Origin of the sequence: Dactylosporangium sp. NPDC048998 (assembly GCF_043197855.1) — a bacterium.
Classification (GTDB): Bacteria; Actinomycetota; Actinomycetes; order Mycobacteriales; family Micromonosporaceae; genus Dactylosporangium.
In genome coordinates this window covers 283,552-341,222 of record NZ_JBICTV010000002.1, presented here as the reverse complement: position 1 = coordinate 341,222, position 57,671 = coordinate 283,552, and the positions used below count along the sequence as shown (strand labels likewise).

Below are 57,671 nucleotides of genomic sequence, written 5' to 3'. Positions count from 1 at the left end.
GGGTGATGAGCGTGCCCTTGGTCAGGATCGAGAACGGGTTGGCGTGGTCGCGCAGCGCGGCGAGGATCTCGCGCATCAGGCGATACCGCCCCTCGGCCCGCTGGTAGCAGTCGACGTTGGTGCCCATCGCGAGGTGCGCGCCCGTCCAGCCGCGGGCCGACAGCTCCCGCCGCAGCACCTCGCCGGCGTTGACCTTGACCACGATCTGGGTGTCGAAGTCGTGGCCGGCGTCGAGGTCCAGGTAGGTGTGTGTGCGCCGGGCGAAGCAGTTGTGGCTGACCACGCCGTTGGCGATGAAGTCGCCGGTGCCGGTCGTGATGTCGTACATCGGGGCCTCGACCCCGAGCGGCTCCACGCTCACGACCCGCAGCGCGTCGTCGCCGCGCACCAGGTCACCGGCGGCCGTGCCGGTCGCGGTCGCCGGCCCGAACATCAGCCCGAACCGCACCCGCTCCCGGGTCCCGCCCAGCACCCGGACCCCGCCCGGCCCGGCGCACGGCTCGTCGACAACGGCGGCGAAGCCGAGCACCGTCAGGCACTCCACGAGCCAGTCGACGACCACCTTGTCGACGGCGTTGAACCGGGGCAGCCCGCCCGCCAGCCCGCCGTCCGCGTCATACAACCCGGCGACGAAACCCAGCCGCCAGTCCCGCTCCGGCATCTGCGGCCAGTCGAGCACCGCGCTCGCGTCGCGGACGCTGGCGCCGGCGAACTCGCGCTCGGCGTCCCCCTCGCCGGCCAGCGCGTGCAGCCCCCCGCACGCCGCCGCGTATTCGTGGGCGCGCTCCAGTGCCGCCCCCGGCACCGGCGAGACGTGCCCGTCGCCGTTGACGAAGCCACACAGGTATCCGCGCCGATACGCCGGCGACAGCGCCGGCGCCGCGCTCGGCAGCGCCCCGAAGCCGGCGAGGCGGTTGGCGGTGGTCAGATGCGGCCGGCGGCTGCGGCCGTGCCGGGTGCCGGTGACGTGCTTCCAGCCGCGGTCGGTGAGGAACCGGTGCTCGCCCGAGGCCACCAGCGTGGTGCCGTCGGCGAGCGTCACCCGATGGGCGGGCTTGACGGTCGACCAGTGCGCGAGGACCCGGGTCGTCGTGTATCGCCGCAACCGCCCGTCCCGCACGGTGCCGACGATCTCGTCGCCGACCCGCAGGCCGGCCAGCGGCCGGGTGCTGCCGTCGGCCATCAGGATCTCGGTGTCGCCGGTCAGGCAGTACACGCAGGCGTGCGAGCAGCCGCGATAGGGGTTGAGCGTCCACTCGAACGGCACGCGGGACGCGCCGGGCACCCGGTTGATCAGGGATTTGGCCTGGACCTCGTAGAAGGTGACGCCGCGGAACTCGGGCGTGTCGAAGGTCCGGGCGACGGCCCCGGGCAGGGCGAGCGGAAGCACTCGCGGCTGCCCGGGGTCACCGGTGCCAGGACCGCCAGTCGCCTTGAGGTTGTCCCATCGCACGGGTCAATTCGAACACGCGTACGAACGGAATTCAAGGAAGCTCGGCGGTGTACTACCAGGCGTTATGCCTTGACTACGCTGTCGTCCGAATCATCCTCGGCGGGCTCGTCCTTGACCGCCTCACTCTCGGCGGCCTCACCCTTCTCGGCCGCCTGTGCCTCGGCGACCTTGGCGCGCACCTCGTCCATGTCGAGGTCCCGCGCCTGCTGGATCAGCGACTCGAGGGCCTGCTGCGGCAGCGCGCCGGGCTCGGAGTACAGCGCCACGCCGTCGCGGACGATCATCAGCGTCGGGATCGACCGGATGTTGAACTCGGCCGCGAGCAGCTGCTCCGCCTCGGTGTCGACCTTGCCGAACGTGATGTCGGGGTTGAGCTCCGACACCCGCTCGTAGACCGGCGCGAACATCCGGCACGGCCCGCACCAGGAGGCCCAGAAGTCCACGAGGGTGATGCCCTCGCCGCCGATCTTCTCAGCGAAGTTCTCCGCGGTCAGCTCTACGGTTGCCATGCTTCAGCTCCGATCCTTCATGGCGTCGCATCGGGTATGCACCGTCATAACCACATACCCCTTACCTGCATTCCCAACCGGTGTCGGGGCTCACCCCCGCCGGCTCACCCGGCTGCGCGATGATGGACGGGTGGAACGCCCGACCTTCGTGTTCGACGGTGACTGTGCCTTCTGTTCATCATGCGCCCGGTTCGTAGAGCATCGCATCAAGCCTGACGCGGATGTCATGGCCTGGCAGTTCGCCGACCTCGATGCGCTGGGCCTGACCGAGGCGCAGGTGAGCTCCGCGGTGTACTACGTGGCGCCGGGGCGGGCCACCGCCGGCCCCGCCGCGATCGCCGACCTGCTGCGCCGCGCCGGCCTGGTCTGGCGCGCCGCCGGCGCCGTCCTGGGCCTGCGCCCGATCACCGCGCTCGCCTGGCCGGTGTACCGCTGGGTCGCCCGCAACCGCCACCGGATGCCCGGCGGCACGGCCGCGTGCGCCCTCCCGCCGAACCACCCGGCCCGCACCGCCTGAATCTGCCTCGAAATCTGCTCCTCGGGGGCTCCCCGGAGCGCGCCACTAGGGTTGCGCTTGCCGGAAGGCCTCGGCGAAGCAGGCGTCGACCAGGGCGTTGAGGTCCTCGTCCGAGTCCGGCGTCACCCAGCGGGTCAGGGCGGTGTCGAACGCGGCGAACGCCACCGCCACCACGATCGACGGGCGCAGGTCGCGCGCCGGGTCGGCGCCCGTGCGCCGGGCCAGCTCCGCGGTGAGCGCGGCCCGCCACGAGACCTGGCGCTCCAGGTAGCGCGCCAGCAGCGCCGGCGTCTCGACCGTCACCCGCGCCAGGCGGCGGGACTTCTCCGGGTGCTCCCAGAACTTGTCCGTGAAGACGCGCAGGGCCTGCCGGACGGCGACCTGCGGTGCCTCGTGAGCCGGGCGGGCCTGCAGCGCGGCGCTCAACTGCCGGCCGAGGTCGCTGAGGAACTCGATGATGACGTCTTCCTTGGACTGGAAGTATCGGAAGAACGTGCGCCGCGACACGCCCGCCGCCGCGGCCATCTGGTCGATCGTCGTCTCCTCGAAGCCCTGGTAGGCCACGAGCCTGAGGGCGGCCTCGGCCAGCTCGTCCCGGACGAGCTGGCGTTTGCGCTCCGCGAGGCTCACCGCATCATTCTAGGCCCACGCTGCCGAACTTGGCACTCAAGAGCGATATTGACACACAGTGCCAACGCGGTATCCGGCGTGCAACTTTCAGGTGCCGACCTGCGTCGATAGGCGCGCCATGCGGGCTTCCTCTCCACAACCGGCGCGGCGGCGGGTTCAATCCGACCAGCCGCCGCAGGGAGGGAAGTCGATGCGTAGCAGGATACTGAGCGCTGTCGTGGCCATGGGTATGGCCGCGGCCGCGGCGCTCGGGGCAGCAGTACATCAACCGGCCGCACACGCAGCGTCAGCGTTCAACTACGCCGAGGCGCTGCAGAAGTCGATCTGGTTCTACGAGGCGCAGCAGTCGGGCCCGAAGCCGTCCTGGAGCCGGGTCGGCTGGCGCGGTGACTCCGCGCTGAAGGACGGCCAGGACGTCGGCGTGGACCTCACCGGCGGCTGGTTCGACGCCGGCGACCACGTGAAGTTCGGGCTCCCGATGGCGTTCTCGACCACGATGCTGGCCTGGGGCGCGGTGGAGTACCGCGACGCCTACACCCGGTCGGGCCAGCTGCCCTACCTGCTGAACAACCTGAGGTTCGTCAACGACTACTTCATCAAGGCGCACCCCAGCGCCAACGTGCTCTACGGGCAGGTCGGCAACGGCAACGCGGACCACGCCTGGTGGGGGCCGGCCGAGGTGCTGCCGATGGCGCGCCCGGCGTACAAGATCGATGCCACCTGCGGCGGCTCGGACCTGGCCGGCGAGACGGCGGCCGCGATGGCCGCCTCCTCGATCGTGCTGCGGCCGACCGACCCGGCCTACGCCGACAAGCTCGTCACGCACGCCAAGCAGCTGTACACGTTCGCCGACACGGTCCGGAAGGCGTACTCGGACTGCATCACCGACGCGGCGAGCTACTACAAGTCGTGGAGCGGCTACAACGACGAGCTGGTCTGGGGCGCGATCTGGCTCTACCGGGCCACGAACGACGCCACGTACCTGGCCAAGGCCGAGACCGGCTACGACAACCTCAGCAACGAGAACCAGACGACGACGAAGTCCTACAAGTGGACGATCGCCTGGGACGACAAGTCGTACGGCTGCTACGTGCTGCTCGCCCGCCTCACCGGCAAGCAGCGCTACGTCGACGACGCCAACCGCTGGCTGGACTACTGGACCGTGGGCGTCAACGGCCAGAAGGTGCCGACGTCCCCCGGCGGCGAGGCCGTCCTCGACAGCTGGGGATCGCTGCGGTACGCCGCCAACACGTCCTTCGCGGCGCTGCTCTACAGCGACTGGCTCACCGACGCCACCCGCAAGGCGCGGTACCACGACTTCGGCGTGCGCCAGATCAACTACATCCTCGGCGACAACCCGCGCAGCTCGAGCTACGTGATCGGGTTCGGCGCCAACCCGCCGAAGAACCCCCACCACCGCACCGCGCACGGCTCGTGGACGGACAACATCCAGGAACCGGCGCAGTCGCGGCACATCCTGTACGGCGCGCTCGTCGGCGGCCCGTCGTCGCCGAACGACGCCTACACCGACAGCCGGCAGGACTACGTGATGAACGAGGTCGCCACCGACTACAACGCCGGCTTCACCAGCGCCCTGGTCCGCATGTACAACGAGTTCGGCGGCACGGCCCTGGCGAACTTCCCGGCCGCGGAGACGCCGGACGGCCCCGAGATGTACATCGAATCCTCGATCAACGCCACCGGCGCGAACTTCACCGAGGTCAAGGCGCTGGTCTACAACAAGTCGGCGTGGCCGGCGCGGGCGTTGACCCAGGGCTCGTTCCGGTACTACTTCACGCTCGACGGCGCCACCACCCCGAGCCAGATCACGCTGTCCAGCGCGTACAACCAGTGCTCCGCGCCGACCGGCCCCACGCAGCTCAGCGGCAACATCTACTACGTGACCGTGAGCTGCGCCGGCCAGACGATCGCGCCGGCCGGGCAGTCCGCGTGGCGGCGCGAGGTGCAGTTCCGCATCACCTCGGCCGGCACCTGGGACCCGTCCAACGACTGGTCGCTGCCCGGGTCCACGACCCAGGCCGCGAACAGCCGCATGACGCTGTTCGACGGAGCCACGAAGGTCTGGGGCGACGCGCCGGGCACCGGCCCGGCCGACACCACCCCGCCCACCGCGCCCGGCAAGCCGGCGTTCACCAGCATCACCGCGACCGGGGCGACCGCGAGCTGGGCCGCGTCCACCGACAACGTCGGCGTGACCGGCTACAACGTGTACGCCTCGGACGGCCGGCTGGTCGGCACGAGCGCCACGACGTCGCTGGCGATCACCGGGCTGACCCCGTCGACCGCGTACTCGTTCACCGTCGTCGCGTTCGACGCCGCCGGCAACGTCTCGGCCGCCTCGCCGGCCGGGACCTTCACCACGGCGGCGCAGACCGGGGACGTCACCCCGCCGACCAAGCCCGGCACCCCGGTCGCGTCCGGGATCACCTCGACCGGCGTCACGCTGTCCTGGACCGCCTCCACCGACAACGTGGGCGTCACCGGGTACGACGTGCTGCGCCTCGGCGGCACGGGCGGCCCGGTCGTGGTGGCCACCGCGACCGGCACCTCGGCGAGCGTCACCGGGCTGACCCCGAGCACGGCGTACCAGTTCGCGGTGCGGGCCAAGGACGCGGCCGGCAACCTGTCGGTGCAGTCCGACCCGGTGTCGGTGACCACGACCGGCGGGTCGAGCACCCCGTCGTGCTCGGCCACCTACAAGGTGACCAACCAGTGGGGCGACGGCTTCAACGGCGAGATCACGGTCACCAACACCGGGACCACGGCACTCACCGGCTGGACCGTGACCTTCACCTTCCCCGGCAACCAGAAGGTCACCAACGGCTGGTCCGGAGTGTTCAGCCAGTCCGCCGCGGCGGTGACCGTGAAGAACGCCGACTACAACGGCGCCGTCGCGCCGGCGGCGTCCGTCGCGCCCGGGTTCAGCGCCAGCTACTCGGGCACCAACACCGCACCGGCCACGCTCACCTGCACGGCCCGCTGACCGGGCGGGCGCAGGCGGTAGAGCACCACGTCGCCGGCGGACCAGGCGCACGTCGCCAGGTCCGCCAGGCGCGGGGACTCGCGCCCCTGCGCCCGGTCGATCAGGATCCAGCGCACCCGCCGGTCCCACCGCCAGCGCAGCCGGTCCGGCGTCGGCTCGTAGATCGTCAGGTCGTTGGCGGCGAGCCGGGCCGGATCCCAGTAGTCCGGGGCCGGCCCGACGCCGTGCCGCCCGGACTGGATGCGGGCCGACTCGGGGGAGTGCCGCAGCACCTGGACGAGCACCGCGACGAGCGGCATGGTCAGCGCCGACGCGTAGAGCACCGAGCGGCTCGACCAGGTGTAGTACGCCGTGATCGCGCCGAAGAACGCGGGCGCCCGGGCCGGGAAGCCCGCCTCGCCGACGGCGTACATCAGCGCGGCCGCGACCGTGAGCGCTGGCAGCCACCTGGTCACGCCGGGATGAACGCGCCCGGCGGGCGGTTAGTTGCGCAGGCCCAGCCGCTTCATCGCCCGCTTGCGGGCCGGGGACTCGATCCACTCGACCGGCACCGAGCCCAGCAACCGGCCCAGGACCAGGGCGTTCACCGAGGCGATGCGGTCGGTGGCGGGCAGGCCGGGCAGCCCGTACAGCTTGCGTGCCCACGCCGGCAGCAGCCCGATCGCGAGCGCCGACACGCCGAACGCCGCGCCGCGCACCGGGGTGAGGCCCAGCCCGTACGGCAGCGGCGGCATGGTCAGGAACAGCCCGGTGGCGGCCGAGTCGGCGGTGAGCTCGAGCGACGGGCGCATCTGCGTGTAGTAGTCCTCGACGGCCGCCACCGAGTCGGGCACGGTCGCCGGGTCGAGCCCGACGAGCGCGGCGGTGCGGGTCTGCTCGCCGTAGTACTCGTCGGCCTCCGCCGGGGTGAGCCGCAGCCCGCCGCGCCGCGCGGCGGTCAGGAAGGACTCGACCTCGGTGACGTGCACCCAGCGCAGCAGTTCGGGATCGTCGACCCGGAACCGCTCGCCGGTGCGCCGGTCCACGGCGGTCATCCGGGCGTGCAAGCGGCGGACCCGGGCGCCGGCCCGCTGCGCCTCCTCGGTCGTGCCGTAGATCACGGTGGTCACGTACGTCGAGGTCCGCGCCAGCCGGCCCCAGGGGTCCTGGCGGTACCGGCTGTTCTGCTCCACGCCGGCGACCGCCCGCGGGTGCAGGGCCTGCAGGTAGAGGCTGCGCAGGCCGCCGACGGAGACGATCGGCTCGCGGTGCACGCGCCAGGTGATCGAGTCCGGACCGAACAGGCCGGCGTCCGTCACTGCATTTCTTCGTCGCGTTTGAGCTGGCAGGCGGGGCACAGGCCCCAGAATGTGACCTCCGCCTCATCCAGGACGAAGCCGTGCGCCTGCGACGGGGTCAGGCAGGGCGCGTCGCCGACCGTGCAGTCGACGTCGGCGATCTCACCGCAGCCCCGGCAGACGACGTGGTGGTGGTTGTCACCGACCCGCGACTCGTATCGCGCCGGGCTGCCGGCCGGCTCGATCCGCCGGGCCAGGCCGGCCCGGGACAGGGCACTGAGCACGTCATACACCGCCTGGGTCGAGACCGTGTCCAGGCGCTGGCGCACCCGGGCCGCGATCTGCTCGACGTCGAGATGGCCGCGGGAACGCTCGAGGACCTCCAGCACGGCCAGCCGGGGTCGCGTCACACGCAGACCCCGGGCGCGCAGCAGATCTTCACCCGACACAGCTTCAATGAGACCACGCAGCCTGGAACCGTTCAAATGTTTCCAGGCTCTTGAACCTGGGACCCTCCCCGTGAGTAATCATCCGCGGGGAGGATCGCAACTGGACGAGGAGGCCCCGTGTTCGATCGTGTCCTTGGCATTCCGGCCCATCCGCTGTACATCCATGCGGCGGTGGTCCTGGTGCCGCTGCTGGTGCTGACCGCGGTCCTGTACGCGGTCTGGCCCGCGAGCCGCCGGCACACCCGGTGGCCGCTGGTGGTGTTCGCGCTGGCCGCACCGGGCGCGACCTTCTTCGCGAAGGAGTCCGGCGAAACTTTCAGCGCCAACCGGGCCTTCCAGGCGCCGCAGATGAAGGCCCTGATCGCCCAGCACGAGGTCTACGCCGACAGGCTGTTCCTGTTCGTGTTCCTGCTGACCTTGGTGGCGCTGGTGATGGCATTCATGATCCCGGCGACCGCCGGCGGCCGCGTCTGGATCAAGGCCCCGTCCGCGGCCCACTGGGCGGCCGCCGTGCTCGCGGTCGTGCTGTCCGGGGCCTCGATGTACTACTGCTACCGCACCGGCGACAGCGGCGCGCACATGGCCTGGTCGGGCTTCTGAGCCGGTCCGGGCCGGCCTGGAGCCGGCCCGGACCGGCCTAGAACAGCACTCGGCCGCAGAGGATGAGGAGCAGGACGATCAGGACCGCGCCGGCGAAGAGGCCCATGCCCTTCGTCAGGATCGTGGCGGCCTGCTCCTCGCGCTCGATGCGCTCGACGTCCTGGCCCGGCAACTTGCGCGGCGGGGCCGGGCTCTCGACGACGGGCGGGCGCCAGCCGTGCGGGGGCGGGGTGCTGCGCGGAGCGCCGGTGTAGGGGACGCTCGGCGGGGCGGCGGGCGTGGGAGGGGGCGCCTCGGCGCCCTCCGCCGGGCGTCGCCAGTACGCGTCGTCGCTCACGCCAACGACATTACCCACCGCACGCGCGGCGCATCGCGGGCGCGGCCTCGGCCCGGGTGGGTCCGGGTGGGTCCGGGCAGGCGGGGACCCACCCGGACCGCCGGTCGGTGCTCAGTCCGGGGTCAGCCCGGGTCAGTCGAGGTTCAGCTCACGCAGCTCGGCGAGCGACATCGGTCGGGTGGCGTCGAGGTCCGGCTTGTCCAGGCGCTGGGTGTCCTGGTCGTCCGCCGGCGCCTCGCCGAGGGGAGCGTCGTACGCCGGCTGGGGGGTGGGTTCTGTCATGCCGCCGAGTGTGACCGGTGTACCGCGAAGGCGACTGTCGCCATTCGGCCACTTTCCCGCAAACTGCCAGAGGTAGGCTCGCAGCCGTGGCAGGTACGAACGGGTGGGCTCCCACCGATGAGCAGCGTGAAGTGAGCTTCGAGGACTTCGCCGACGAGCTGGTCGTGCTTCCGGACCACACGACCGACGACACGGACTCGGGCTGGGGCGAGCGCGCGTCGACCAACGACGACCGCCTGCTCGCCGACCGGCCGCCCCACTGGGACTGACCGCACACCAGCAGCACGAAGCGCCCGGCCCCCACGGGGGACCGGGCGCTCTGCGTCTTCGGCTCAGGCCGCGGAGGACGACGAGGAGGACGAGCTCGACGAGGAGGTGCTCGCCGCCGGCTTCGACTCCGTCTTGGTCTCGGTCTTCGACTCGGTCGTCGATTCGGCCTTGGTCTCCGTCTTGGTCGACGAGCCCGCGGAGGCCGACTTGGCCGGCGAGCGCGAGTCGTTGCGGTAGAACCCGGAGCCCTTGAACACGACACCCACCGCCGAGAACTGCTTGCGCAGCCGGCCCTCGCACTGCGGGCACACGGTCAGCGGCTCGTCGGTGAACGACTGCACAGCTTCCAGCTGGTGTCCGCACTCCGTGCAGGCGTACTGGTAGGTAGGCACCGCTCAGCCTCCATCATTGGCACTCCGATACTTCGAGTGCCAATGTTGCGGCATCGGGCACCCCTTCGTCCAGTGGACGTGCGCGGTGTCATAACCTTCCAGCGCCCCGCAGACGCGCTGGTCGTGCGCCTCGGCCGGAAGATCGCCACGGAACTCGCCCGGGTAGAGCAGCACGACCGTCGGGGCCCGCACCCGTCGCAGGACCCGGTCGTAGGAGCCCCCGCCCTGGCCCAGCCGCGTCCCGTCATCCGAGACGGCGAGCCCTGGCAGCAGGACGAGGTCCGCCTCGCCGATCGCCTCGCGGCCCAGCCGAGGGCCGGTCGGTTGCAGCAGGCCGAAGCGGCCGGGGGCGAAGTGCCCAGGGTGCCCTGGGCGCCCGGGGTGAACGGCCCAGTCCAGATCGTTGTCGTCCAGCAGGACGGGCAGCAGCAGGCGATCGGCCGCGGCGGCCAGGGCCGGGACCAGCTCCGCGCCGCCGGGCTCGAACTCCAGCGGGACGTAGGCGGCGACCGTGCGGGCCTGCGCCTGCCGTACCAGATCGGCGGCCGCGAGGGCCAGTGAACGGTCCGCGATCGCCCGAACGGGGCCCGGCATGGCCCGGCGGACGGACCTGATGTGCGCCCTGAGCTCGGATTTGGGGGACACCCCGGGCAGCGCCACTCGATTCCTCCTCAACTGTGACAGCATCGCATCAACCGCGAGCTTCTGGAGGACGGACGTGACGCTGCGCGCGCGGCTCACCGTGGCCTTCCTCGCCGTCGTGCTGGGGCCGGTGCTGCTCGGCGCGGTCTTCGTCGGGATCGCCGTCGCCGCCGTGAGCGACCAGCGCGCCTCCGAGCGGCTCGACGCCGCCTCCGACAACCTGCGCGCCGCCCTCGCCGTCACCTGCCAGCGGCTGCGCCTCGCCGCCGAGGCCGCCGCGCTGCTCGGCGACCGGCCCGACGCGGCGCAGACCGCCGTCGGCCGGGGCCTGGCCCGCGCGGTGGGGGTGACCCGGGCCGACGGCAGCGTGCTCACCTCGGCGGGCGACCTGCCGGCCCGGCCGTGGGCCGACTGTGCCGCCCCGACGTCCTCGGCCTTCGCGGCGAGCTCGCGCAGGCCGTCGAGCGGGTCGCCGACGGGGATCTCGGCGCCCGGGTGCCGGTGCGCAGCCAGGACGAGGTCGGCCGGCTCGGGCAGACGTTCAATCGCATGACGCGGGAGATGCAGGGGTACGTCCAGGCGCTCACGGCCAGCCGGGTTGGAGGTGCAGCCGGAGCGGCCGCCGGCCGCCCGCGGCGTGCTCGCCCTCTACGACCGGCACGGCTTCGACGAGTTCGACGACGCCGACCTGATCACCCTGCGCACCTTCGCCGGGCAGGCCGCCGTCGCCGTCGACAACGTCCGGGTGCACGAGGAGGCGCAGCGCCTGTCGCTCACCGACCCGCTGACCGGCCTGTCCAACTACCGCTACCTGCGCGAGTCGCTGCGCCGGGAGGTCGAGCGGGCCAGCCGGTTCGGCCGCGCGCTGGCCGTGCTCGCGCTCGACCTCGACCACTTCAAGGAGGTCAACGACACCCACGGGCACGCGGCCGGCGACGCGGTGCTGGCCGAGTTCGCCCGCCGGCTGCGCGCGGAGATCCGCGAGGTCGACTTCGCGTTCCGGCAGGGCGGGGAGGAGTTCGTGGTACTGCTGCCCGAGACCGACGCGAGCGGCGCCACGGTGCTCGCCGAGCGGCTGGGCACGGCCGTGCGCCGGGCCCCGGTCCTCGTGGTGTCGTCGAGCGCCGGCCAGCCGCCCCGCCGGATCCCGGTCACGGTATCGATCGGCATCGCGGTATTTCCGCACCACGGGAACACCGGCCCGGCGGTGCTCGAGGCCGCCGACGACGCCCTGTATGCGGCCAAGGCGGGAGGTCGGGACAGATATCGGCTGGCGGCCGGCTTGACCAGCGGGAAGGCGAGCGCCGAGGTGACGCCCGGCGCGCCAAAGGCGGCGCAACCACCGCGACAGAGCCGCGGCGGCTAGCCTTTCTACATGCCTGACACGACTCCTCACCAGTCCGCGACGCGCCAGCGGGCGGTCAAAGCCGTGATCCCGGCGGCGGGACTTGCCACCCGCTTCCTCCCGGCGACGAAGGCCGTACCCAAGGAGCTGCTCCCGGTGGTCGACCGGCCGGTGCTGCAGTACATCGTCGAGGAGGCGGCCGCCTCCGGCATCAGGGACATCCTCCTGGTGACCGGGCGCGGCAAGACCTCCATGGTCGATCACTTCGACCGCCGCCCCGACCTGGAGGCACGGCTCGCCGAGAAGGGCGACGCCAAGCGCCTCGAGGCGATCAAGCGCCCGTCCGAGCTGGCCGAAATTTACACCTGCCGGCAGGGTGAGCCGCTCGGGCTGGGGCATGCCGTTTCGTACGGCGAGTCGCACGTTGGCAACGAGGCCTTCGCGGTGCTGCTCGGCGACGAGTTCGTCGACGAGGCCGAGCCGCTGCTCCCGGCGATGCTCGACCTGCAGGCGCAGACGGGCGGCATCGTCCTGGCATTCATCGAGGTCGACCCCGAGGAGACCAACCGCTACGGCATCGCCGCCGTCGAACCCTCCGACCACAAAGTCGAGGCCGGCGAGACGGTGAAGGTCACCGCGCTGGTCGAGAAGCCCAAGCCCGAGGAGGCGCCGAGCAACCTCGCCATCGTCGGGCGATACGTGCTGCCCCCCGAGATCTTCGACGCGATCCGCCGCATCGGCCCCGGCGCCGGCGGGGAGATCCAGCTCACCGACGCGATGGCGCTGCTGCTCGCGGAGGGGACCCCCGTGCACGGCATCGTCTACCGGGGCACCCGGTACGACACCGGCATGCCGCTGGGGTATCTGCAGACGGTCGTCCAGCTCGCGGTGAAGCGCGACGACCTCGGCAAGGCGTTCAGCCAGTGGCTGACCCAGTTCGTGGAGAAGGACATGCGCGGGTGACAGCGGTTCCAGCGACGGGCTCACACCACGACGCGGCGCGCGACGCCGGCGTCGGGTCGAACGCGCGCGTCCCCCTCGCCGACTACCTCGCCGGCGTGCTCCGTGGGCTGCGCCCGTTGCCCCCGCTGGACCTGGAGATCACCGCCGCGCACGGCAACGTGCTCGCCGAGGACGTGGTCGGGCCGGGCCCCGTGCCCGCGTTCGACCACGCCGCGATCGACGGGTACGCGGCGCGCTTCGACGACATCACCGACGCCCAGCCGGGCCGCCCGGTCCGGCTGAGCGTCGTCGGCGACCTGGTGGCCTCGAGCTGGCGCCCGGTCCGCCTCACCCCCGGCACATGCTTCTCGGTCGCCGCCGGGGCGCTCATGCCGGTCTCCGCCGACGTCGTCGTGCCGCCCGGCATGACCGACCAGGGGATGGCCGCGGTCGAGGTGTACCACCCGACCAAGCGCGGCCACGGCGTGCGCCGCGCCGGCGACGAGCTGCCCGCGGGCGCCGTCCTGGCCCGCGCCGGGGCCTACGTCACCCCGCCGCTGGTCTCGGTCCTCGCCGCCAGCGGCATCGGCCACGTCGTGGTCCGCCCCAGCCCTCGCGTCGTGGTCATCGCCACCGGCGACGAACTCGTCGACGTCGGCCGGGCCAGCCAGCCGGGCCAGGTCGTCGACGCCAACTCCCACGCCCTCACCGCCGCGGCGGCCGAGGCGGGCGCCCACGCATACCGCGTCGGCATCTGCGACGACGACCCCGAGGGCCTGCGCGGCCTGCTCGACGACCAGTTGCTGCGCGCCGACCTGATCATCACCACCGGCGGGACCGGCACCGGCCCCGGCGACATGGTCCGCCGCATCCTCTCGCGCACGGTCGTGTTCTCCGACCTCTCGGTGTACCCGTGCTCGTCCCTCGGCTACGGCAACGTCGGCGGCCCCAACGGCGTGCCGATCGTCTGCCTGCCCGGCGACCCCGGCGCCGCGCTCATCGGCTTCGAGGTGCTCGCCCGCCCGGTCATCCAGCTGCTCGCCGGCGCCGACCCGGTCTTCCGCCCGAGCGTCCGCGCCCACCTGCTGGAAACCGTCAACTCGCCCTCCGGGATGCGCGAGTTCCGGCCGGCGTACATCACGGAACGCCGCGGCGGCGGGTACACTGTCGCTCCGCTGGCCGGTGGCCCGTACACCCTCTCCGGTCTTGCCGAGGCCAACGGCCTGATGGTGCTTGGCGAGAAGGTCATCAGCGCGGCCGCAGGCTCCACCGTGGACGTCATACTCTTGGATAGGCGGCGATGAGTCAGCCAGGATGGCCCGCAGTCCTCAGCGACGGTCCGGTCATGTTGCGCCCGTACCGCCGCTCCGACGCGCGCGCCTGGTCCGAGGTGCGGCGGGCCAACGAGCAGTGGCTCGGCAAGTGGGAGCCGACCCCGTACGGGACCTGGTATGAGCTCAACTCCGTGGCCGCCTTTCGCGCCGTGCACGCCGACCTGCGCCGCGCCGCCCGCCGCGGCACCGCGATGCCCTTCGCGGTCTGCTACGCCGACCAGCTCGTCGGGCAGCTCACGCTGGGCAACATCGTGCGGCGGGCGTTCTGCTCCGGGTACGCCGGATACTGGGTCGACTCCCGATTCGCCGGCAAGGGCATCATTCCCACCGCCCTCGCGCTGGTGGTCGACCACGCGTTCAGCGTCGGCGGGCTGCACCGGATCGAGGTGAACATCCGCCCCGACAACCTGGCGAGCCGCCGGGTCGTCGAGAAGCTGGGGTTCCGCCAGGAGGCCTACCACCACCGGTACCTCCACATCGACGGCGACTGGCGCGACCACCTCGGCTACGCCATGACCACGGAGGACCTGGCGAACGAGCGCGGCCTGCTGGAACGCTGGCACAAGTCCTCGGCCAACGCCTAATCCGGGCGGGTTCCCCCGTCGGCCGATTTCTCCGACATTTCGGCTATGTCGAGCCCGCGCGAACGGGCGTTTCGTCCTGCGTGTTGACGTGGTAAAACGCGCCGCGCGACGTATGGTCATGAGTCGGAGTTACCGCGTTGTAACTTCCACAGACTTGGATGACTCGCGCGCCCGGCGGACCGGCGCGAGAGGCTGGATTAGGAGGGGTGAGGGTGCCGACCTCGGTGCTCCTCGCCGTCCTTGCCGCTGCTGGGCTCCTCGCCCTGGCGCCCGCACTGGTGCGCCGATACGACGCTACAGAGCGGCTGGTGGCGGAGCGGGCGTTGTCGACCGCGCGGGTGCTGTCCCGCGCGGACCGGCGCCGTCGCACCGTGCCCGGCCGCCGCCCGGTCAACCCGCCCCGCCTGCTGGTGCCGCGGGTCTCGTCCGCCCCCGGCCCGCTGCCGCCGCCGCGCCGCTCCCTGACCCCGGTACCTCCGTCGGCCCGCCGCCGGGTCCACCGCGCCCCGCGCGCGATGTACCGGCGCCGCCGGGTGCTGCTCGCGCTGGTCCTGCTCAACATGGTCGAGCTGTGCGGCGTCACGCTCGTCAGTCCCGGCTTCTGGGTGGGCTTCGCGGTCACCGGCCTGCTCCTCGTCGCCTACCTGGCGCACCTGCGCAACCGCGCCCTGCGCGACCGCCGGCGCCGCCGCGACGAGGCGCGGTACGCGGCGTGGATCGCCCGCCGCCAGGCCCAGGTCCGCCGCGAACAGCTCCGCCGCGCCGCGGCGCGGCGCGAGGCTCTGGCACGCCAACTGGCCGAACGCGACCGAGCCCGCCGCGAGGCGGCGCGCATATCGGCCCTGCGTGGCCGCCCTTACGACACACGAGCGTCGGGCCAGTGATCTGATTCGCGCACCCGACAACGGACCTGTTACTCTTAGCGCCGGTCCGCTTCGGCAGACCGGTTGGGGTTGTGGCGCAGTCTGGTAGCGCACCTCGTTCGCATCGAGGGGGTCAGGGGTTCGAGTCCCCTCAACTCCACAGGCAAAACAGCACGTCAGAAGCCCCGGCCGCAAGAGCGGCCGGGGCTTCTATCCGTTACGTGTCCGAATTTGGGAGTCGGTTGGGAGCGGCGCGGTGGAGCACTGCTCGTCTTGACCGCCCGAAGGGCACGAGAAGCCCGTCGAGCACTCCCACCGCAGACCGTGGCGACAGCGCCGCTCGCGCGGCCAGCGACGCCTCCCACATGGCCTGAAGCGCAGCCACCAGAGCGGCGCGCATGGTGGCGCTCACGTGGCCGTAGACACCCCGCATGCCGGGAACCTCGTGACCCATCCGTTCGGATTGCAGCACGTAGGGAATCGCTGCCTCATCCATCCACGTCTCATGGCCATGGCGCAGGTGCGGCGTGAGACCGGGCAGCACCGGCAGCCAGGATGCCAACGGCACGTCCGCGTTGATCCGTGGTCGCCCCCGCCCGGTTGGCGGCTCGTAGGTTGGTTCTCCCAGCAGCGCCGCGGGCCACGGCGGAAGTGGCATGCCGGGCATCGCGCCGGCAACGTCGACCAGGACGGGCATCCTCGGTCGAGGAGTACGGCCCGCCCTGGCCGGATGCCACCCGTCTGCCGCTGGTCGAATGACACGCTCGCTGTAGTTCGATCGCCGGAAGTGACCACCTCTCGGGTTTACCCGCACCCCCGGCCCCGATCTGGCCCCACGCGCGCCAGCGGTGGTGTCCGAGCGCGCCACGCCAGTAGCCCGACACGGGCTGAGAGAGGTGGCGCATGCCCGGGACGACCTCTTCGGTGTGAATAACGTCCGTCGATCTTGGCGGCCTGCGCGAACCGCGTTGTTGCTGCTCACGGTCGTTCTGATGCTGGGTCTGACGGGGTGTCGATGGGCCTGGGCTGCAAGATCGTCCCCAGGAATTCTCCTGCTATTGGTACTTGGCCGAATTGGTCGTCATCACCGGGTCGGGCGACCGTACGCCGCCTCAGCGTCTTCCCGGAGCGCCGGGTCCAGGGCGGGATGCCCTGGCCGCCGGAGGCGCACTGCCCGGCGTGCAGGGCCGGAGGCCCTAGCCGCCGGAGGCAGGAAGAGTATGCGCACCGCCGACAATGACCCCACGACAAACCGGGCCGTCGCATGCAGCCTCGAAGGGTGGCGGGCTGCTATACCTGAAGACCAACCGGTAGTATCAAGCGTCGAACTTCTGAAAGTTCGTTGGCATGCACTTCGCACCCGACAGAGGCAGCGGACGTCGTCATATCAAAGGCCAGGCTTAAGCGAGGTGCGATGCTGAAAGAGGTGACCGAAGCAGTCCGCGGTCGGCAGACGATAAATCCCCGAACGGTTCTCGGTTTCTATGCAACCGTTCTAGGTTTGCTACTCGCGGCCGTCGTCTCCGGCTCTGCGGTACTTGCGTCGACCAAAACCGCTACATGGCTAATACCGTGGCTCATTCTCTTTGCTGCAGTTATGTTCGTAGCTTTGATTGCGGGGGTTTTCGTGATCACGCTGATCGATCCTTCAAAGCTGATGTTGACGCAGATCTCGGGCACTGAGTACGCAACAATTCGCAAGATTACGCTCGGAAGCAGTGAGAGTGAGCGAACAGAGTTGATCGCGATACGCCCCTTGGGTGCCACCACTCTAGATGCTTCCTCACCGGAGACGCTAATCGACACAGGTAGTACCCAGGCTATCGTCGAGTCGTTTGGAGACGACCGGGGAGACCGCCGTGAGTGACGACGACGAATTCTACTTGATCATAGCCGACAGAATCGATGACACCCAGCGACGGCTAATACATCACGCTATCAAGACCAACACCGACGAGTGGTGGCATGAGTTTCTAGATGCGTGGATAGTAAAGGGAAAGAATACTCGGGAATGGTCTGAAATTCTGGGGCCGTTTGTCCCGGTAGCCCCCTCACAACTCCTGATTCTGGGATTGCCAGCATTAGAGGACCGTATCTACGGTCTAATCACTACCGATCCCAAAAAAAGGGCCGCTTGGCTACGACGGGTATACCACCAGTCCGAACCGCCGAACGCACTTCCGGCCACAGACTAGACGGAGGTTCGCAGTAATTCCGGCCTAAGACTAGAGGCCGCCCCGGGCTTGTCAGGCCGACTTGTCCGGGGCTTCGTAGTGTCCGGCCGAGGGCGCGCGTACGCCGGGGGCCGCCGCGCCGTGAGTGAAGCGGCAAGGCGCGGTGAGTCCCCGAGCGGGCGCGCAGCGGCCGAAGGCCGCCTTGAAGACGCATGGATAGTTTGCGCCCGGAATAGGGGGACCGAGGCTGCCCCCAAATGCGGAAGCGTCGCACAGGGCACTGCTTCGGTGAACGCCCCAGCGCGTGGAAACCCCGGGTCGAGGTAGCGCCGCCCGTCCGTCGACAGATAGGCGTCACCCGGGGGCAAGCTAAGGGCCGACAGGCGGTGCCAGCCCACGGGTACGTAGGCATGATCACGCCACCGGCGCGCCACCGAACCGATATGAGCAAGGTCCGCAAGGGTTTTCCTGCACGTCAACGGGCCAACCCTCGCCGCGATCTTCACGCTCTCCGGAGGCCGGATGCCTGACGCTGAAGCGAAGCGATCAACCGACTTCCCGCCGCCCGACGCGCCAACCACGTCAGTAGCCCGACATGGGCTGAGAGAGGGGGCGAGCCGCATGCCGAGGACGGCCTTTTCGGTGTGAACTGTCGGCGAGGCGGTCTGTTGAGGTGTTAGTCGAAGTCAGGCGGCGTGCGACGAGTGCGCGCGGGTCGGTCCGGTAGGTGCGGCTGCTGCACTTCTCTGCTGTACTCCCAGCCGCCAACTCCGTCGTACCCAGTCGTCCGCGTCCCGCAGCATGGCCTTCCTCTTGCTCTGACGGCCGCGCGGCAGCCTAGTGGCGTTGGGTCTTGCGGCCCAACTGTACTGTGGGCGAGCTTGGGTGACGCATCGAGGAGTCCCATGATTCAACCTGACTACTGGTCCACCAGCGCGCAGACGATGCCCGTCATTGCATTGGCCATAGTTGTCGAGGCCCGTGCGGTTATGGCTCGATGGACTCCGGGTGAAAATCGGTGGTATAAGGCTTTCCAGGGATTGATCTGGAGCGTTCCTCTGCTCGGCTATGCGTTTGCTGTGCCTGCATGTTTTCGGGCATTGGCCGGGCGGGCTGTTTGGCAGGGCTGGGACGAGGTAATCGATTTTTCGATATCAGCTGGACTTAGTGCACTTCTCTTTAGTGCGTTCGCAGAATTTGTGCTTCGTTCGTACGCGCGTGCATTCGTTACGCTCGTAATTGCGGCAAGATCACGTGAGGATTTGGTCTACCGCTGGAAATCCATTCGAATGCTCGGGAGGGTGCGTCGGAGGATTGCGTTTCTCGATCGCAGTCTAACAAGCAATGAGCGTACCCTCGACTCTCAGGTGGAGCGGATCATGCGTCTGGGGCATCCAGAGTGCCCTGCGTGCAGTTCGCTACTCGCGGGCATTGGCGATACGCGTCGACGTATTCACGAGCACAGGGCTGAAGTCGTGGAGCTAGTGTCGGAAATTGAAACTCTCCGTCATCATGTTGCGGAGAACCAAGAGCGGTACGCCGAACGCGTGTCTCGGATGGAGATTGAATTCGAGGCGATGCTTGCGCAGAATGGTTTAGCTCCCCCCTCCGGCGGCTAGCCTCACACTGCGGCGGTGCCCTCAGCCGCGAGCCACCTTCGCCTTTTGAGCGGACGTCGCCGAGGGCGGTTCGGACGGACACTCGGCTCCCTGGGACTTCGTCAACGAGGCGGACGCTCGGAGCGTGGTCGCACGACCGGCGGCAACTTGAGCATGTAACCCGTCTGTCGTCACGTCGATGGCGGAACTACTGAGCGCTCGCTCTTGCACAACGGAAGGCCCCCGACCAAGGAAAACTCTTGGCGGGGGCCTTTGTCGTGCACGCTATCAACTCTAATTCTTAAGCAGGCCGATGGCTTTCCCGTAGTTCCCGAGTTTTGTAAGCACATAGTTTGCGATGTCCGCACGACCAGCTTTGGTCCGCCACATCACTTCAATTCGAATCGGCCCGCCATCATTCGGTTCGCAGTAGATATCGCTATTGAACTTCAACGCAGTGCCAAGGCCGCGCTCAGTTTCAAAGCCGTTCACAAGCTCAACCTCGACTAGCCCCTTTCCGATAGCCCGATTGAGGAGCCCATCATTGTCGCGGGCAATCTGCGCCAAGTTCTTGAACGCCGCTTGCGTGTTGTCGCCAGCCTTTCCTCCCACACGGCGCGTTCCGAGGGACTTGCCAGAAATCAGCAAGCCGAGTTCACTGGACCTCAGTCGATCGGCGGCCCTGCTATCCGCGCTGGTTGACATATTCAGACCTTTCATCAACTGATGAAGCTCTGGCCCGCCATATTCTCGCGCAATCGCAAGGGCAGCAAGCATGTCGAGATACACAATCCGAGCGTCGAGTACAGTGCCCAGAATGCCTAGCTGGTCTGGGTAGTTCTTAAGGTCGGCGACCACGTTCGCGCCTGTTGAAGTCATCAAACGATCGATATCGGCGGCGGCGAAACCGCCGCGCGTTAGCGCCGCGACGTCCCCTTCAGGCTCGTTGCCAGCGATGACGAGAGTCCACAGCCGGAACCGCTCCGCCCGGAGGAGCTTCTTCACCCGCGCACTGTTAGCCACCAAGTCCTTACGAATCAGCGCGAGGTAATTGCCGATTGTTTCTGCCTTTGCAGCCAATTCGACTGCCCGCTCATCGGAGATTCCCAGTGCAGCCAGTGAGGCACCTTCGTTGAGGGCCGTGATCGTCCGCTCGGCAATCAGGACAAAGTCACTCTTGGCTGGACCCGAAAAGGTTACGAAGGGCTCATCGACGCCGAGGAGCGACTCACCGCCGAGCTTCTTGGCGAAGTCGACCAACATTTTAGTCAGATCGTCAGTGTTCGTAGGCCAAACGACCAACGTGTTGATGCCAGAAGGCGAGCGTACGAAAGCATTGATGGAGTGCATTGCTGCTTCCATCGCGGTCGCAGAAACCTCCCCAAGCGCCTCGCGGCCCTCCAGTACGATGATTCGCGGGCTCGTGGACCGACCAATCTGTGCTAGTGCGGTCGAAACGTCGTCCGACGAAGGGATTGGCTCCGTGACCACGCCACTTCGGAACAGCCCGACGGTATCCAGGAACGTGGACTTGCCAGCCCCGGTTTCCCCTCGCAGGATCATGAGTGCGCCTCGACGGGCGGCCTGCATGTCGGCGAACCGGAGGTCGATGCTGTCAAGCGCATCCTCCACCGGCACGATGATGGTCCGCAGGGTGCCGCTGCCGGCCTCTCGCAGCCCTTCGAACCGGTCTGGCACGTTTAGGTCGACCTGCGGTTGGGGAGTCGTCACGGCGCGATTATCGCAGCACACCAGATCTGGCACGACAAGCCACGCGACAGGTTGCCAAGATCTAGCTGGAAGCCTGACAGCCGGATCTAGCTGCCCGCCGGCCTGGTCTCAGGTGTGGTCTCGTTCGCTGGCGTCCGGGCGCGTCCGGTGCGGCCGGCGCCCGCAGCCCACGGCCTGTCCTGACCCCTGCTGAACGTACGGGCACAGGCTTGGGGCGCGTGCTGGCGATCGTTACCAACCCAGCGCCCCCACCGATGGAGTGGGAGCGGGAGTGGGAGTGGCCAGCTAACCCCAGCCGATGTCAGATGCGCCCAACTGCCGCGAGAGCATGCCCCTGGGCAGTGCTTTTGCCTCATCGCACATGAATGTGTCGCGCCGAGCCTTGTTCGCATCGAGGGGGTCAGGGGTTCGAGTCCCCTCAACTCCACCAATGGGCGCAGTCTGTTCACAGGCTGCGCCTGTTCGCCGTTGTGGTGGAGTTGGTTCTTCCCGCTCGCTTCGCTCGCTCCGGGCGGGGGGTTCCCACCCCGCACCCCCCATGCCTCGCTTCGCTTCGGCACTGGCTGCGCTTCGCTCGCCAGAGCGCCACGTGCTTGGCGGCGTTGGTGTGCTCTGCGCCGACGCTGGGCGGACCACCACCTTGGTCGCCGTCGGGCTCGCGTCACGTCCCGGCCCCTCGCCGCCGCGCCGCGCCGGGTGTGGGCGGGTGTGGCTGGGTGTGGCTCGCGGTCGTGGGGGGTTCGCGGGCCGGCGGGGCATCTCGGTGGCGGCGAAATACGCTGTGGGCGTGGGTGACGAGACTGCTCCGCGGCTGGATCCGCGGCGGGCGACGGTGCGGGACGCCAAGACGATGCGGGCGTTGTCGCACCCGGCGCGCATCGCGATCATCGAGCGGTTGTTCACCGGGGAGACGGCGACCGCGACCGAGTTGGCCGAGGTGTGCGGGTTGTCGCCCAGCGCGACCAGCTACCACCTGCGGGCCCTCGCCAAGGTTGGTTTGATCGAAGAGGCACCCAGCCGCGGAGACGGGCGGGAGCGGGTCTGGCAGAGCCGCCACCGGGGGCTGCGGGTGGAGACCGGCCCGGAGTGGCAGGCGGCCGAGCGGGTGGCCAGCCGCGAACTGACCGAGATGTACATGGACCTGGAAGACGCGCGGGCCCGGTCCTGGCTGGACCGGCAGGACGACGAGCCCTACGAGTGGCACCTCGCCGCCACTTCCGCCGGCGTACAGCTCAACGTCACCGCCGAAGAGTTGCAGCAGCTCAACGACAGGGTGCTGGGCATCCTGGAGCCGTACGCCCGGCGCAACCGCACCGATGCCCCGCCGGAGGCCCGCTTTGTCGACGTGACGTACCGGGTGTTCCCGCGGGCCTGAGCACTTCCGAGCACGAATCGAGGGCTTGCGCCGGTGTGATGTGAAGGATTATTTTCGAAGTATGTACTTCACATCTGCCCGCGACGTCTACCTGCTCGCCGTGGCGCGCGGCGTGTCGTTCCTGGGGGACTTCATGGCAGCCACCGCGCTGCTGCTGGCCCTCCAGGAGCGCGGTGCCGGCGGTATCGCGATCGCCGCCGTGCTCATCGCCTCGGTGCTGCCGGTCGTCGCGCTCGCGCCGCTGGTCGGCAGGCTGGTCGACCGAGTCGACAGCCGGATCCTGCTCACCGTGGTCGGGCTAGGGCAGGCCGCCAGTTGCGCCGCGATGGCGCTCACCACGAACGTCTGGGTGCTCGTCGGGCTGGTCACGGTGCTCGCGTCCGGGGTGGCGATCACCACGCCAACGTTCAGCGCGCTCCTGCCGGAGATGGCCGGGCCGGACGGGATCGGGCGGGCGATGGCGATCGGGCAGACCGCGAACTCGGTGGGGTCGCTCGCAGGACCGGCGCTCGCTGGCGTCCTGGTCGGTGCGTTCGGGCTGCGGACCCCACTGCTCATCGACGCGGTCACCTACCTGGCCGTGGTCGCCGCAGGGCTGCTGCTCCGCACCAGGAGGCGGGTCTCGGCGCAGGAGCGGGCAGCCGCCCATAGCCGGGAATGGAAGATCCGCGACGACCGCATGCTGCTGGCGCTGACGGTCATGATCGGCGCCCTGGTGCTCACGGTGAACGTCGACATGGTCGTGGGCGTGTTCTTCATCCGCGATACGCTCGGCGGCAGCCCGGCCGAGTTCGGGTTCGTCGAGGGGGCGTGGACGGCGGGCATGCTGGCCGGAGGCTGGCTCGCCGCGGCGCGCGCCCGCACCGACGCCACGCTCGGCCGACTGCTGGTGGTGATGCACCTCGGCACCGGCCTCATCGTCCTGACGTCGGGCTTCGCGGCGATGGTGGTGATGTTGTATCCGCTGTGGCTGCTCGGCGGCGCGACCAACGGCGCGGAGAACAACTTCCTCGGCGTGATCGCGGCCCGGCGGGTGCCGGCGGCCCTGCGCGGGAAGTTCTTCGCCCGGTTCGGCGCGGTGATCAACGCGGCGAACCTCCTCGGCTACGCGGCCGGCGGCGTGCTGGTCGACCGCTTCGAGCCGCGCCACATCGTGATCGGCTGCGGCGCGGCCGGTGTGCTCGCCGTCGCCTTGTGCGCGCTGCCGCTGTGGCGCGCCGCCGCGGCGGAGGCCCCGGCCGGGGCCCCCGCTAGTGCCGCGTCAGCAGTTGCTTCGTCATGATTCCCAGCACCATCGCGGGTCGGGACTACAGCTTGGCCGCGATGCTCGCGCCCAGGTCGGCGTCGACGTTGGTCCAGTACTGGATGAACCGCTTGCGGATGCCCTCGTTGCGGATCTGGAGTGCCTGGCCGATGAGGGTGGCGATCATGCGTTCGCGGGCCTCGGAGCTGAAGACCTTGCGGTAGAGGGTGCCGGCCTGGCCGAAGTCGTCGTCGGCGGCGCGCAGGGTCGCGGCGGAGCGGAGCAGTTCGCCGTCGGACTCCCAGTTGCCGTTGCCGGCGGCGGCCGGATCGCCCACGGGGCCGTCGAAGGAATTCGGGGCGTAGACCGGTGCGGTGGCGGGCTTGAAGCCGTGCCGGCCCAGACCGTCCTGGCTGTACGAGCGTACCGGAGCGATGGGGGCATTCACCGGGATCTCGGCGTAGTTGGTTCCGACCCGGTAGCGCTGAGCGTCGGGGTAGGAGAAGACCCGGGCCATGAGCATCTTGTCGGGGCTGATGTCGATGCCGGGCACGGTGTTCGCCGGGGAGAACGCCGCCTGCTCGATCTGGGCGAAGAAGTTCTCGGGATTCTCGTTCAGGGTGTAGGTGCCGACCTTGATCAGCGGGTAGTCGGCGTGCGGCCAGACCTTGGTGACGTCGAACGGGTTGAACCGGTAGGTCTTCGCGTCCTCGTACGGCATCACCTGGACGTTGACGTCCCACGAAGGGAAGTCACCGCGCTCGATCGCCTCGTAGAGGTCACGGCGGTAGTGGTCCGCGTCGGCGCCGGCGAGGCGCTCTGCCTCGGTCTCGTCCATCTCGGCCGTGCCCTGCTGCGGCTTGAAGTGGTACTTGATCCAGAACCGGGCGCCCTCGGCGTTGATCCACTGGAAGGTGTGCGACCCGTACCCCGACATGGTGCGCCACGAGCGCGGGAGCCCGCGGTCACCCATCAGGTAGGTGACCTGGTGGGCAGACTCCGGCGAGAGCGTCCAGAAGTCCCACTGTATGTCGGCATCACGCAGACCGGAGCCCGGCAGCCGCTTCTGGGAGTGGATGAAGTCGGGGAACTTGATGCCGTCGCGGATGAAGAACACCGGGGTGTTGTTCCCGACGATGTCGTAGTTGCCCTCGCTCGTGTAGAACTTCAGGCTCCAGCCGCGGACGTCGCGCCAGGTGTCGGGCGAGCCCTGCTCACCGGCCACCGAGGAGAAACGCTGGAGAAGCCGGGTCCGGGTGCCGGGCTGGAAGAGCGCGGCACGCGTGTAGCGGCTGACGTCCTCGGTGACGACGAGCTCGCCGAACGCGCCGCCGCCCTTGGCGTGGACGATTCGCTCGGGGATTCGCTCCCGGCTGAACTGCGCCAGCTTCTCGACCAGATACCGGTCATGCAGGACGGTGGCGCCGTCCGCGCCGACGGTGAGGGAATGCGCGTCACTGGCGACCGGTGTGCCGGTCTGCGTGGTCGTGACGTTGTCGGTCATGGGGTCTCCTCCATCGTGAGGACCTTGAGCGTGGCGACCCGGCCACGGGTGATCCGACGCCCAGTTTTCTGGGAGCGAGGCAAGAACGGACCCGGCTGGCGAGCCATGGATCCCTCAGATGCGGACATACTCTTGGCTGCGGCGGGCGGCTGGCGAGCGGAGAGACGGGGCCTGTTCAGTGACGAAGGAGATCGCGTTCGTCGTCTTCGACGGCATGAAGATGCTCGACGTGGCCGGGCCCGCGGAGGTGTTCGCGGAGGCGAACCGCTTCGGCGCTAGCTACTCGCTTTCCTACGTCTCACCGTCCGGCACGCCGGTGACCACGTCGGTAGGGACGCGCTTGGAGGTCGGCGGTGCTGTCCAGAACCTCGGCACCGTCGACACCGCGGTCGTCTCGGGTGGCGACGTGCTGGTCACGCAGCCGATTCCCCGGTCGCTGGTCGAGGCGATCCAGTATCTCCACCCGCGGGTGCGCCGGTTGGTTTCGATCTGCACGGGATCGTTCGCGTTGGCCGCGGCCGGGGTCCTCTCCGCGCGCCGCGCCACTACCCACTGGCGGCACGCATCGCTGCTCGCGCGGGCCAATCCGGACGTCAGGGTCGAGCCGGACGCATTGTTCGTCGAGGACCGGGGCGTGTTCACCTCCGCCGGCGTCTCCGCGGGCATCGACCTGGCGCTCGCACTGGTGGAGAGGGACCATGGGCCAGACCTTGCCCGGGACGTGGCTCGCAGTCTCGTGATGTTCATGCAGCGGCCCGGCGGCCAGTCGCAGTTCTCCGCGCCCCTCAAGGTCCAGGCTCCGCGCACGCCGGTGCTCCGCGATGCCCTTGACCTGATCGCCGCGCATCCGGAACTCGACCACAGCGCTCAGTCGCTTGCCGCTCACGTCGGGGTCAGTCCACGTCATCTGGCCCGCCTTTTCGCGGCGGAGCTGGACACATCGCCCGCAAGGTTCGTCGAGCGGACTCGACTCGACCACGCGAAGGCGCTGCTTGACGCCGGGCACAGCGTGGCCGAGACGGCGCGGCTCGTAGGTTTCGGGAGCGCCGAGACGATGCGACGGCTGTTCGTCGCGCGGCTCGGAGTGTCACCGAGCCAGTACCGCGCCCGTTTCGCGACGACTTCCCCCAGGACCGAGTCGCAGGACTCGTAGGCCGGCGCCGGCGTCGCTCCGCGGAACTCGTCCGGATCTTTGCGATATCCGTCCCGGTCGGAGGGTCCGAAGGCCGGGCCGCACGGTCAGCCTTGTGGAAGGCCCCGGGCAACCGCCCGGGAACGAGCAAGGAGGACCCTGTGCCGGAGACGATCGGGACCGTTGAAGTTCCTGACACCGCACTCATTCGTGAAGCCACTGCTGTAGTGCGGGCGGCCGCCGACGACACGTTGTACGACCACTCTCGCCGGGTCTTCCTGTGGGGATCACTCAAGGCGCGGGCTCGAGGCCTGCAGGTCGATCCGGAGCTCGCGTACGTCGGCGGCATGTTCCACGACCTCGGCCTCACGACGACGTACCGCACCACCGACCAGCGCTTCGAGATCGACGGCGCCAACGCCGCCAAATCCTTCCTGCGCGACCACGGCCGCAGCGAACAGGAGGCCACCAACGTCTGGCTCGCCATCGCGCTGCACACCACCCCCGAGGTGCCCCTCCACCTCGCTCCGGAAGTCGCCGTCGTCACCCTCGGCGTCGAAACCGACGTCCTCGGCTTCGACCTGGACCAGATCAGCCCCGCCGACCGCGCCGCCGTGACCACCGCACACCCACGCCCCGACTTCAAGAACCGGATCCTCAAGCGCTTCTACGACGGTATGGCCGAGCGTCCCGACACCACCTTCGGCACCATGAACGACGACGTACTCGCGCACTTCGACCCCACCTTCAAACGCGAGAACTTCGTCGACGTCATCCAGAACAACGCCTGGCCCGAGTGATCCGGGCACGAGCGCGGGTGCTCGCCTAGATTTTGGTTCGGCGCAACAGTTCCAGGGCGTGTGGCGGGTCGTCGGCGTACAGCCGGATGCGGGAGATCCGGTGCCGGCCCGGTCGGCCGAGGTCCACTTCGGACGGTTCGGAGAGGAGCAGCAGGACGTTGGTCGTGCCGAGCACCGACACCGACAGCTCCTCGCCGTCGACCTCGACGGTGCGCCGATGGGAGCCGCGCAGCGCCCGCCGGGCGTCTTCAAGGTGCCGCAGCGGTACCTCGATGTCGTGGAACACCGCGAACCGCAGGCGCACGGCGTCGTCGGTGACCGTGTGCGGGCGCGACACCGTGGCGGCGAGGAACGCGGCGACCCAGAGCAGGCCGTACGCGCCGAGGATCAGCAGCGCCCAGCGCGCGGCGGGCCACGGCACCACCACCTCGACGACGAAGAGCTCGACCACCGAGACCGCGGTCATGCCGACGAGGAGGCCGCGCAGCCGGCCCCCGTAGGCGATGGCGGCGCGGGGGCGCCGGCCGCGTACGGCGTCGAACAGGGCGTGGTAGAGGCGCAGCTCCAGGCGTACGACTGCGGAGACGATCGGCGGCGGGCCGATCGTGGTCAGCACGAGCGCCGCCAGGACCGCCTCGGCGGCGAGCAGCGCGATGGCGGCCGTGCGCAGGTCGATCGCGTCCGTCGCGGCGAGCAGCGCGTCGGCCGCGGCGACGGCGAAGGGCAGCCAGCGCAACCATCGGCGCATTGACCAAGGTTACCCGGGTGGCGGCAGCACCTGGCGCAGCTGTGCGGGCGGGGTCGAGCGGACGCTCCACTCGCGGGGGTAGCCGACCGAGACCTCTTCGTGCCGAATCCCGTCGTGCCAGGTGGTGCGCGGGATGTGCAGGTGGCCGTAGACGACGGCCTCGGCGTTGAAGCGGGTGGGCCAGTCGGCGGTGCGGGTGGTGCCGCACCAGAGGGCGAACTCCGGGTACCACAGGACGTCGGTCGGCTCCCGGACCAGCGGGAAGTGGTTGACCAGCACGGTCGGCCCGCCGATGGCGGCCAGGCGCCGCTCGGTCAGCGCGACGCGCGCGTGGCACCAGTCCGCGCGCCCCGGGTAGGGGTCCGGGTGCAGGAGCATCTCGTCGGTCCCGACGACGCCGGCCGCGTGCGCCTTGGCCAGGGCCTCCTCGGTGGAGGTCGCCCCCTTGGGCCAGAACGAGTAGTCGTACAGCACGAACAGCGGCGCGACCGCGACCCGGCCCGCCCACAGCGGGTACGGGTCCTCGGGGGTGACCACGCCGAGTTCGCGGCAGGCGGCGACGAGCAGGTCGTACCGCGCCACGCCGCGCGCCTGCTCCGGGTCGTTGCGCGGCGTCCACAGCTCGTGGTTGCCGGGCACCCAGATCACCTTGGCGAACCGCTCGGCGAGCGTGCGCAGCGCCCAGGTGACGTCGGCGAACCGCTCCGCCACGTCGCCGGCCACGATGAGCCAGTCGTCGTCGTGGGTGGGCCGCATCCGCTCGACGAGCGCCCGGTTCTCCGCATATCCGACGTGAAGATCGCTGATGCCCAGCAGCCGCCCGGTCACCGTTGAAGCCTATGCGAGTCCGGGCGCCGCTACAGCGCCAGTTCGCCGCCCAGCGACCGGGCGAGGGTGCCGGGGTCGACCCCGAACGAGCGCAGCATGCGGCCGCCGGTGCCCTCGGGGTCGGCCGCGATCACGTACAGCAGGTGCGAGGTGCCGGCGCGCCCCTGCCCGAGGTCGGTCGCCAGCCGCGCCGCCTCGTCGAACGCCCGCACCAGGTCGGCCGCGTACGGGCCCTTCGCGTTCTCGGCCGGCTCGGTGGAGAGGTTCTCGGCGAAGTTCTTCACCTGGGCGTACCCGAGCCCGAGCCGCGCCAGCGCCCGCGCCCCGCCGTTGGGCGGCGTCGCGGCGAACCGGTTGCCGGTCCGCTCCAGCGCGAAGTCGAGCGCGCACATCGCCATCACCAGGTGTGCCTGCCCGGCCAGCGCACAGCCCCCGCGGACCGCCTGCCGGGCCGCCTCGTCGCGCAGCGCCGACTCCATCGGGTCGCTCCCGCGGCGCCGTCCCGCCCAGGCCGCGGTCTTCACGGCCGGCCCGCGCTCGAACCCGAGGACGGGCCCGACAACCAGTCCGGCCGCCTTGAGCACGGCGAGGGAGACCGCCGCGTCGGGCGTGCCGTCGGCGAGAAACTCCTCGTCGGGGCGGAGGTGGAAGCGCCGGACGAACTCCATCCACTCCCCGGGCGAGTCGCACTCGGCGAGGAGCGAGCGCAGCGTGAGCTTGAACCCGACGTACCGGATGTCTCCCTCGGCGGCGGCCGCAAGGGCCCGCCCCACCGCGACCCGCACCCGCTCGTCCCACACGGGCATGGCGCCGATCGCCCGCCGGGTGCGCCCGCGCGTGAGCCACTCACCGAGCCGAAGCGTCGCGTCGACCTCGTCCTCGACGTCGCCCGGCACCCCCTCGCCCGAGGCCCCGAACCCGGGCGCGACCTGCCAGCGGATGTCGGACGCGCCGAGCCGCCCGAGGAACACGTCGGCGACCCGCTCCGCGGTGACGACCGGCGCGCCTTCCAGGGTGGCGCGCCACGCCGCCTCGCCCAGCCCGGCGACGACCTCCAGGGAGGCCACGATCCCCACTTCCGCAAACCCCACCGCGCAACCGTACGCGCCCTCCGGTCGCCCGGCCCGCGGCCCGGCGCCACGGCGCTCGACACCGGAACGAGCGGAAGGAGCGAGCGGAAGGCCTGACGGATTGCCGACGTAGCGGCCCGACAAAAGGCGAGGAAAGCGGACGCACACGCACGCATGGGCATGCGTGGCGTGCGTTCGGTTGATTCCTTGCTGACGGGCAGGTGGATACAGTCCCGCCAGCCGAAGCGGAGGTAGGACATGCTGATGTCCAGGAAGCGCAGGAGCCGGGCGGTGGGCGTCGTCGCCGCGCTCCTGCTGGGCCTGTTCGTGGTGGTTTCGCAGCCGGCGCCGGCCGTGGCCGACACCTTCTCGGCCACCGGATTCACCACCGAGGTGGTCGCGACGCTGCCCCAGTACACGGTCGTCGGTGAGGCGTTCGCGCCCGACGGGCGGCTGTTCGTGTGGACCAAGCCCGGCCTGGTGCGGATCATCAAGAACGGCCAGTTGCTGTCCACGCCGTTCCTGGACCTGACCGGCAAGGTGAACACCTACGACGACCGCGGGCTCTGGGGCTTGGCGTTCGACCCGGACTTCGCCAACAACGGCTTCGTCTACCTGTCGTACGTCTACGAGAACACGAGCAACCCCAACGACCCCGGGCCCAAGACCTCCCGCCTGGTGCGGGTGACGGCCAACCCCGCCAACCCCGACGTGGCGCTGCCCGGCAGCCAGACGGTGATCCTGGGTAGCGTCGGCACCGCGCCGTGCAGCGCCCAGCCCGCCGGCGCGGACTGCATCCCGGCCGACGGCAGCAGCCACACGATCGGCACGCTGGCGTTCGCCCCCGACGGCAAGCTGTTCCTGGGCAACGGCGACGCCGACGACGCCAGCAAGCCCGACCCGTTCGCGCTCGGCGCGCAGGACCTCAACAGCTACCAGGGCAAGATCCTGCGGATCAACAAGGACGGCACGGCGCCGCCCGACAACCCGTTCTACGACGGCACCAACAGCGTCAAGTCCAAGGTGTACCTCTACGGCGTGCGCAACCCGTTCCGGTTCGCGCTGCAGCCGGGGACCAACCACGTCTGGTTCGGCGACGTCGGGTGGAACACCTGGGAGGAGATCAACGACGGCGTGCCCGGCGGCAACTACGGCTGGCCCTGCTACGAGGGCAACAACGCGCAGCCGACGTTCCAGCAGCTGTTCGCGCAGTGCAGGGCCCTGGCCCCGTCCGCCGTCACCGCGCCGTACCACACCTACGACCACAGTGTCGGCACGGCCGCGATCGGCGGCCCGTTCTACACCGGCAACCTGTACCCGGCCCAGTACCAGAACAACTACTTCTTCGCCGACTACTCGGGCAACTTCATCAAGCGGATCGTGTTCGACAGCAACCACAACCCGGTCGGCGTGCAGCCGTTCGCCACGAACGTCGAGGCGCCGGTCTCGCTCGCCGTCGGGCCCGACGGGATGATCTACTACCTGTCGTTCACCACCGGCCAGGTCCGCCGGATCCGGTTCAACGGCCCGTCGGCGAGCGCGACGGCGACCCCGCAGTACGGCTACTCCCCGCTGCAGGTGGCCTTCTCCAGCGCGGGCTCGGTCGACGCCGGCGGCGCCACCCTGTCGTACCTGTGGGACTTCGGCGACGGCACCACGTCGACGGCCGCCAACCCGACGCACACCTACACGGTCTCCGGCGTGCACACCTACACCGCGAAGCTGACCGTCACCGGCACCGCCGGGCTGACCTCGACGGCGACCACGACGGTCACGGTGGGCAGCGCACCACCGGTGCCGACGATCAGCGCGCCGCTGAACAACACCATCGTGCAGCCGGGCCAGACGGTGAACTTCGCCGGCTCAGCCACCGACCCCGACGACGGCCCCCTGCCGGCCAGCGCGCTGAGCTGGACCGTGCTGCTGCACCACGACACGCACATCCACTCGTTCGTCGGCGGTAGCGGGGCCAACGGCAGCTTCGTGGTGGACGACCACGGCCCGATCGGCACGTTCTCCTACGAGGTGATCCTGACCGCCACGGACAGCAGCGGCCTGCGCGCCAGCACCAGCGTGCTGCTGCCGGTCGGCTCCGACACCTCCCCGCCGACCGCGCCGGGCAACCTGACGGCGGCGTCCAACGGCTCGCAGGTGACCCTGAACTGGACGGCCTCGACCGACGACGTCCTGGTCAGCGGGTACCGCGTGGAGCGCTGCCAGGGCGCGGGCTGCACGAACTTCGCGCAGATCGCGACCACGACCGGCATCACGTTCACCGACACCGGGCTGACCCCGAACACCACGTACCAGTACCGGGTGGCGGCGACCGACCCGTCGAGCAACGTCAGCCCGTACTCCAACATCGCCACCACGACCGTCAGCAACGCTCCCGCGCAGCCGTCCGGGCTGGTCGCCGGGTACACCTTCGACGCGGGCAGCGGCACGACCGCGGCCGATGTGTCCGGCAACGGCAACACCGGCACGATCACCGGGGCCACCTGGGACACCGGGAGGTTCGGCGGCGCCCTGAAGTTCAGCGGGTCGGGCGACGTCGTGAAGGTGACGTCGTCGGCGTCGCTGAACCTCTCCTCCGGGCTCACCCTGGCCGCGTGGGTCCAGCCGACCGTGTCGCAGCAGGGCTGGCGCACGATCATGCAGAAGGAGAACGACGCCTGGTATCTCAACTCCAGCAACGGCTCCGGGCCGCTCAAGCCGGCCGGCGGGGTGACCGCCAACGGCACTGACGCGGTCGTCACCGGCCCCACCGCGAGCCCGCTGAACCAGTGGACCCACGTGGCGATGACCTACGACGGGGCCTCGCTGAAGCTGTACGTCAACGGCACGCAGGTTGCGACGAACACCAAGAGCGGCACGCTGCAGCAGACCACCAATCCGCTGTCGATCGGCGGGAACGCGCCCTACGGGGAGTACTTCGCCGGCCTGCTCGACGAGGTGCGGGTGTACAACCGGGCGCTGAGCGACACCGAGGTGCAGACGATCATGGACTGGCCGCTGACGCCGCCGGTCGCCGACACCACGCCCCCGTCCACGGTCACGTCGCTGACCGCGACCGCCAACGGCGCGTCGCAGGTGAACCTGTCGTGGCCGGCGGCGAGCGACAACGTCGCCGTCTCCGGCTACCAGCTGGAGCGCTGCCAGGGCGCCGGCTGCACGAACTTCGCCCCGGCCGGCACCGTCGGCACGACCTCGTACACCGACACCGGCCTGACCGCCAGTACGACCTACACCTACCGGGTGCGCGCCACGGACGCCGCGGGCAACCTCGGCGGCTGGTCGCCGACGGCGAGCGCGACGACCACGGGCGCGGCCGACACCACGCCGCCGACCGCGCCGTCCGGCCTGACCGCGACGGTCGCCGGCAACACGCAGATCAACCTGACGTGGACCGGCTCGACGGACGACGTGGGCGTGACGGAGTACCGCATCGAGCGCTGCTCCGGCGCCAGCTGCACGAACTTCGCGCAGGTGGCGACGGCGACCACGCCGACGTACGCGAGCACCGGCCTGACCGCCGGCACCGCGTACCGGTTCCGGGTGCGCGCCGCCGACGCCGCGGGCAACCTGTCCGCGTACTCGAACATCGCGTCGGCGACGACCACGGCCACCGACACGACCCCACCGACCGCACCGACCGCCCTGAGCGCCACCGCGTCCGGCCCGACCCAGGTCGACCTGTCCTGGACGGCGTCGACGGACAACGTGGGCGTCACCGGGTACCGCGTCGAGCGCTGCACCGGCGCCAGCTGTACGAGCTACGCCGAGGTCGCGCAGCCGACCGGCACCACATGGTCGGACACCGGGCGGTCGGCGAGCACGACGTACCGGTACCGCGTCCGCGCGACCGACGCCGCCGGAAACCTCAGCGCCTACTCGTCGGTCGTGTCGGCCACCACGCCGGCCCTGCCCGACTCGACCCCGCCGTCGACGCCCGCCTCCCTGACGGCGACGCCGAACGGCACCCAGGTGGCGCTGGCGTGGCCCGCCTCGACCGACAACGTGAGCGTCGCCGGGTATCGCGTCGAGCGGTGCACCGGCTCCGGCTGCACCGACTTCGCGCAGGTGGCGACGCCGGCGACGAACGCGTACACCGACACCGGCCTGACCGCGAGCACCACGTACCTGTACCGGGTGGCCGCCTTCGACCCGTCGGGCAACGTCAGCGGCTGGTCGCCGACCGCCTCCGCGACGACCACGAACGCGCCGACCCAGCCGACCGGGCTGATCGCCGGCTACAAGTTCGACGCGGGCAGCGGTACCACAGTCACCGACTCGTCCGGCAACAACAACACCGGCACGATCACCGGCGCCACGTGGGTCACCGGCAAGTACGGCGGCGCGCTGTCCTTCAACGGCACCAGCGACATCGTGCGGATTCCCGCCTCGGCGACGCTGACCCCGAGCACCGGCCTGACCCTGGCCGCGTGGATCCAGCCGACGGGCACGCAGAACGGCTGGCGCACGGTCATGCAGAAGGAGAACGACGCCTGGTTCCTCAACGCCAGCAACTCCACCGGCCCGCTCTACCCGGCCGGCGGCATCACCACGACCACGGGTTCCACGGCGTACTGCTCCGGCACCTCGGCCAGCCCGCTGAACACGTGGACGCACATCGCGCTCACCTATGACGGCACCAACCTGCGCCTGTACGTCAACGGCGTCCAGGTCTCGACGAAGGCGATCTCCGGCGGGCTGCAGCAGACCTCCAACCCGCTGTCGATCGGCGGTAACGCGCCGTACGGTGAGTACTTCAAGGGCCTCATCGACGAGGCCCGGGTGTACAACCGCGCACTGACCCAGGCCGAGATCCAGACGGTGATGAGCACCCCCCTGTCCTGACCTCGACCACCCGTCCGCCGGGGCCCCCGCAACCGCGGGTGCCCCGGCGGCGTCGTTTGTGGAGGTACCGGCGGCGAAGCTCCCTGACCAGGAGTTCGGCGTAAGTTTCAGGCCCGTTACGCATCACTTACGAGGTAGGCGGCTTGCGCGTGATCGGCCGTCTTGACGCGGCCCCGCGCTGGTACGGACCGTGTTGGCGCCTGAACCGCCGGTTCATCAAGGTAAGGAGATTCGATGAGGCGCAAACTCGCCCTCATGTCGGCCGCCGCAGTCGTGGCGACCGCCGGAATCGTCGTGGTCGCCAATCAGGCGTACGCGGCGGCCGGATGTTCCGCTAAGTACACGATCGTGAACGAGTGGCCGGGTGGCTTCCAAGCCCAGGTCGACGTCACGAACCTCGGCAGCGCGATCACCAGCTGGACGGTCGGCTGGGACTTCGGCAACTCGTCCCAGACCATCACGCAGATCTGGAACGCCGACAAGACTCAGTCCGGGCTGCACGTCAACGCCACGAGCCTGAGCTACAACGGCAACGTCGCCACCAACGGGCTGATCTCGTTCGGGTTCAACGGCGCCTGGAGCGGCTCCGACCCCGTCGGGAAGAACCTGAGCCTGAACGGCACGGCGTGCACCGGCTCCGTCGGCGGCAGCACGTCGGCGTCGGCCTCGGCGTCGCCCTCCCCGTCCTCCTCGCCGTCGTCCAACCCGGGCGCGCCGACCGTGGCGCTGACGAGCCCGACGTCCGGCTCGACGTTCACCGCGCCCGCCACGGTGAGCATGGCCGCGACCGCGACCGCCCCCGGCAGCACCGTCAGCAAGGTGGAGTTCTACAACGGCTCGACCCTGCTGGGCAGCAAGACCACCTCGCCGTACACGTTCAGCTGGACGAACGTCGCGGCCGGGATGTACACGCTGACCGCGAAGGTGTACAACGCCGCCAACGCGTCGGCCACGAGCGCCCCGGTGTCGATCACCGTCACGACCGGTGGCGGCGGTGGCACCCACCTCGACAACCCGTACGTCGGCGCGAAGGTCTACGTGAACCCGGACTGGTCGGCCAAGGCCGCCGCCGAGTCGGGCGGTAGCCGCATCTCCAACCAGCCGACCGGCGTCTGGCTCGACTCGATCGCCGCGATCAACGCGGCGGCCGGCTCGGGCTACGCCACGAGCCTGCGCAAGCACCTCGACAACGCCCTGGCCCAGGGCGCGACGCTGGCCCAGTTCGTGATCTACGACCTGCCCGGCCGGGACTGCGCGGCGCTGGCCTCCAACGGTGAGCTCGGCCCGACCGACATCGACCGCTACAAGACCGAGTACATCGACCCGATCGCCGCGATCGAGGCCGACACGAAGTACTCGTCGATCCGGATCGTCAACATCATCGAGATCGACTCGCTGCCGAACCTCGTGACCAACGCGGACGGCCAGGCCGGCGCGACCTCGGCCTGCGCGACGATGAAGGCCAACGGCAACTACGTCACGGGCATCCAGTACGCCCTGGGCAAGCTGCACGCGGCTGGCACCAACAACTACGAGTACATCGACGCCGCGCACCACGGCTGGATCGGCTGGGACACCAACTTCGGCCCCTCCGCGCAGCTGTTCGCCAGCACGGCGAAGGGCGCCGTCGGCGGCGTCAACACGGTCGACGGCTTCATCACCGACACGGCGAACTACTCGGCGCTGACCGAGCCGTTCGTCACCATCGGCGCCACCGTCAACGGCCAGTCCGTGCGTGGCTCCAAGTGGGTCGACTGGAACCAGTACACCGATGAGCTCACCTTCGCCCAGGCGTTCCGCAACCAGCTGGTCTCGGCGGGCTTCAACTCCAACATCGGTATGCTGATCGACACCTCCCGCAACGGCTGGGGCGGCTCGGCCCGGCCGACGGCGGCGAGCACCTCGACCGACCTCAACACCTGGGTCGACCAGTCGCGCATCGACCGGCGCATCCACGCCGGCAACTGGTGCAACCAGAGCGGCGCCGGCCTCGGCGAGCGTCCGCGGGCGACCCCGGCCGCCGGCATCGACGCGTACGTGTGGATCAAGCCTCCGGGCGAGTCGGACGGCTCCAGCTCGCTGATCCCGACCGGCCCGAACAACCCGGGTGGCAAGGGCTTCGACCGCATGTGCGACCCGACCTACACCGGCAACGGCCGTAACGGCAACAGCCTCAGTGGCGCGCTGCCCAACGCCCCGGTCTCCGGTGCTTGGTTCTCCGCCCAGTTCCAGCAGCTCATGCAGAACGCGTACCCGGCGCTGTAATAAGCCGGCCGCACTCGCAGGTTGTTTGCCTCCGTCATGAGACGACAGAAATGACAGTTTCATGACGGAGGCCCATTCTGGAATGCGTTATGCGCCGTCAAGAAAGCTCAAGAAGGTGACGGTTTCATGACGACGGCGGCCCGGAGGCAAGTGCCTCCGGGCCGCCGCTTGTTCAGTCAGTTGTCAGGTTTGTCAGTTGAACATGAAATTCGCGGTGTGGGTGGTGCCGTCGATCAGCTTGACGACGAGCCGCCCGCACGTCTTCGCCTGGGTCTTCTCGGTCTTCCAGACGTAGCTGTACTGGTCGGACTTCGCGTCGTAGGTCAGCGAGCTCTGCCCCGCCGTGACCGTCGCGTCCACCGTGTCCTGCGGCGCGGACGTGTCACACGTGATCGTCTGCACCGTCGGGACGCCGCCGGCGAAGATGTTCAGGCCCTGGTCGCCCGAGAGGCCGAACTTCACCGGAACCGCGCTGCCGGCCTTCACGACGTTGAGCTTGTCGACGTTGATCGGCGAGCCGAAGTCGCGCCAGCCGAACACCACCTGGTAGGTGACGCTGACCGGAGCCGTCTTGTTGCCGGCGCGGTCGCGGGCGCCGGAGCAGGTCGCGGTGAAGTAGCCGACCTTCGGACCACCGGTGACGGACAGGGTCGCGGCCTTCGCCACGCCGCTGTCGGCGTCGGTCGTCGAGCAGCCCGGCGTCACGGTCGTACCCAGCGTGATCTGCTGACCCTGGGTGACACCGGTGACCGTCACGGTCGGCGGCGTCACGTCCTCCGCCTCGGTGACCGCCTTGTAGGCGTTGACCAGCCCGTACCCGAAGAAGCCGTTGACCGACGGGTTCGCCGGGTCGACCTTGCACCGGCCCTGGGTGAAGTCAGTGCCGGAGGTGGGGCAGGCCAGCGGGATCGCCTGCTTGTGCAGGAGCTCCCGGAGGTAGTCCGGGGTGGCACCCGGGTGCTTCGACGCCAGCAGCGCGGCGACGCCCGCAACGTGCGGCGACGCCATCGAGGTGCCCGAGAGCGTCCGGTAGCTGCTGACCCCGGTCGCCGACGGGGAGGTGGAGTAGATGCTCGAGCCGGGAGCGGCCACGTCCACGAAGCCGAGGCCGAAGCTCGAGAACGAGGACCGGGTCGGCTGGGCCGTCAGACCCGGCGACCACGGGCCGACGGCGTTCGCCGGGGCGGTCGGCTGGGTGGTGGAGGAGACCGACACCACGTTGGGCAGCTCGGCCGGCAGGTCGAGGCAGCTCGCGTCGACCGTACGACGCACCGGAGTGCCGTCGTCCGGGCTCGTGGTGTCGGTCGTCTTGTTGGCGACGTCCTGGTTCTCGTTGCCCGCCGCCGCGACGTTGAGGATGCCCTTCTCGGTGGTGTAGTTCACCGCACGACGGACCGCCTCGACGACCGGCGCCTGGTCGGGCTGGCTCTCGCACCAGTACAGCCACGGGTCGATGTAGTAGCTGTTGTTCGTGACCTGGATGTCGTGCTCCGCCGCCCAGACGAAGCCGCAGATCGCGTACTCGGGGTAGATGAAGCCGTCGGGGTTGACCACCTTGATGGAGGCCAGCTTCACGCCGGGGGCGACGCCGACGATGCCGACGCCGTTCTTGGCCGAAGCGATGGTCCCGGCCACGTGCGTGCCGTGGTAGTCGGCGGTCAGGCTCGTGGGCCGCCACGCGCCCGGCGTGGTGTCCGGAGCACCGGTACCGACGCAGTTGACGGACTTCGACTGGTCAACCACCGGCGCGAGGTCCTGGTGGTTGGCGTCGATGCCGTCGTCGAGCACACCGACGGTGACCGTGGGGCTGCCGAGGTTGACCTCGTGCGCCGCACGCGCGCCGATGAGAATCATGTCGCTCTGCCGGGTGGCATTCTCCATCGCGTCCGGCGTGTAGTCGTCGACGACCTCGGCCGACTCGCTGTCCTCCGCCATGGCGGGCAGCGCCGCGGTCCGGGTCGCGCCCACGGAGAGGATGGCGTCACCGTGGGCGGCGCCCTTCACTGCCTGGACGAACGACGGGTTCGTGGAGCGTGCGATGACGACGCCGATCTGGGCGTACGACACCGTCACCGTGCCGCCGGCCGCGGTGACAGCGGCGGCGGCCTCAGCCGTCCGCTCCTTGCTCACCGCGTTGACGACGTAGCTGAGGTTGGGTCCGCTCGTGTCGGCCATCGCGGCAACGGGCGCGAGTGCTGCGCCCGCCACGAGGGACGTCGCCGCTGTCGCGGCGAATAGGGCGTACCTGGGCAACCGGGAGTTCAAATCCTGGCCTCCTGCGGAATGGGGGGTGACCCCGCGTTCGGATTGGGGCGCGGCGATCTTATTGTCGTCGCCGGTGAAATTTCACTCGGCTGTACGGCGGATAGTCGCTACCGGTCGGAAACGCCTATTTTTCTGTTCACCAATGACCGTTAGCCCTGTCCGCCCGAACGCGGCCTAAGGGCTTTTTGCCGTGGCAATGAGTCCGCCCACGACGGCGAGCTCGTCCCGAGAACACAGCTAGGAGCTGCTCGATGCCATCTGGTCTGCCGGACAACCGCCCCAAATCGGGCGCATTCCGGCCATCCCCTCGCCCGCACCCCCACCACAACGCTCGGGCCCGCGTCAAGCGGCTGGGCGCGATCGCGGTAGCGGCGCTGCTCGCACTGCCGGTCGCGCTGCTCGCGCAGCCCGCTTCCGCGGCGCCGGGCAAGGGCAAGAACCCGTGGCAGCGCGTCAACGGCGCGCCGCCCGCGAAGTCGAAGCACGGCCACAAGCCCGACATGAAGGCGAAGCGCCTCGCGGCGTTCACCCTCGACCGGGCGGGCCTGAAGGCCGACCTGGACAGCGCCCCCCGCGAGCAGCGGCAGGCGACTCACCAGGCGTCGCTCGTGGTCTCCCTGCCGGCGCCCGGCGGCGACTTCCAGCGCTTCGAGCTGGTCGAGTCGCCCATCATGGAGGCCGGCCTCGCGGCCAAGCACCCGGAGATCAAGACCTACACCGGCCGCGGCCTCGACGACGCCACGGCCACCATCCGGGCCGACCTGACCCCGCTGGGCTTCCACGCCTCCGTGCGCTCCGCCGGTGGCGCGTGGTACATCGACCCCTACTACCACGCGGACGACAGCGTCTACGCCAGCTACTTCGGGCGTGACCTGACCAACGCGCACGCCGACTTCGCCGAGCAGGAGGACGTCGAGGAGACGGTCGCGGCGGCGCTGGCGGACGTCCCGGTCGGCCCCGCGGTGACATTGCGCACATACCGGCTCGCCCTGGTGACCGACCCGTCGTACGCCGCGTTCTTCGGCGCCGAGAACGTCACGGCGGCCAAGGTGACCCTGATCAACCGGGTCACGCAGGTGTACGAGGACGAGACGGCGATCCGGCTCATCCTGGTCAACGACACCGACAAGATCAACCTCAACACGGCGGCGATGGCGACCGAGCCCAACGGGCCGTGCGGCGCGGCCGCGTGCTACACCACGGCACAGCTCGCGTCGTGCGCCAGCAGCACGCTGAGCCGCAACCGGATCGTGCTCGGCCAGCTCATCGGCGCAAGCAACTATGACATCGGCCACATCGGCCTCGGCGTGAACGGCGGCGGCGTCGCGAGCCTCGGCGTCGTCGGCGGCAACACCAAGGCGCAGGGCTGCACGGGCATACCGGCGCCGGTCGGCGACTACTACGCCGTGGACTACGTGTCCCATGAGATGGGCCACCAGTTCGCCGGCAACCACACCTTCAACGGCACGCAGTACAACTGCTCCGGCGGCAACCGCAACGCCGGCACCTCGGTCGAGCCGGGCAGCGGCTCGTCCATCATGGCCTACGCCGGGATCTGCCAGCAGGACAACCTGCAGCCGCACAGCGACCCGTACTGGTCGCAGCGCAGCTACACGGAGATCACGACGTACATCACGTCGAACCGGGCGGCGATCAATGCGGTGCAGACCGCGTCGCTGTACGACTTCGACACCAACGGCGACTCGTTCACGCTGCGGTACAACGGCAACGACTCGGCACCGATCGTCCGTGGCGTGAACTACACGACCGCGGGCATCAAGGCCGCGATCGAGGGCATCGCCGGCTGGCCCGCCGGCGCGACCGCGACGGTGGCGGCGTTCGGCGGCAGCGGAACGCTCAACGACACGGGCTTCCAGGTCACGTTCGGCGGCACCCTGGCCTCGACCAAGGTGGGCCTGCTCTCGCTCACCAACGCGTCCGGCGCCTCCGGTTTCGTCGGCGAGACCGCCAAGGGCGGGGCGATCGACAACGGCGGCTTCATCGTCGAGCCGAACGGCAACCACGCGCCGGTCGTCACGCTGCCGGCCTCCTCGTACACCATCCCCGTCCGTACGCCCTTCACGCTGACGGGCGGCGCGACGGACTGGGACGGCGACACGGTCACGTACATGTGGGAGCAGAACGACCGCGGCGCGGCGGCCGGCACGGCGCTGGTCAGCAACACCAAGACCGCGGGCCCGCTGTTCCGGCAGTTCGGCGTCGCGGCGTACGTCACCCCGACCGACACCCAGCAGTACCACTCGCCGGGTGAGAACGCGGTCACGACGAACCCGACCCGGACGTTCCCCGACATGGCGCAGATCGTGTCGGGCAACACGAACGCCAAGACCGGTACCTGCCCGGCCGCCCCGCCGGCACCGGTGACGGGCGGCGCGACGAACGTGCCGGCCGAACTCGTCGACTGCTACTCGGAGTTCCTGCCCACGTCGGCGTGGGTCGGCTTCAGCAACGACCGGACCATGCACTTCCGGCTCACCGCCCGCGACGGGCACCCGGGCGGCGGCGGCATCGGCTACGCGGACCTCGCGCTCGTGCTCGCTCCGGCGGCCGGGCCGTTCCTGGTCACCTCGCAGGACAGCGCGAGCACGGTCGAGGGCGGCACGGCGCAGACCATCACGTGGGACGTGGCGGGCACGAACGCCGCGCCGGTCAACGCCGACCGGGTGAAGATCTCGTTCTCCGCCGACGGCGGCGAGCACTTCGCGTACGTCCTGGCCGACAACGTGCCGAACAACGGCAGCGCCACGGTGACGATGCCGAACGTCGCCACCACCAAGGGCCGGATCAAGATCGAGGCGGTCGGGAACGTCTTCTTCGACGTCAACCACGCCGACATCACGATCAATGCCGCGCCGGTCGTGTCCAACGACGCACCGTCGGGCACCGCGACCGTCGAGTACAGCGACGCCCTGTCCCCGACGGTCACCGTGACCGCGACCGATGAGGACACCCCGGGCTCGCAGCTCATCGCGACGGCCACCGGCCTGCCGGCCGGCATGTCGCTGGCGGTGGCATCGACCTCGGCGCTCGACACGCTGCCCGGCCAGCGGACGTGGACCGTCACCGGGGCCACGACGGCGGCGCCGGGCGACTACCCGGTCAGCGTCACCGTGACCGACGGCACCGGCATCAGTCGGACGACCTCGTTCACGATCCAGGTGATCGCGGAGGGCGCCGACGCCGTCTACACCGGGGACACGCAGGTGTTCAAGGCGGCCGGCGAAAGCGGGGCGCCGACGTTGCTGCGCGCGACGGTGCGGGACGGCTCGGTGCTGCCCGGGTCCACCGACACCACCGCCGGTGACATCCGCACGGCCACGGTGACGTTCCAGGAGGGCGGCACGACCCTGTGCACCGGCACGGTGGCGCTCCTGGGTACGGCCACGACGGAGGCATCGGCCGCCTGCACGGCGACCTTGCCGGCCGGCTCGCACGCCATCATGGCCGTCGTCCGCGGCAACTACACGGGCACGGCCACGGCCACGGTGACCGTCTCCGACCCCAACGGCAGGTTCATCACCGGCAACGGCTCGGTGCGCCCGACCCGGTCCGCCGGCACCTACCCGGCGACGCCCAAGTCGACGGTGGACCTCACGCTCGACGCCAAGATCAATAACGGCGCGGGCCGGACCGGGAGCGCGACGGTGAAGTTCACCTCCGACGGCCACCAGTACGAGGTCCGCACGACGGCGCTCAACGCCGTCGGGGTGAGCGCCGACGGCACGGCCAACGTGCGGTACACCGCGACGCTGGTCGACGTCACCAACGCGAAGAAGGAGGTCACGGTGGCTACCGGCCTGACGCTGCAGGTGACGGCCACCGACCGTGGCGCGCCGGGCACGTCCGACTCCATGGGGATCACCCTGTGGAACGGCGGCACGCTGGTCTTCTCGTCGGACTGGACCGGAGCCAACACCGGGGAGCTCAACCTCGCCAGTGGCAATTTGACCGCACACATCTGATAGGCCCACCGCAAAACTGAGGATCCTCCCCCTCGGGGGAGGATCCTCAGCCATTTCCGGATAGGTGAAGAAGCGGTCGCAGTAACGCCCAGCGATGCCAATCCGCCTCTTTAAAAAAAGCGCTATGCGAAATTGCTAGGTGGCGTTTCGCGGAAAAGCGCCGCGCCCAGCGCCCCCACGAACGGCGAAGGTTCCGGCATCATCTATGCCGTCCAACCCCAACCACGCGCGCACGACGCCACCACCGGCGAGCCCCTGTCGGGCTTCTGCGCCGAAGACGTGACCAGCTCGAACCTCCACGGCTGCGCCGACGGCGCCGAGCTCGTGCTGACCGAGGTCTTCGCCGGCGCGCACGTGTTCAGCGTCAACCTCGGCGACCGGATCCACTTCGACGCCGAGGTCCCGGCCACCGTCGCGGCGGGTGACAACACGGTCGACGTCGCCCTGCGCCGCGGCGCGACGCTCACCGTCTCGATGGTCGAGGGGGCCGGCGGCGCCGTCGCCGATGGCTGCGTCGACCTTGCGAAGCTCGGCGAGACGTACGGCTTCTCCGGCAACACGAACTGCTCGGACTGGGGATCCACGCCCGGCACGGTGGTGGTCGGACCCCTCGAGGCCGGCACGTACCAGGTGTTCGCCGACCCGCGCGACGACGCGCTCGGCATGCAGTGGGTCGGCGCCACCGGCGGCACCGGCGACCGCGACGCGGCGCTGCGGGTCACCGTGGCGGCGGGCGACCAGGCGACCTTGCCGGCGGTGCGGTTCGACCGGGCGGGCACGATCCGTGGCAAGGTGACCGACGCCGCCACAGGCGCGCCGGTCCCTTGGGCCTGCGTCTGGGTCGCGGCCCTGCCCACGTTTTTCGGCGACGGCTGCCCGGCGGGGACCGGCGAGGACGGCACCTACACGATCCCCGGTGTCGGCCCCTATGCGTGGCCGGTGGAGTTCTTCAAGCAGGGGTACCAGTGGCGCTGGTCGGGCAACGCGGTGAACCGGCACGAGGCCACGCCGGTGACCGTCCGGCCCGGCAAGAGCGTCGCCGCCAACATCAAGTTGCGCGCCGGCGGGGGCACGCTGACCGGCACGCTCCGCGACGCGTCCGGGCACTCGGTTTCCGGGACCGTCCTCGTCGTCGACGCGGTCTCCGGCGAGGCCGTGCAGTTCGGCGGCTATGCGGACGGGAGCGACAGCCCGTACACGATCACGAACATCGCCCCGCAGCAGGTCAAGATCGCCTACCGCGCCGAGCGCGGGCGGCGGGGATGGGTCGGCGGAACCGACCTCGCGTCCGCCCAGGTGTACCAGATCAAGAACAACAGGACGCTGACGGTGAACGTCACCGTGGCGTGAGCGGGCGGTCGGGCGGCCGGGGATCGTCGAGCGGGCCCCGGCCGCCCGCCGGGTCAGCGGTTGAAGCGGCGGTCGAGCGCCAGGTTGTGGTCGTCGAGCGACGGGATGTATGCCGGGGCCGCCGACGCGCCGAAGGACGCCGTCGGGGCGGGCACGCCGGCCCAGCGCCGGACGGTCGCGGTGGCGGTGGCGGTCTCAGCCGGCTCGAGCCGCGAGATGTTCGCGCCGTGGTTGGCGCCGGCCGCCACGTACCACAGCGAGTCCCGCGTGCCGGGGCCGAGGCGGAACGGTTCGGCGCCCCAGGGGTCGTTGCCGCCGTACACGAACAGCAGGCGCCGCCCGGAGAACCTCACCCAGGTGTCGATGTCGAGCATCGCCAGCGGCTGGAAGCGCGGCACCAGGTCGCGGGGGATGTAGGACTGCGCCCGGTCCTGGCCGCGGTAGCGCTGCAGGCCGGCCAGGTGGGGCAGCTTGATGTCCGGGTAGCCGAGCTGGTAGGAGGCCTGGAAGTAGTACGGGATGTACGGCTCCACGCCCTGGTCGGTGTTGGAGTCCAGGCCGAAGATCAGATCGATCCACGCCCAGATGTCGTCGCTGGACGCCGTGGCCGGCGGGACGGCCGCGCAGTCGCTTTCGTCGCTGTACTGCCAGAACGCCCACGTCGTGCCGTTGACCATGAACTCGAAGGCCCGGTCGGCGCCGCCGACGATGCCGAAGGTGCGCTGGTTCTCCGCTGCCCAGGCCCGGTACCGCGCGACGAACTCGGCCCGCCGGCGCAGCGCCTCGACCTGAATGCCGTCCAGCGCCGCCCGGCACTGCGGGGTGCCGACCCGGGTGAAGAACCGGTCGTACGCCGAGTCCTCACCGTTCACCACGTCCTGCGGCGCGACGTAAGGCGACCGTGCCGTCCACGTCGTCGGGGTAGAAGCGGCGGTGGTACACCGAGGTCATGCCGCCCTTGCTCGCCCCCGTCGAGATCCATTGCTGCGAGTAGATCGGCTTGAGCGCCTGCACGATCCGGTGGTGGTCCGTGGCGGCCTGCCAGATCGTGAGCTGCTGCTCCCAGTTCGCCGGCTCCGGCCGCGAGGGCGTGAAGAACCGCTGCTCGACCGAGATCTGGTTGCCGTCGACGAGCCGGGTCGGCTCCGAGCGGAACGCGTACTCCGGCACGTTGTAGCCGGTGGTGTGCAGCACCATGGGCCGGTCGGTGCCCCGATGGAGCAGGGTGAAGCGCTGCTGGAAGGTGCCGGCCCGGGGATGCCGGTGGTCGACCGGCTGCGCGATGCTCAGGATGAAGAACCGGTAGGGCGCCGCGACCGGCTGCTCGGACAGCACGGTCAGCCCCGGCACCGCCTCCAGCCGCGCCCTGATGTCGGTCTCGGCCGCCGCCGCGGGCCCGGCCACCCCGACGGCGCCGACCAGCCCGAGCGCGATCGCGACGGACAGCAGTGCTCTTCGGAGTCGGATCATGCGGTACCTCTCCATTGAGATTCTTCAGTATCTCAATGGAAGCTACCGGCGATCTGCCGCGCCCACCCCCGCGCTGTCACCCTCGCGTGCGCGTCGAAGTGGGCGATCTGTTACAGGCCGGTCAGGATGACCGGGCCGTCGTCGGTGACGGCGACCGTGTGCTCCCAGTGTGCGGCGCGCGATCCGTCCACTGTGGACACCGTCCAGCCGTCGCGCCGCAGGCGGTGGCGGTCCGAGCCGCTCTCGATGACCATCGGCTCGATCGCCAGGACCAGGCCGGGGCGCAGGGTCAGGCCGCGGCCGGGGCGGCCCTCGTTCGGGACGTGCGGATCCTCGTGCATCGCGGTGCCCACGCCGTGGCCGCCGTAGCCGGTCGGCATGCCGTAGCGGGCGGCGCGGCAGACCGTCTGCACCGCGTGCGAGATGTCGCCCAGGCGGGCGCCCGGGCGGGCCTCGGCGATGCCCGCTTCCAGGGCCTGCCGGCAGACGTCGGAGAGGCGCTGGGCGGCGGCGTCGATCTCGCCCACACCGATGGTCACCGCGGCGTCGCCGTGGTAGCCGTCGATGTGGGCGCCGAAGTCGATCGAGAGCAGGTCGCCCGGCTCCAGGCGGCGGGCGTCGGGGATGCCGTGGACGATCGCGTCGTTGACCGACAGGCACAGTACCGCCGGATACGGGATCGGGGCGAACGACGGGTGGTAGTGCAGGAACGACGACTTCGCACCCCGCTCGGCGAGCATCTCGCGGGCCAGATCGTCCAGCTCCAGCAGGGTCACGCCGGGCGCCGCGGCCTCGCTCACGGCCTTGAGGGTCTGGGCCACCACCCGGCCGGCCTCGCGCATCGTCGCGAGCTCCGCCGCACTCTTCAGTACCACCATGCCGGATATTCTAATACCAGGATTATCATCGCTCACATGGTGCGCAACCCGCTGACCGATGACGAGCGGCACCGGGGGCTGGTGCTGGGGCGGCTGCTGCAGGAGGCGCGCGGGGCGCGCAGCGCGGCGGCGGTCGCGCTGGAGGCCGGGATCTCGCTCGACACGCTGCGCAAGATCGAGCGCGGAGCGATCGTCACCCCGGCGTTCTTCACGGTCGCCTCGCTCGCAAGGGTGCTCGGCCTCGACCTGTCCACGCTGGCCGAGGCCGTGGCCGAGAACGCCACCGAGGACGAGAAGCAGATGGCCAGCCGCGTGGCGTAGTGCGGCCGGTCATCGTCGAGGCCGGGGTCGGTAGTTTGCTCGTCATGGATCGCACCGGGGCCGTCGACGTGCACTACCCGGACACCGGCGGCGCCCGGGCGGCGCTCGTCGTCGGCGGGGCGCCCACCTTCCCGTCGATCCTGCGGGAGCACGTGTGCTGGCTGGACGACGTGGCGCCGTACGAGCCGGGCGGCTTCTACAAGCGCGAGCTGCCCGCGATCCGTGCCGTCCTGGCCGGCGTCGAGCCCGTGGAGCTGCTGGTCGTCGACGGATACGTCGACCTGGACCCGGCCGGACGCCCCGGCCTCGGCGCGCACGTCCATGCCGAGCTGGGACTGCCGGTGATCGGCGTGGCGAAGACGGCCTTCCGCACCGCGACCCACGCCGTCGAGGTCCGCCGGGGCGGCGCCGCGAAGCCACTGTACGTCACCGCCACCGGGCTCCCGGTCGCCACCGCCGCCAGGTATGTGCTGCGGATGGGCGGGGCGTATCGGTTGCCTGACGCGCTGCGGAGGGTGGATGCGCTGGCGAGGGGGCGGGCGTAACGGTCAGGCGGCCGGTACTGATTTCGATCCATACGTGAGCGGCGCCTTAAGAGCACTTGCGCAGACATCGACGACGTTGTACGTTCCCCCACAACGCTTAACTTTGTTAACAGTAAGCGTCACGTCCGTACGTGTTCGTGGAGGGGTCCATGAAACGCAAAACCCTGATCCCCCTCGCGCTGACCGCCGCCGCCACCCTGAGCGCGACGACCCTCGGCGTGATCAACGCGCAGTCCGCCAACGCCGCGCTGACCAGCAACTGGTACGCCTCGGCCCCCTACCTCATGCCGTTCGACAACAGCCCGCCCGACGCCATCGAGGTCATGAACGCGACCGGGCAGAAGGCGTTCCAGCTCGCGTTCATCCTGGCGCCCAACGGCGGCGGCTGCACCCCGACGTGGGACGGCACCCGCGCGGTCTCCGCCGACACCGACGCGGCCAACCTGATCTCGCGCATCCGCGCCAACGGCGGCGACGTGAGCGTCTCCATCGGCGGGTACGGCGGCACCAAGCTCGGCCAGACCTGCGGCACCCCGGCCGCGACCGCCGCCGCTTACCAGCAGGTGGTCACGAAGTACGGCCTGAAGGCGATCGACTTCGACCTCGAGGAGCCGGAGTACGAGAACGCCGCGGCCGTGCACAACGAGCTCGGCGCCGCGCAGATCCTGCAGCAGAACAACCCCGGCCTGTACATCTCGGTGACCACGGCGGGCACCGCGGCCGGCACCGGCTGGTTCGGCCAGCAGATGCTCAACGACGCCAAGAGCCTCGGCTTCACGCCGAACAACTACTCGATCATGCCGTTCGACGGCGGCTTCAACGGCGCGTCGTCGCAGACCAGCGCGCTGGAGGCGTTCCACGGCATCCTGATGAACACGTTCGGCTGGGACAGCGCCACCGCGTACGCCCGCGAGGGCGTGTCGATGATGAACGGCCGCAGCGACGCCGGTGAGTACTTCCGCCAGGCCGACTTCCAGACCGTGCTGGACTACGCGACCTCGCACCGCCTGGCCCGCTACACGTACTGGTCGGTCAACCGCGACCGCCAGTGCCCCGACCCGAACCAGAGCACCACGTCGGGCACCTGCAGCAGCGTGCCGCAGGCGGCGTGGGAGTTCACGAAGTACACGGCCCGCTTCGCCGGCGCGACACCGCCCACCAGCATCCCGCCGACCTCGAGCTCGCCGACGCCGTCGACCGGCGCGTGCAGCGCCGCGGCCTGGTCGTCGTCGACCGCCTACAACGGCGGCGCCCTCGTGTCGTACAACGGCCACACCTGGAAGGCCCAGTGGTGGACCCAGGGCGAGACGCCCGGCACCACGACCGTCTGGGTCGACCAGGGCGCCTGCGGCGGCGGCACGACCCAGCCGCCGGCCTGCCCGCCCGCCTGGTCGTCGTCGACCGCCTACAACGGCGGCGCGACGGTGTCGTACAACGGCCACAAGTGGACCGCCAAGTGGTGGACCCAGGGCGACATCCCCGGCAACAACGGTCAGAACGTCTGGACCGACAACGGCGCCTGCTGAGGCGCACCGGTAAGCAGGGCCGCCGCCCGAAGGTCAGTCGGGCGGCGGCCCTCGCCGTGCGTGCGGGTCAGTGGCCGCCCCGGCAGCAGCGGGCCCGGGCGTAGAGCTGTTCTACAGCCGCTGAGCTATGCGTGCGCCAGCTCGGCGTACTCCCTCGGCAGCTGCGCGAGCAGGTCGCCGAACTCCTTGTCGGTGACGGCGTCGTGGACCGTGACCAGCACGGCCTGCGTCAGGTCGCGGGCCTCGTCCGGGCCCGCGTCCGCGCGCTCGGCGACGAGGCGCAGGAACTCCTCCAGGTTCATCCGGCGGCCCCGGCCGCCGGAGCGCGCCCTGCCCCGCACGAGCACGGGGCGCAGCTCGAGCGGCAGCTCCCTGATCAGGTCGTCGACCTCGTCGCCGCTGATGCGCTCGGCGAGCGTCTCCATCGCCGCCTCGCTCGCCCTGAGCGCCCGCTCCGGGGTGGCGCCGGCGCGGTCGGCGACCCGCCGCACGAACTCGTCCAGCTCCCGCGCCGACCGCGTGGCCCCCTCGGTCAGCGGCCGGTAGTCGCGCGGCAGCTCGGCGAGGGCCACCGCCAGGTCGGCGGGCTCCAGCGCGCGGCTGAGCGCCGTGAACACCGCCCGGACGTACCGCGCGGCGGTGTCACGGTCCACGCCGGCCCGCACGGCGACCCGCAGCACGAACTCGTCCGCGCCGAACGTCTCGTGCGACACCCCGGTGATCAGCTCGCGCGCGACCCCGGCGGGCAGCCGGTCGCGGAGCGCGTGGACGAGCCCAGGCATCAGCCGCTCCGCGAGCGTCTCGAACACGGTGCGCGTGACCGTGGCGGGGTCGCCCCCCGCCTCGCGCCGCACCACGGCGCGGAACCGCTCTTCGTTCATTCGCGGTGCGTACCCCGGGCCGGGTCCTTCATGCGCCGCCGCCGGATCACCCGCACATTCATGCCCCGGCGGCCGCCCGGCGACGCTACGTTGACCATCGTGAACGCCGCTCCGGTCGTCATCGGGTTCGACGGCTCGCCGGCCGCCGAGCGGGCCATCCGCGAGTCGGCCCGGCTGCTGACCGCGCACAGCGCCCTCGTCGTGACCGTCTGGGAGGCGGGCCGGTCGTTCGAGGCGGTCACGATGCCGATCAGCACCCTGCAGACGCCGCCGGTGGTCCTCGACATCCGGGGCGCGCTCGAGGCCGAGGCCCGGGAGCAGGAGTTCATGCAGCGCACCGCCCAGCGCGGCGCCGCGATCGCCCGCGAGTCGGGCTACGCCGAGGCGTCGGGCCTCGCCGTGGCCGAGGACGCGACGGTGGCCGCCACCCTGATCCGCGTGGCCCGCGAGCGGCACAGCCCGGGCATCGTCGTCGGCATCCACGGCCACAGCCGGGTCGCCGAGCTCCTGCTGGGCAGCACGGCGCGCACCCTGGTCGCCCGCGCACCCTGCCCGGTCGTGATGACGGGCCGGCGCTCCGGCGGACCCGATCCCGAGTAGTCCGGCGCGGCTCGATGGACCGGCCTCACCCCCGAGGTTGAGGCGTCAGCAGCGGCGGCGCCGACGGCGGGTGGAACGGCGGCGGGTCGTCCACGCCCGCGGCCCGTTCCAGCAGCGCCACCAGGCCGGCCCGGGTGGCCACGACGACCATCTTGTGGGTGCGGTCCAGGGTGCGCCAGCGGTTCTGCTCCGGCGCCCAGAACGTCTGCACGCCCACGCCCAGCCCGGCGCGCCCGGTCTGCACCGCGACCAGGCGGACCAGGCCCGGCTCGCTGACCTCGCGGAAGTACTTGCCCTCCAGCTGCGAGCCGGCCCCGACCGGCACCTCGGCCACGAGCAGCACCCGGCGGCCGACCGGGATCGTGTCGATGACCTCGTTGCCCACCATGGAGGCGGCGAAGGCGGGCGCGGCGAGGTACGACACGCTGCGGGACAGGTTGATGTCGAACGCCGTCTTGATCCGGCGGGCGAAGTCCTCCTCGAACAGCCGCAGCACGACCCGCAGCTGGATGTCCGGGTCGGCCTGGCGGGCCAGGTCGCGGCCCAGCAGCGCGGCCTCCAGGTTGGTCACGTCCGCGGTGGTGACCACGACCAGGCAGCGCGCGGTCGCCACCGAGGCGGCCTGCAGCGTGTCCGGGTTGGTGACGTCCCCGATGATCACCGGCAGGCCGAGGTCCCGGCCCACCTGCACACCGCGGGCCTTCTCGTCGCGGTCGACGCCGACCACGTCGATGCCGAGGTCGTGCAGCTCGCGCAGCACCCGGGTGCCGACGTTGCCCAGGCCGGCGACCACGACGTGGCCGGAGACCGGCTCGGTGAGGCCGCCGGCGGCGATCGCCAGCCGGGCCTTGACCACGATGCCGACGACGGCCGCGGTGAGCGCGGGGATGATCGCGACGCCCGCGACGACCAGCACGAGGTCCACCGCCTGCGCCGGCACGGGGGCCTCGGCGTCGGGGTTGGCGCCGCCGAGGGCGGTGAGGACGGCGAGGTACAGCGCCTTCCACGCCCCGACGTGGCGCACCACCGCCACCGCGACCGTGCCCAGGGCCAGGATCGCGACCGAGGTGGCCAGGATCCGCCGCAGCCCGCCGCCGATCAGCAGCCGCGACGCGCGCAGCGGATGGCGGCGCGGGCGGCGCCGCTGGACCGTGCGCCGGCCGTAGACGCTGGTGAGCACCAGGTCGGCGCGGTCCTCGTCGACGGGCAGGCTCTGTGCTTCCGCCGTGACGGCCAGGCCGCAGCGGATGTCGGCGGGGTTGGCCATCGACCGGTCGACGGCCATCAACTGCTGGCCGTCGGAGAGCCGGATCGTCGTCGGGTTGCTGTCGCCGAGCGCGGCGGCGACGAACGCGGGGGCGGCGATCTCGGAGGCCGACAGCACCGCGCAGTTGGACAGCCGCTCGATGACACCGGCGCCGAGGACGGTGTTGAACATGCGCAGCACGACCCGGATCGTCGGGTCGACCTCGCGGGCGATGAGTGCGGCGTCGACGTTGGCCACGTCGTCGGTGTCGACGAACGCGATCGCCTCGGCGTCGGTCAGGTCGGCCGTCTCGAACACGGCCCTGGTGAGCTTCCGCGCGGCGATCACGACCGGCCGTGAGGCGGGGTCGTCGTCGGCGCGGATGTCGGCGATCTCCGGCGCCTGGTTGGCGGTCAGGTCCGGCACGATGACCGTGACCTGCGCGGAATACGTGTTGATCAGCTCGCCGACCAGCCGGCGGGCCAGCGCGTTGTCTCCCCAGACGACGAACTTGCGCACGCATCGATCGTATCGACGGGTTGCTAGCCGCAGTGTGGTGGAAAGCCGTCCAGGAGATTGACGTTGTACAGCAGAATCGCGTACTTGCCGACGTCGTGCCGCTCCACGGGCGGGCCCCACATGTGTTCGGCCTGCTCGGGCGTGCCGTAGAACGGGCGGTCCTTCTCGAAGACGACGAACCGGGCGTCGTGTGCGCCGGCGTCGTACATGGCGGCCTTCGACTGCCAGCAGAACGGTACGAGCCGGTCGCCGCCCCCGGCCACGGGCGCGACGGTGACCAGGCGCTCGGTGGTGACCGTGATGTTGTTCGAGGCCCAGTACGCGCCCAGGCCGTAGCTCAGGCCGCGCGAGCGCAGGTAGTCGGCGGCCTCCTGGGCCTCGGACGGCTCGGCCCGCGGCGGCGCGTAGGCGACCAGCGTGATCGCGAAGACGGCCAGCACGCCGGCGAGCACCCCGCGCCCGATCCGCGCCGGACGGCCGGGTGTACGGCCGGGCGTTTCGGATGTCGCTGCGCCGCCGGCCAGCCACGGGCCGGCCAGGCGGGCGGCCAGGACCGCGCCCATCGGCAGGACCGGGGAGATCTCCCGGGCCGCCATCAGGTCCACCGAGATCGTCGAGACGATCTCCGCGCCCAGGTCGCACGCGATCGCGGCGACCATGATCGAGTCGACCCGGTCCGCCGTGCCGCGCAGCGCGCGTGCCACCGTGACGGCGAACGCGGCGAGCGCCACCAGGAAGCCGATCAGGTGCAGGGCCGAGAGCGCCAGCTCGAGCGCCGCCGGGTGCCAGCCGGGGCGGTGGGTACCGAAGACGACGCCGACCATCCGCGCCGTCATCCACGTGCGGTGCGGCCAGTCCGACAGCGGCGCCAGCTCGATCGGCGGGTGCGGCGACTGGAACGCGCCGAGGGAGTCCAGCAGGTGGCGGAACGCGCGCGACAGGGCCACCGACGCCGCGCCGGCCAGCACCAGGCTCAGCTCGAAGAGGCGCTCGGCCCCCCGGGAACGCAGGGCGCGGTAGGCGCAGACGACGACCAGTGGTACCGCGCCGACGAACGTGATGAGCGGGTCGCCCATCGCGCCCCAGCCCAGCAGCGCGGCGACCAGGACCGGCGTCCAGACCCGGTGCCGCAGGCGATCCAAGACGAGCCAGGCCAGCAGCAGCGGCACGGCCGAGCCGGTGTGGTTCGGCGAGGACAGCAGCGTCTGGTATCCGGTGCCGGGCACCGGCAGCAGCAGGATCGCGACGGCCACGCCCATGCGCAGCCAGGCCTCCGCGCCCGTGGCCCGGCCCTTCGCCAGCAGCGCGGCCAGGAAGACGATCATCGTGTAGGTGATGGCGGCGGTCACGTGGACCTGGTCGGCGGTGACGCCGGTGAACCACTGGACGATGCCGTACTGCACCAGCTCCGTCGGGTAGAAGGACACGTCGGAGAGTGCCCAGCCCTTCAGCAGCGGGTTGCCGTGGAACATGTCCCAGGCCTGCAGGGCGTTGCTCGCGCCGTCCCCGTTGATCGGGAACGCGCGGGCCATGCGCAGGTACGCCAGAAACAGCCCGACGGCCGCAACCGCGCACCCGATCCCGATCATCAGCCTCTGCCGCACCCCGGCAGGGTAGCCGATCACCCCGGGATCAGCCGTATTCGTCGGCCAGCTCTCGATACGCCGCGAGTACCACCTCGGTGCGCTCGACCAGGTCCGGCTCCGGGCGCGAGCGCAGCGAGCCCAGCAGCGCGTCGGCCGCGGTGACCCGCAGCCGGGCGCGGCTCTGCGCGGCGCGCTGGTTCAGGAAGTCCTGGCACAGCACGGCCAGCTTGCGCAGCTGCCCGGCGCGGCGGCGCACCTCCGCGTCGACCTCGGTGAGCCGGCGCGCGATCTCCGCCTGCCGGTCGGTGACCGCGCTGAACAGGCTGCCCGCGCCGATCGGGTCGCCGACCGAGGCGCGCAGGTCGCGGTCGGCGGTGCGCAGGTCGCCGCGCTCGGCGAGGGCCTGGGCCAGGTCCCACAGCGCGCGCTCCAGCGTCGCCGTCGGGTCGGACGGCTCGCCCAGCCGCTCCAGCGCCGGCCAGGTCAGCCGGATCCGGTCGGCGTTCGCGGCCGCGGTCTCGAACTCGGTCCGGTCGCGAGGGTCGGTGAGGTACCGCCGCATCGCCTGTCCCCGACGGGTCGGGGTGCGCACCAGCACGTAGCCGACCAGCAGGAACATCGTCGCCGCGACGACCGCCAGGAACGTGCGCGCCGCCGCCGGCGGCCCGAGCCAGTTGATCGCGAGCGCGACCGCGGCGGCGGCTGTCAGACCGGCCGCGTAGAGCGCATGGACCCATTTGTCGACAGGCCAGAAGGGCCCGGCATCGGTACCGCGGGAGCTCGGCCTTCCTGGCCCGGGCGGCGTCTCGTCCCCGACGGCCGCGAGGCCGCGCTCGACGGAGGTCCCGCCCCATCGCAGTATCCCGACTCGGAATCCGCGCAGATACTCGATCATGGCGCGGTCCCGGGCCGGAACCGCCGCCGCAGCCGGACCCCGGCGCTGGCCAGCACGAGCGCGACCAGCGCGCCGAACACGCCGCCCACCGCACCGCCGAGCACCACCGCGGCCGACGCCACCGGGATCGACAGCGGGCCGAGCCAGCCGGGCAAGTGGTGGGCCAGCCCCGCGGCCAGCGTCACGAGCGCGGCGGCGGCCAATCCCACGAGCGGGGCGTACGGCTGCGGCACCAGCGCCGCGAGGAGCCCCGCGAGCAGCACCCCCAGCAGCGGGCCCAGCCACGGCAGGACCGTGAGCAGACCGACCGCGGCCGCCGCGACCTGCGCGTGTGCGACCCCGCAGACGCTGAGCACCGGCCAGGCGATCGCAGCCGCCAGCGCACCCCACAGGGTGCGGTGGGTGGCTGCGGTCGCCGCGCCTGGGCGCGGCCCGACGTCGACGGCCTTCACCAGGGTCGCCGGCGCGGCGTTCACAGCAGCCGCAGTTCCCGGGCGCGCTCGACGGCCTCGCGCCGGCGGCCGGCGTGCAGCTTGCGGTAGATGTTCTTGACGTGGGTCTTCACCGTGTTGACCGACACGTAGAGCGTGGAGGCGATCTCCAGGTTCGACATGGTGCCCTGCAGGTAGCGCAGCACCGTCAGCTCCCGCTCGGTCAGCGGCTCGACGAGGTTGCCGTCCGCGCCACCGCGCGAGCCGCCGGCCAGCGGCGACGAGCCGGCCGCGAGCTCCGCGGCGAGCGGGTGGTACACCGGCAGCAGCGGCGCGAAGTTGGCCAGCAGGTCGCGCACCGGGTGCCCGCCGACCAGGAACGGGCGCCGGAAGCTCTCCTCCTCGGCGATGTCGAGGGCCACCTCCAGGCCGCGCAGCACCCGGTTGCGGTCGCCGAGCGCGCGCCCGGCGAGGCTGGTGAGGATGGCGGCCTGCACGGTCCACGTCAGCGCGGTGTCCACCGACGGCGTGGCGAACTGCGCGGCGGTCGTCGCGGCGGCCGCCGCCTTGCCTTCGATGAGCGCGGCCGAGGCGTCCACGCACGCGGCCCAGCCCGTGAACACGTCGGGGTCGCCGCCGGTGGCCACGAGGCGCCGGGCCGCGCCGAGGTCGCCGCCGCTGATGCGCAGCTCAGCCTCGGTCAGCGCGAGCGCGCGCTCGACCGACGGGGCCAGCGGTGCGCCGCCGAGCTCGCGGCGGGCGGTGTGCAGCACCTCGAGGGCGGCCGCGAGCCGGCCCGAGCCGTGCCGCAGCTTCGCCCGCACCGTGGCGATCGAAACCAGCAGGTCGGGGTCGCCGGCGGCGAGGTCGAGCGCCTCGTCCAGCAGGCGGTCGGCCTCCGCGATGCGGTCCCACTCGCCGTACACGCCGGCCAGCGCCATCCGTACCCAGCCGAGGTCGGTGGCGTCGGTGATGCCGAACCGGTCGGCGGTCACCAGCGCCTGGCGACCCAGCCGGGCGGCGGCGCGCAGCCGGCCACGCACCGACTCGAGCACGGCCAGCTGGCTGGCCGCGCAGACCTGGGCCTGGGCCATGCCGGCCCGCTGCGCCAGCACCAGCGCGCCGTGCAGCGGGGCGCCGGCCGCGCCCAGCTCGCCGAGGCGGAGGCGGGCCTCGCCCTCATCGAGAAGCGTCAAGGCGCGAGATTCATCGGTATTTGCCGATATTTCGGACATCTCGGTGATCATCCGGCGGGCGTCGCCGGCCAGCCACGCCTCGGCGGCCGTGAACGCCCGGAACATCGGGGCCGAACGGTCCCCGCCGCAGCGGCGCAGGAAGTCGCGCGTGCCCTCCAAGTCGCCGACCCGCAGCCGCTCGGCCGCGAACGCCAGCGGCAGGCGGGGGTCGGTGCTCTCCTCCGACGCCGGGGCGTGCGGCGCGGCCTCGTGCGGCCGGTCGTAGCGGACCCCGCCGACGATGTCGGGCCAGTACTTCTCGAGCATCTCGACGGCGCCGGTCCAGTCCTCGGCCAGCAGCGCGTGGCGCAACGCCTCGGCCGGGATGCCGTACGTGCCGTGCCAGGCGGCCGCGCGCCGGTGCAGCTCGGCGACCCGCTCCGGGCTGCGGCGCAGCAGCTCCGCGTGCAGGGTGCGGGCGAAGAGGGGGTGGAAGCGGTACCAGCCGCCGGGACCGGCGTTGCGGGTCAGGAACGCGTTGGAGCCCTTGAGCTCGGCGAGCACCCGGGCGCCGTCGTCGCGGCCGGTGATCGCCTCGACCAGGCCGGCGTTGAGCCGCGGCGCGATCGCGGTCTCCAGCAGCAGCCGCCGGGTCTCCGCGGGGAGCGGGTCGATGACCTCGCCGGTCAGGAAGTCGCCGACCGCGGTGCTGAACGCGCCGCCGTCGTCGAGCACCCGCTCCGGCTCCGGGTGGCCACGCATCGCCATGGCGGCGAGCCGCACGCCGGCCGGCCAGCCCTCGGTGATCGAGTGCAGCGCGTACAGCGTCGAGCTCGGCAGCACCACGTCGTGGGCCGCGAGCAGCTGCGCCGTCTCGGAGATCGTCAGGGAGAGGTCGTTCGTCCGCATCTCGGTGAGCGAGCCGTTGACGCGCCAGCGGTACAGCGGCAACGCGGGGTCGCGGCGGCACGAGAGCACCAGGCGCAGGCGGCCCATGCCGTGGCGTACCAGCGCCTCCAGGTCGGCCAGGGCGTCGGCGTCGCTGATCTCCCGCACGTCGTCGACCACCACGACGTGCGGCTGCTGCAGTGCGTCCACCGCGCGCAAGAGGTCGTCGCCGTCGCTCTTCTCGTCGCTCTTCTCGGAGTGGGCCGACAGCGCGCCGAGCAGCAGACCGGGGACGTCCGCGCCGTGCTCGGAGTGCGCCGTCACCCAGCGCACCACCGGCATCTCGGCGTTGTCGCC

At 70.8% G+C, this 57,671-nt stretch carries 48 protein-coding genes, 2 tRNA genes and 1 pseudogene (2 of these 51 only partly in view); 25 read left to right on the top strand and 26 right to left on the bottom strand.

Annotated features, from left to right (window positions below; all coding sequences use genetic code 11):
* A protein-coding gene (locus tag ACGFI8_RS05555; RefSeq protein ID WP_392800402.1) for an intein-containing Rv2578c family radical SAM protein crosses the window boundary here: on the bottom strand, positions 1-1,453 show its 5' portion. 557 nt of this gene lie to the left of the window's left edge; the window shows 1,453 of its 2,010 coding nt (coding positions 1-1,453); its start codon is at positions 1,451-1,453; the stop codon falls past the left edge of the window.
* 62 nt (positions 1,454-1,515) lie between these two features.
* Positions 1,516-1,962: a thioredoxin gene (trxA, locus tag ACGFI8_RS05550; RefSeq protein WP_392800399.1), complete on the bottom strand. Its 447-nt coding sequence runs from the start codon at positions 1,960-1,962 to the stop codon at positions 1,516-1,518.
* A 130-nt stretch (positions 1,963-2,092) separates the two neighbouring features.
* Between trxA and ACGFI8_RS05545 the strand changes: the two genes are divergently transcribed.
* On the top strand, positions 2,093-2,479 hold the full coding sequence (locus ACGFI8_RS05545) for a thiol-disulfide oxidoreductase DCC family protein (RefSeq protein ID WP_392800396.1): 387 nt from the start codon (positions 2,093-2,095) through the stop codon (positions 2,477-2,479).
* Between the two features lie 45 nt (positions 2,480-2,524).
* Here ACGFI8_RS05545 and ACGFI8_RS05540 read toward each other — a convergent pair whose 3' ends face one another.
* Positions 2,525-3,109, bottom strand: a complete 585-nt coding sequence (locus ACGFI8_RS05540; protein ID WP_392800394.1) for a TetR family transcriptional regulator — start codon at positions 3,107-3,109, stop codon at positions 2,525-2,527.
* A 190-nt stretch (positions 3,110-3,299) separates the two neighbouring features.
* Between ACGFI8_RS05540 and ACGFI8_RS05535 the strand changes: the two genes are divergently transcribed.
* On the top strand, positions 3,300-6,113 hold the full coding sequence (locus ACGFI8_RS05535) for a glycoside hydrolase family 9 protein (protein WP_392800391.1): 2,814 nt from the start codon (positions 3,300-3,302) through the stop codon (positions 6,111-6,113).
* On the opposite strand, the gene ACGFI8_RS05530 is transcribed toward ACGFI8_RS05535, so the two are convergent.
* The 3 genes from ACGFI8_RS05530 to ACGFI8_RS05520 are packed head-to-tail and all read right to left on the bottom strand — an operon-like array spanning position 6,062 to position 7,839.
* Positions 6,062-6,568: a hypothetical protein gene (locus ACGFI8_RS05530; protein WP_392800389.1), complete on the bottom strand. Its 507-nt coding sequence runs from the start codon at positions 6,566-6,568 to the stop codon at positions 6,062-6,064. The genes ACGFI8_RS05535 and ACGFI8_RS05530 overlap by 52 nt on opposite strands.
* Positions 6,569-6,595: 27 nt before the next feature.
* Positions 6,596-7,411, bottom strand: coding sequence for an oxygenase MpaB family protein (locus tag ACGFI8_RS05525; protein WP_392800387.1), 816 nt, complete (start codon positions 7,409-7,411; stop codon positions 6,596-6,598).
* Positions 7,408-7,839 (bottom strand): Fur family transcriptional regulator, encoded by a 432-nt coding sequence (locus tag ACGFI8_RS05520; RefSeq protein ID WP_392800384.1) that lies wholly within the window; start codon positions 7,837-7,839, stop codon positions 7,408-7,410. The genes ACGFI8_RS05525 and ACGFI8_RS05520 overlap by 4 nt, the downstream gene beginning before the upstream one ends.
* A 117-nt stretch (positions 7,840-7,956) precedes the next feature.
* On the opposite strand from ACGFI8_RS05520, the gene ACGFI8_RS05515 reads away from it, so the two are divergent.
* Positions 7,957-8,439 (top strand): hypothetical protein, encoded by a 483-nt coding sequence (locus tag ACGFI8_RS05515; protein WP_392800381.1) that lies wholly within the window; start codon positions 7,957-7,959, stop codon positions 8,437-8,439.
* A gap of 37 nt (positions 8,440-8,476) precedes the next feature.
* Here the strand turns inward: ACGFI8_RS05515 and ACGFI8_RS05510 are convergent, their stop codons facing one another.
* Positions 8,477-8,776, bottom strand: a complete 300-nt coding sequence (locus ACGFI8_RS05510) for a translation initiation factor 2 (protein ID WP_392800379.1) — start codon at positions 8,774-8,776, stop codon at positions 8,477-8,479.
* Positions 8,777-8,908: 132 nt separating this feature from the next.
* Entirely contained in the window at positions 8,909-9,058 is a 150-nt protein-coding gene (locus tag ACGFI8_RS05505) for a hypothetical protein (protein WP_392800376.1), read from the bottom strand.
* A gap of 86 nt (positions 9,059-9,144) precedes the next feature.
* Between ACGFI8_RS05505 and ACGFI8_RS05500 the strand changes: the two genes are divergently transcribed.
* Positions 9,145-9,327 (top strand): hypothetical protein, encoded by a 183-nt coding sequence (locus ACGFI8_RS05500; protein WP_392800373.1) that lies wholly within the window; start codon positions 9,145-9,147, stop codon positions 9,325-9,327.
* A 63-nt stretch (positions 9,328-9,390) separates the two neighbouring features.
* On the opposite strand, the gene ACGFI8_RS05495 is transcribed toward ACGFI8_RS05500, so the two are convergent.
* On the bottom strand, positions 9,391-9,720 hold the full coding sequence (locus ACGFI8_RS05495; RefSeq protein WP_392800371.1) for an FmdB family zinc ribbon protein: 330 nt from the start codon (positions 9,718-9,720) through the stop codon (positions 9,391-9,393).
* Positions 9,721-9,723: 3 nt separating this feature from the next.
* Complete coding sequence (locus ACGFI8_RS05490; RefSeq protein ID WP_392800369.1) at positions 9,724-10,380, bottom strand: 5-formyltetrahydrofolate cyclo-ligase; 657 nt, start codon at positions 10,378-10,380, stop codon at positions 9,724-9,726.
* Positions 10,381-10,438: 58 nt separating this feature from the next.
* Here ACGFI8_RS05490 and ACGFI8_RS05485 point away from each other — a divergent pair.
* The 6 genes and pseudogenes from ACGFI8_RS05485 to ACGFI8_RS05460 all read left to right on the top strand — a co-directional run bounded on the left by ACGFI8_RS05485 (position 10,439) and on the right by ACGFI8_RS05460 (position 15,590).
* Positions 10,439-11,728 (top strand): annotated as a pseudogene (locus ACGFI8_RS05485) (diguanylate cyclase).
* A 9-nt stretch (positions 11,729-11,737) separates the two neighbouring features.
* Positions 11,738-12,670: a UTP--glucose-1-phosphate uridylyltransferase gene (locus ACGFI8_RS05480; RefSeq protein WP_392800367.1), complete on the top strand. Its 933-nt coding sequence runs from the start codon at positions 11,738-11,740 to the stop codon at positions 12,668-12,670.
* Positions 12,667-13,953, top strand: a complete 1,287-nt coding sequence (glp, locus tag ACGFI8_RS05475; RefSeq protein ID WP_392800365.1) for a gephyrin-like molybdotransferase Glp — start codon at positions 12,667-12,669, stop codon at positions 13,951-13,953. Before ACGFI8_RS05480 ends, glp begins: the two co-directional genes overlap by 4 nt.
* Complete coding sequence (locus ACGFI8_RS05470) at positions 13,950-14,567, top strand: GNAT family N-acetyltransferase (protein ID WP_392800362.1); 618 nt, start codon at positions 13,950-13,952, stop codon at positions 14,565-14,567. The genes glp and ACGFI8_RS05470 overlap by 4 nt, the downstream gene beginning before the upstream one ends.
* 206 nt (positions 14,568-14,773) lie before the next feature.
* Entirely contained in the window at positions 14,774-15,451 is a 678-nt protein-coding gene (locus tag ACGFI8_RS05465; protein WP_392800360.1) for a hypothetical protein, read from the top strand.
* 65 nt (positions 15,452-15,516) lie between these two features.
* Positions 15,517-15,590 (top strand) — tRNA-Ala (locus tag ACGFI8_RS05460).
* A 57-nt stretch (positions 15,591-15,647) separates the two neighbouring features.
* Here the strand turns inward: ACGFI8_RS05460 and ACGFI8_RS05455 are convergent.
* Positions 15,648-16,127 (bottom strand): hypothetical protein, encoded by a 480-nt coding sequence (locus ACGFI8_RS05455; RefSeq protein WP_392800357.1) that lies wholly within the window; start codon positions 16,125-16,127, stop codon positions 15,648-15,650.
* 717 nt (positions 16,128-16,844) lie between these two features.
* Here ACGFI8_RS05455 and ACGFI8_RS05450 point away from each other — a divergent pair.
* Together ACGFI8_RS05450 and ACGFI8_RS05445 are read left to right on the top strand one after the other, a co-directional pair.
* Positions 16,845-17,297: a hypothetical protein gene (locus tag ACGFI8_RS05450; protein ID WP_392800355.1), complete on the top strand. Its 453-nt coding sequence runs from the start codon at positions 16,845-16,847 to the stop codon at positions 17,295-17,297.
* 1,212 nt (positions 17,298-18,509) lie between these two features.
* A complete protein-coding gene (locus ACGFI8_RS05445) occupies positions 18,510-19,223 on the top strand; it encodes a hypothetical protein (protein WP_392800353.1) in 714 nt (237 codons plus the stop codon).
* A gap of 273 nt (positions 19,224-19,496) precedes the next feature.
* On the opposite strand, the gene ACGFI8_RS05440 is transcribed toward ACGFI8_RS05445, so the two are convergent.
* Complete coding sequence (locus tag ACGFI8_RS05440) at positions 19,497-20,933, bottom strand: hypothetical protein (RefSeq protein WP_392800350.1); 1,437 nt, start codon at positions 20,931-20,933, stop codon at positions 19,497-19,499.
* A 268-nt stretch (positions 20,934-21,201) separates the two neighbouring features.
* Here ACGFI8_RS05440 and ACGFI8_RS05435 point away from each other — a divergent pair.
* The 3 genes from ACGFI8_RS05435 to ACGFI8_RS05425 all read left to right on the top strand — a co-directional run bounded on the left by ACGFI8_RS05435 (position 21,202) and on the right by ACGFI8_RS05425 (position 23,590).
* Positions 21,202-21,363, top strand: a tRNA-Ser gene (locus tag ACGFI8_RS05435).
* A 357-nt stretch (positions 21,364-21,720) separates the two neighbouring features.
* Positions 21,721-22,308, top strand: coding sequence for an ArsR/SmtB family transcription factor (locus tag ACGFI8_RS05430; protein WP_392800347.1), 588 nt, complete (start codon positions 21,721-21,723; stop codon positions 22,306-22,308).
* A gap of 61 nt (positions 22,309-22,369) precedes the next feature.
* Positions 22,370-23,590 carry an MFS transporter gene (locus ACGFI8_RS05425; RefSeq protein ID WP_392800344.1) on the top strand — a complete coding sequence of 407 codons (1,221 nt, stop codon included), beginning with the start codon at positions 22,370-22,372 and terminating at the stop codon, positions 23,588-23,590.
* 25 nt (positions 23,591-23,615) lie between these two features.
* Here the strand turns inward: ACGFI8_RS05425 and ACGFI8_RS05420 are convergent, their stop codons facing one another.
* Complete coding sequence (locus ACGFI8_RS05420; RefSeq protein WP_392800341.1) at positions 23,616-25,055, bottom strand: catalase; 1,440 nt, start codon at positions 25,053-25,055, stop codon at positions 23,616-23,618.
* Positions 25,056-25,173: 118 nt separating this feature from the next.
* On the opposite strand from ACGFI8_RS05420, the gene ACGFI8_RS05415 reads away from it, so the two are divergent.
* Positions 25,174-26,208 carry a GlxA family transcriptional regulator gene (locus ACGFI8_RS05415; protein WP_392800338.1) on the top strand — a complete coding sequence of 345 codons (1,035 nt, stop codon included), beginning with the start codon at positions 25,174-25,176 and terminating at the stop codon, positions 26,206-26,208.
* 140 nt (positions 26,209-26,348) lie between these two features.
* Entirely contained in the window at positions 26,349-26,987 is a 639-nt protein-coding gene (locus ACGFI8_RS05410) for an HD domain-containing protein (protein ID WP_392800335.1), read from the top strand.
* Positions 26,988-27,012: 25 nt separating this feature from the next.
* On the opposite strand, the gene ACGFI8_RS05405 is transcribed toward ACGFI8_RS05410, so the two are convergent.
* From ACGFI8_RS05405 to ACGFI8_RS05395, 3 genes are read right to left on the bottom strand one after another with little or no spacing between them, the layout of a single operon-like run.
* Entirely contained in the window at positions 27,013-27,735 is a 723-nt protein-coding gene (locus ACGFI8_RS05405) for a hypothetical protein (protein WP_392800333.1), read from the bottom strand.
* 9 nt (positions 27,736-27,744) lie between these two features.
* Positions 27,745-28,563, bottom strand: coding sequence for a metallophosphoesterase family protein (locus ACGFI8_RS05400; protein ID WP_392800331.1), 819 nt, complete (start codon positions 28,561-28,563; stop codon positions 27,745-27,747).
* A 29-nt stretch (positions 28,564-28,592) separates the two neighbouring features.
* Positions 28,593-29,654, bottom strand: a complete 1,062-nt coding sequence (locus tag ACGFI8_RS05395) for a Clp protease N-terminal domain-containing protein (protein ID WP_392800328.1) — start codon at positions 29,652-29,654, stop codon at positions 28,593-28,595.
* A gap of 243 nt (positions 29,655-29,897) precedes the next feature.
* On the opposite strand from ACGFI8_RS05395, the gene ACGFI8_RS05390 reads away from it, so the two are divergent.
* The gene (locus tag ACGFI8_RS05390; protein ID WP_392800325.1) at positions 29,898-34,490 is read left to right on the top strand and encodes a LamG-like jellyroll fold domain-containing protein; all 4,593 of its coding nucleotides are present in this window, start codon (positions 29,898-29,900) and stop codon (positions 34,488-34,490) included.
* 234 nt (positions 34,491-34,724) lie between these two features.
* A complete protein-coding gene (locus ACGFI8_RS05385) occupies positions 34,725-36,755 on the top strand; it encodes a glycoside hydrolase family 6 protein (protein WP_392800323.1) in 2,031 nt (676 codons plus the stop codon).
* A gap of 192 nt (positions 36,756-36,947) precedes the next feature.
* Here the strand turns inward: ACGFI8_RS05385 and ACGFI8_RS05380 are convergent, their stop codons facing one another.
* The gene (locus tag ACGFI8_RS05380) at positions 36,948-38,930 is read right to left on the bottom strand and encodes a S8 family serine peptidase (protein WP_392800320.1); all 1,983 of its coding nucleotides are present in this window, start codon (positions 38,928-38,930) and stop codon (positions 36,948-36,950) included.
* Between the two features lie 341 nt (positions 38,931-39,271).
* Between ACGFI8_RS05380 and ACGFI8_RS05375 the strand changes: the two genes are divergently transcribed.
* Together ACGFI8_RS05375 and ACGFI8_RS05370 are read left to right on the top strand one after the other, a co-directional pair.
* Positions 39,272-43,003 (top strand): M12 family metallo-peptidase, encoded by a 3,732-nt coding sequence (locus ACGFI8_RS05375; RefSeq protein WP_392800318.1) that lies wholly within the window; start codon positions 39,272-39,274, stop codon positions 43,001-43,003.
* A 279-nt stretch (positions 43,004-43,282) separates the two neighbouring features.
* Complete coding sequence (locus tag ACGFI8_RS05370; protein WP_392800316.1) at positions 43,283-44,353, top strand: carboxypeptidase-like regulatory domain-containing protein; 1,071 nt, start codon at positions 43,283-43,285, stop codon at positions 44,351-44,353.
* A 53-nt stretch (positions 44,354-44,406) separates the two neighbouring features.
* Here the strand turns inward: ACGFI8_RS05370 and ACGFI8_RS05365 are convergent, their stop codons facing one another.
* The 3 genes from ACGFI8_RS05365 to map form a co-directional block, all read right to left on the bottom strand.
* Positions 44,407-45,225, bottom strand: coding sequence for a hypothetical protein (locus ACGFI8_RS05365; RefSeq protein ID WP_392800314.1), 819 nt, complete (start codon positions 45,223-45,225; stop codon positions 44,407-44,409).
* On the bottom strand, positions 45,215-45,823 hold the full coding sequence (locus ACGFI8_RS05360) for a S28 family serine protease (RefSeq protein ID WP_392800311.1): 609 nt from the start codon (positions 45,821-45,823) through the stop codon (positions 45,215-45,217). Before ACGFI8_RS05360 ends, ACGFI8_RS05365 begins: the two co-directional genes overlap by 11 nt.
* Positions 45,824-45,933: 110 nt before the next feature.
* Positions 45,934-46,701, bottom strand: a complete 768-nt coding sequence (gene map, locus ACGFI8_RS05355) for a type I methionyl aminopeptidase (RefSeq protein ID WP_392800308.1) — start codon at positions 46,699-46,701, stop codon at positions 45,934-45,936.
* Between the two features lie 36 nt (positions 46,702-46,737).
* On the opposite strand from map, the gene ACGFI8_RS05350 reads away from it, so the two are divergent.
* The 3 genes from ACGFI8_RS05350 to ACGFI8_RS05340 all read left to right on the top strand — a co-directional run bounded on the left by ACGFI8_RS05350 (position 46,738) and on the right by ACGFI8_RS05340 (position 49,093).
* Positions 46,738-47,022: a helix-turn-helix domain-containing protein gene (locus tag ACGFI8_RS05350; protein ID WP_392800306.1), complete on the top strand. Its 285-nt coding sequence runs from the start codon at positions 46,738-46,740 to the stop codon at positions 47,020-47,022.
* Between the two features lie 44 nt (positions 47,023-47,066).
* Positions 47,067-47,567 (top strand): endonuclease V, encoded by a 501-nt coding sequence (locus ACGFI8_RS05345; RefSeq protein WP_392800304.1) that lies wholly within the window; start codon positions 47,067-47,069, stop codon positions 47,565-47,567.
* A gap of 149 nt (positions 47,568-47,716) precedes the next feature.
* A complete protein-coding gene (locus tag ACGFI8_RS05340; RefSeq protein WP_392800301.1) occupies positions 47,717-49,093 on the top strand; it encodes a chitinase in 1,377 nt (458 codons plus the stop codon).
* Positions 49,094-49,218: 125 nt separating this feature from the next.
* On the opposite strand, the gene ACGFI8_RS05335 is transcribed toward ACGFI8_RS05340, so the two are convergent.
* Positions 49,219-49,974: a DUF2267 domain-containing protein gene (locus tag ACGFI8_RS05335; protein WP_392800299.1), complete on the bottom strand. Its 756-nt coding sequence runs from the start codon at positions 49,972-49,974 to the stop codon at positions 49,219-49,221.
* Positions 49,975-50,073: 99 nt separating this feature from the next.
* On the opposite strand from ACGFI8_RS05335, the gene ACGFI8_RS05330 reads away from it, so the two are divergent.
* The gene (locus ACGFI8_RS05330; RefSeq protein WP_392800296.1) at positions 50,074-50,574 is read left to right on the top strand and encodes a universal stress protein; all 501 of its coding nucleotides are present in this window, start codon (positions 50,074-50,076) and stop codon (positions 50,572-50,574) included.
* A gap of 25 nt (positions 50,575-50,599) precedes the next feature.
* On the opposite strand, the gene ACGFI8_RS05325 is transcribed toward ACGFI8_RS05330, so the two are convergent.
* The 5 genes in view from ACGFI8_RS05325 to ACGFI8_RS05305 are tightly spaced (at most 28 nt apart) and all read right to left on the bottom strand, a layout consistent with a single transcriptional unit that may run on beyond the window.
* On the bottom strand, positions 50,600-52,339 hold the full coding sequence (locus tag ACGFI8_RS05325) for a potassium channel family protein (protein ID WP_392800293.1): 1,740 nt from the start codon (positions 52,337-52,339) through the stop codon (positions 50,600-50,602).
* Positions 52,340-52,362: 23 nt separating this feature from the next.
* On the bottom strand, positions 52,363-53,943 hold the full coding sequence (locus ACGFI8_RS05320) for a hypothetical protein (RefSeq protein WP_392800290.1): 1,581 nt from the start codon (positions 53,941-53,943) through the stop codon (positions 52,363-52,365).
* A 28-nt stretch (positions 53,944-53,971) separates the two neighbouring features.
* Positions 53,972-54,820: a hypothetical protein gene (locus ACGFI8_RS05315; RefSeq protein ID WP_392800287.1), complete on the bottom strand. Its 849-nt coding sequence runs from the start codon at positions 54,818-54,820 to the stop codon at positions 53,972-53,974.
* Positions 54,817-55,296, bottom strand: a complete 480-nt coding sequence (locus ACGFI8_RS05310; protein ID WP_392800285.1) for a hypothetical protein — start codon at positions 55,294-55,296, stop codon at positions 54,817-54,819. Before ACGFI8_RS05310 ends, ACGFI8_RS05315 begins: the two co-directional genes overlap by 4 nt.
* A protein-coding gene (locus ACGFI8_RS05305; protein WP_392800282.1) for a LuxR C-terminal-related transcriptional regulator crosses the window boundary here: on the bottom strand, positions 55,293-57,671 show its 3' portion. 123 nt of this gene lie beyond the right edge of the window; only the last 2,379 of its 2,502 coding nucleotides appear in the window; the start codon falls outside the window, past its right edge; the stop codon is at positions 55,293-55,295. Before ACGFI8_RS05305 ends, ACGFI8_RS05310 begins: the two co-directional genes overlap by 4 nt.

Excerpts from the sequence above, each read along its gene's own strand:
- ACGFI8_RS05470 (WP_392800362.1), top strand. The coding sequence starts at position 13,950 with ATGAGTCAGCCAGGATGGCCCGCAGTCCTCAGCGACGGTCCGGTCATG.
- ACGFI8_RS05535 (WP_392800391.1), top strand. The coding sequence starts at position 3,300 with ATGCGTAGCAGGATACTGAGCGCTGTCGTGGCCATGGGTATGGCCGCG.
- ACGFI8_RS05425 (WP_392800344.1), top strand. The coding sequence starts at position 22,370 with ATGTACTTCACATCTGCCCGCGACGTCTACCTGCTCGCCGTGGCGCGC.
- ACGFI8_RS05390 (WP_392800325.1), top strand. The coding sequence starts at position 29,898 with ATGTCCAGGAAGCGCAGGAGCCGGGCGGTGGGCGTCGTCGCCGCGCTC.
- ACGFI8_RS05335 (WP_392800299.1), bottom strand. The coding sequence starts at position 49,974 with ATGAACGAAGAGCGGTTCCGCGCCGTGGTGCGGCGCGAGGCGGGGGGC.
- ACGFI8_RS05345 (WP_392800304.1), top strand. The coding sequence starts at position 47,067 with ATGGATCGCACCGGGGCCGTCGACGTGCACTACCCGGACACCGGCGGC.
- ACGFI8_RS05405 (WP_392800333.1), bottom strand. The coding sequence starts at position 27,735 with ATGCGCCGATGGTTGCGCTGGCTGCCCTTCGCCGTCGCCGCGGCCGAC.
- ACGFI8_RS05455 (WP_392800357.1), bottom strand. The coding sequence starts at position 16,127 with ATGCCCGTCCTGGTCGACGTTGCCGGCGCGATGCCCGGCATGCCACTT.
- ACGFI8_RS05360 (WP_392800311.1), bottom strand. The coding sequence starts at position 45,823 with ATGATCCGACTCCGAAGAGCACTGCTGTCCGTCGCGATCGCGCTCGGG.
- ACGFI8_RS05350 (WP_392800306.1), top strand. The coding sequence starts at position 46,738 with ATGGTGCGCAACCCGCTGACCGATGACGAGCGGCACCGGGGGCTGGTG.
- ACGFI8_RS05415 (WP_392800338.1), top strand. The coding sequence starts at position 25,174 with ATGCGGACATACTCTTGGCTGCGGCGGGCGGCTGGCGAGCGGAGAGAC.
- ACGFI8_RS05340 (WP_392800301.1), top strand. The coding sequence starts at position 47,717 with ATGAAACGCAAAACCCTGATCCCCCTCGCGCTGACCGCCGCCGCCACC.
- ACGFI8_RS05480 (WP_392800367.1), top strand. The coding sequence starts at position 11,738 with ATGCCTGACACGACTCCTCACCAGTCCGCGACGCGCCAGCGGGCGGTC.
- ACGFI8_RS05450 (WP_392800355.1), top strand. The coding sequence starts at position 16,845 with ATGCTGAAAGAGGTGACCGAAGCAGTCCGCGGTCGGCAGACGATAAAT.
- trxA (WP_392800399.1), bottom strand. The coding sequence starts at position 1,962 with ATGGCAACCGTAGAGCTGACCGCGGAGAACTTCGCTGAGAAGATCGGC.
- ACGFI8_RS05380 (WP_392800320.1), bottom strand. The coding sequence starts at position 38,930 with ATGGCCGACACGAGCGGACCCAACCTCAGCTACGTCGTCAACGCGGTG.
- ACGFI8_RS05385 (WP_392800323.1), top strand. The coding sequence starts at position 34,725 with ATGAGGCGCAAACTCGCCCTCATGTCGGCCGCCGCAGTCGTGGCGACC.
- ACGFI8_RS05445 (WP_392800353.1), top strand. The coding sequence starts at position 18,510 with ATGATTCAACCTGACTACTGGTCCACCAGCGCGCAGACGATGCCCGTC.
- ACGFI8_RS05375 (WP_392800318.1), top strand. The coding sequence starts at position 39,272 with ATGCCATCTGGTCTGCCGGACAACCGCCCCAAATCGGGCGCATTCCGG.
- map (WP_392800308.1), bottom strand. The coding sequence starts at position 46,701 with ATGGTGGTACTGAAGAGTGCGGCGGAGCTCGCGACGATGCGCGAGGCC.
- ACGFI8_RS05315 (WP_392800287.1), bottom strand. The coding sequence starts at position 54,820 with ATGATCGAGTATCTGCGCGGATTCCGAGTCGGGATACTGCGATGGGGC.
- ACGFI8_RS05505 (WP_392800376.1), bottom strand. The coding sequence starts at position 9,058 with ATGACAGAACCCACCCCCCAGCCGGCGTACGACGCTCCCCTCGGCGAG.
- ACGFI8_RS05420 (WP_392800341.1), bottom strand. The coding sequence starts at position 25,055 with ATGACCGACAACGTCACGACCACGCAGACCGGCACACCGGTCGCCAGT.